The sequence below is a fragment of the Prescottella equi genome (genome assembly GCF_020171745.1).
In the GTDB taxonomy this organism is placed as follows: Bacteria; Actinomycetota; Actinomycetes; order Mycobacteriales; family Mycobacteriaceae; genus Prescottella; species Prescottella equi_A.
In genome coordinates this window covers 115343-172141 of the sequence record NZ_JAIVAH010000011.1, presented here as the reverse complement: position 1 = coordinate 172141, position 56799 = coordinate 115343, and the positions used below count along the sequence as shown (strand labels likewise).

Here is a 56799-nt window from a genome sequence, read left to right as displayed (position 1 = left end):
ATCCCCGAGATTCCCCAGCTGAAGCTCGAGATCGACGAGCACCACCAGCACAAGGACGTGTACTGGCATTCGCTGACCGTGCTCAAGCAGGCGATCGACCTCGAGGACGGCGACCCGGACCTGGTGCTGCGGTGGGCGGCGCTGCTGCACGACGTGGGGAAGCCGCCGACCCGTCGTCACGAGCCGGGCGGTGGCGTGAGCTTCCATCACCACGAGGTGGTCGGGGCGAAGATGGTGCGCAAGCGGATGCGCGCGCTCAAGTACTCCAAGCAGATGGTCGACGAGGTGGGCCAGCTGGTGTTCCTGCACCTGCGCTTCCACGGCTACGGCGAGGGGCAGTGGACCGATTCGGCGGTCCGTCGCTACGTCACCGACGCCGGTGACATGTTGCCGCGGTTGCACAAGCTGGTCCGCGCCGACTGCACCACCCGCAACAAGCGGCGGGCGGCGAAGCTGCAGGCCACCTACGACGACCTCGAGAAGCGGATCGCCCGGATCGCCGAGCAGGAGGATCTGGCGCGGGTGCGCCCGGACCTGGACGGCAACGCGATCATGCAACTGCTCGGCATCCCGGCCGGCCCGCAGGTCGGCAAGGCGTGGAAGTTCCTCAAGGAACTTCGCCTGGACCGCGGACCGCTCGATCGTGACGAGGCCGAGGCCGAGTTGCTGAAGTGGTGGGCGGACCAGCCGAAGGATTGACCGGTCGCATCTGCGGGGCGAATTCGTTGAGACGTCCGAAGATGCGGATCTAGACTCCTGTCATGCCTGACATTCGGATACGGGACGCGGCCCAGCTGCTCGGCGTCAGTGACGACACCGTGCGGCGCTGGATCGACGCCGGCACGCTCGCCTCACACAAGGACGAGGCCGGCCGCATGGTCGTCGACGGCCGTCAGCTCGCCGAGTTCGCGCGAGCCCATGCGGCCCCGGCCCCGGAGAATCCGCTCGGCGTGGGCAGTTCGGCCCGCAACCGTTTCACCGGTCTGGTGACGCGGGTGGTGGCCGACGGCGTGATGGCGCAGGTGGAGATGCAGTGCGGGCCGTTCTCCGTCGTCTCGCTGATGAGCGCCGAGTCGGCGACCGAACTGAGGCTCGAGCCCGGCAGCATCGCGGTGGCCGTCGTGAAGGCCACCACGGTGATCGTCGAGACGCCGGCGGTGTCGGCGTGAGGCGCGCGCGGACGGCCGCCGCGGCCGGGGTGCTGGCGCTGACGATGCTGTTGGCGGGCTGCGGCAACTCCGCAGACTCGGACACCGGCACCGAATCCGGTGAGACGATCACGGTGTTCGCGGCCGCGTCGCTGCGCGCGACGTTCACCGAACTGGGCCGGCAGTTCGAGGCCGAGCACCCGGACACCCGGGTGGTGTTCAACTTCGCGGGCTCGTCGGACCTGTTCACCCAGATCGACCAGGGCGCGCCCGCCGACGTCTTCGCGTCCGCGGACACCGCGAACATGACGAAGGCGGTCCGGGCGGGGCTGACGGCGTCGGATCCGGTGAACTTCGCGACCAACACCCTGACGATCGTCGTACCGCCCGGGAATCCGGCGGGCATCACGTCGTTCGCCGACCTCGCCCGCCCGGGCACCAAGGTGGTGGTGTGTGCGCCGCAGGTGCCGTGCGGCAACGCGACCCAGCGGATCGAGGACCTGACCGGGGTGCGGCTGTCTCCCGTCAGCGAGGAGTCGTCGGTGACCGACGTGCTCGGCAAGGTGGTGACGGGGCAGGCCGACGCCGGTCTCGTCTACGTCACCGACGCGGCGGGCGCGGGGGACAAGGTCGAGGCCGTCCCGTTCCCGGAATCGGCGCGGATCGTCAACACGTATCCGATCGCGGTGCTGCAGAAGTCCGACGATCCCTATGTCGCAGGCGAATTCGCCGCGTTCGTGATCGGCCCCGAGGGGCGACAGGTGTTGTCGGCGGCCGGTTTCGGCGCGCCGTGACCACCGCGGCGCGGGTGCGGGTCCCGGCCGGGTTGCCGGTCTGGATCTACGTGCCCGCGGCCGCGGGTGGGCTGCTGGTGGTGCTGCCGCTCGTCGCGATGCTGGCGGGGGTGGACTGGGCGAACTTCCTGAGCCTGGTCACCTCCGAATCCTCTTTGGATGCCTTGGTTCTGAGCCTGAAGACGGCGTCGATCAGCACCGTGCTGTGCCTGCTGCTCGGGGTGCCGATGGCGCTCGTATCGGCCCGGTGCGATTTCCCCGGGCTGGCGGCTCTGCGCGCACTCGTGTTGCTGCCCTTGGTGCTTCCGCCCGTCGTGGGCGGTCTCGCACTGCTCTACACGTTCGGTCGGCGCGGGCTGATCGGGCAGCACCTGGAGGTGGCGGGCATCCAGATCGCGTTCTCCACGACGGCGGTGGTGCTGGCCCAGACGTTCGTGGCGCTGCCGTTCCTGGTGATCAGTCTCGAGGGCGCGCTGCGCACCGCGGGCCGACGCTACGAGGCCGTCGCCGCGACGCTCGGCGCCCGCCCGACGACGGTGCTGTTCCGCGTCACGATCCCGTTGGTGCTGCCGGGTCTGATCTCGGGGGCGGTGCTGTCGTTCGCCCGCGCGCTCGGCGAGTTCGGCGCCACTCTCACGTTCGCGGGCAGCCTGCAGGGCGTGACCCGGACGCTGCCACTGGAGATCTACCTGCAGCGGGAGACCGACCCCGAGGCGGCGGTGGCGTTGTCACTGGTGCTGGTGGTCATCGCGGTGCTGATCGTGGTCGGAGCCCGGACCCGGCGGGTGGTGGGCGCGCTGTGAGCGGTCTGGCGTTGCGGGCCCGGGTCGCCGCCCGCGGACTCGACGTCGAACTCTCGGTGGCGCCCGGCGAGGTGGTCGCGATCCTCGGGCCCAACGGCGCCGGCAAGTCGACGCTGCTCGACGTCGCCGCCGGACTGCTGCGCCCCGACGAGGGCCGCGTCGTGCTCGACGACCGGGTGCTCACCGACACCGCGAAAGATGTTGCGGTGCCGTCGCATCAGCGGGCCGTCGCGCTGCTCGCGCAGGAGGCGCTGTTGTTCCCGCACCTCACGGTGCGCGAGAACGTGGCGTTCGCGCCGCGCAGCGCCGGTGCGGGCCGCCGGGAGGCCTACGCCGTGGCGGACCGGTGGCTCGACGAGGTGGACGCGGCCGCGCTGGCGAATCGTCGGCCCCGGCAACTGTCCGGTGGGCAGGCGCAGCGGGTCGCGATCGCGCGGGCGCTCGCCGCCGGTCCGCAACTGCTGCTGCTCGACGAGCCGATGGCCGCCCTCGACGTCGGTGTCGCGCCCGCGGTGCGGGCGCTGCTGCGGCGCGTCCTGCGAACCGGTGACCACACCGCGGTCATAGTGACTCACGATGTCCTGGATGCGATTTCGCTTGCGGACCGAGTCGTGGTGCTCGACGCCGGGCGCGTCGTCGAGGAGGGGACGGTGGAGCGGGTGCTGGCCCGCCCGCGCAGCGCGTTCGCGGCCCGGATCGCGGGGATCAACCTGGTGGCGGGCAAGGTGCGCGGCGACGTCCTCGACACCGTCGCCGGCGCCGTGCACGGGATCGCGGAGGACGGCTGCGACGACGGCGAGCCCGCGGTCGCGGTGTTCGGTCCCACCGCGGTCGCGGTGCATCGCGTGCAGCCGGAAGGCAGCCCGCGCAACGTGTTCCGAGTCCGCATCGCGGAGATCGAGGGGCTCGGTCGGCACGGCCACGCGATCCGCGTGCGCGCCGCCGACCACCCCGACGGCTCCGCCGGGCTGGTCGCCGACGTCACCGCCGCCGCCGTCGCGCAGCTCGACCTGGCCCCCGGCGACGACGTGTGGTTCGCCGTCAAGGCCACCGAGGTCGCGGTCTACCCGAGCTCCGCCCGCATGAGATAGACGTTGTAGCTGTCCCACTCGGACATCGTGAAGTACAGCGCGTCCGGCGTGGACCACGGGTGCATGAAGCCGCCGTACAACTTGGGGTACTCGTCGTCGTCGACGAGGGTGGCGCCGTCCGACCACACGCCCTGCGGGCTCGCGGAGCGGCGCAGGATGATCCGTCCGGCCATCGGGTCGAGATAGCTCATGAGCCACTGCTGCTCGGCGGCGTCGTAGCGGACGGACAGCTCGCTCGCGGCGCCGGCGACGAGGGGTGTCGCGAGGTGCTCGACCACCGGCACCCAGGATCCGGACACCCAGTACTGGTAGGCGCTGGGGTTGAGCAGCTTGTCGACCGGGACCCGGGCCAGGCCGACGGCGCCCATCCGTCCGTTGGGGGTGCCGAACATGTACACGTGGTCGCCCTGCGGCACCATCGCCGTCACCTGGAAGCGATTCATGCCGAAGATGTTGTCCCACTTGGCGTGCTGGTCCTCGGTCCACGTCTGTCCGCCGTCGTCGGAGTAGGCGATGCCGCCGTAGTTCGTGTACCACATGCCGGGGATCACGCTCCAGCGTCGCACCGACATGTAGGACAGGTACTGGCGGTCGCCGATCGCGAACCCGGACGTCGGGATGGTGGTGGTCTCCCAGTTGGGGATGTGCCGGGACGCGATGATCTCGGCGGCGTGGCAGCGGCTGTCCTGCACCATCGACTCGATCGTCAGGCCGTCGGCGAGATCGGTGTCGGTGCTGTGCCCGAGGGTGTTGCTGCGCCAGTCCTGCCCGTTCGCGCCGGGCGGAGTCCAGTCCAGCCCGAAGGTGTCGCCGAACGCGATGGACACCTCGCCGGGTCGGCTCTCCCACGTGATGCCGAGGTCGGTGCCGCTCACCTGCCAGCGTTTGTCGGTGCGGTTCTCGGAACCCGGACCGGTCACCTGCGACACCAGATCCACCGCGAGCACCGGCGGGGTGCCGATCGGTGGGGTGAGCGGGCCGGGTTCGATCGTGCCGACGTCGAGGGGCGGTGCCGGCTGTGGTTCGGGGCCCGGGTCGTCGCCGGGGATCGGGATCGGAATCGTCTCGGGTCGGGGCTGGATCTCGATGCGCGGCAACGACAACGAACCGGATCCTGATCCCGAACCGGAACCCGACCCGGAGCCCGATTCGGGTGATGGCCCGGCATCGGGTGCAAGCGGTTCGCCGCCGGGATCGGTGAGGTCCGGGCACGGATCGGTGCACGGGTCGTCGGGCAGCGGATCCTGCGGCACCCGGGTCTGGTCCGGGGCGGGGTCCGGCAGCGGCACCGGGACGAACTCGGGATACGGCACCGGCACACCGACGACGGGCGGATCGGCCGGCGTCGGCTGCGGATCGCGCACGGACGGGTCGAAACCCTGCTCGCCGCACGCGTTGGTGGAGGCCGCCGGGCCGGGGGCCTGCGCCGCGGCGGGGGCTGAGGCAAGGGCCAGTCCCGTGGCGGTGGCGGCGAGTAGCGACGTCAGAATCCGTGGCACGACCATCAGTTCCGTCCGGCAGCGATGTCCGCCGAACCTAACCCGGCGTGGTCTCCTCCCCCGGCGCAACGGTGTCGACCGTGACGGAACCGTGTCGCGGTGTGGTGCGTCGAAGAAGGATATGGACGGACTCGAGTACTGGTTCGGAACCGGCGACGGCGCGACGAGCATGTGGACGTCGCCGGCGGACCTCGACATCGATGGGGACGGCGGTTTCGACGCGGTGCGCCTGGACTTCGACGGCGACGGCCTGCTCGACGACGCCATGTGGGACAGCGACGACGACGGCGTCGCAGACCGGGTGGTGCTCGACGTCGGGGCCCCGGAGGCCCGCTATTTCACGGACCCGGCGCGCAACGGGGTGTGGGGACAGCAGGTTTCGGCCCCGACAGTGGTCGACGATCCGCGCGAATGGGGCCGGGTGGACTTCGACGACGACGGCGCGCGGGACGACGAGATCGTCGACCGCGACCGCGACGGGACGCCCGACTACGTTCTGGTCGCTGCGCGGGATTCGTCCCGGTACGACACGTTGTTGGTGCCAGAGGAGGAGCCGGGGCGGATGTCGGTGCGGCTGAGCGACACCGACGGCGACGGTCGGCTCGACACGGTGCGGCGGGAGGGCGTCTAGCCCGATTCCGGAACCGTGCGCCGCGAGTTCAGCGCGATCCCCACCAGGCTGAGGGCGTAGACGCCGCCGGCCGCGAGGACCAGGCCGAGCGAGCGGCCGTCCGCGGGGACGACGGTGGCGGCAGCGGCGATGGCCAGGCAGAACGCGACGTTGAAGACCGTGTCCTGCAGTGCGAACACCTGGCCGCGGCGGTCGTCGTCGATCTCGATCTGCATCGCGGCGTCGCCGGTGAGTTTGACGGTCTGTCCGGCGAATCCGAGGAGGAAGGCGCCGGCCAGCAGCCACACCTGGGACAGCGTCGCGATCATCGTGACCTGCACGACGAGCGCGAAGGCGATCGCGACGGTGACGGTGCGGGGGCGGCCGAGTCGGGGGATCAGCCACGGGGTGACGAGCGCGGCGAGCAGCAGACCGGCCGCCGTCGCGGCCACCGCCACTCCGAATCCGGCGAGCCCTCCCGGCAGTGCTCCCCCGGTTGCCGGGTCACGCAGGATCAACACGAACAACAGGGTGTTGACGCCGAAAGCGATGCGGTGCGCCCCGATTCCGAGCATTGCGGTGGTGACGCCGGGGGCCTGCCACACCGCGGTCGCGCCGACGCGTAGGCCCTCGAGGATCGCGAGCGCGGTGCCGCGGGTGTCGGCGACGGTGTCGGTGGGACCGAGGGCGTGAGGAGCGAATCCGCGCGCGGCCCACACGGCGATCACCGAGCCCACGGCGCCGACCGCGACGGCCGTGCCGGACCCGACGTCCCCCTCGCCCATGAAGCCGATCACCGCGACCGCCGTCCCCGCGCCCAACGCGGAGAACACCGAACCGGCGGTCGCGAGCACCGAATTGGTTGGTACCAGCCAACTCTGCCGCACCACGTGCGGCAGTGACGCGGAGATGCCGGCGAGGACGAACCGGCTGACGCCGATCGCGGCGAGGGCCAACAGCAGCAGCGGGGTCTCCCCCACCCCGGCGATCAGCGCCGCCGCGATCACCAGGATCAGGATGCCGCGCAGGGCATTCGCCCACAGCAGCACCGCGCGGCGGTCCCACCGGTCGAGCAGCGCGCCCGCGAACGGACCGATCACCGAGTACGGCAGCAGCAGCACCGCGAAACCGGCCGCGATCGCGAGTGGTTCGGTCTCCCGTTCCGGGTTGAACAGGATCGCCCCGCCGAGCGCGGCCTGGAACAGTCCGTCGCCGTACTGGCTGGCGAACCGGACGGCGGTGAGCCGGGCCAGGCCGGGCGAGTGGCGCAGTGTGGTGGCGGCGGCCGCCCACGATCCCCGAACCGAACTCCATCTGCGCACACGGGAACCCTATCGGGCGGCCCGGGCCGTCAACTCGTTCCGCCACCACCGCACCGTCGCGGCCGCGGCGTCGCCGAGCGCGGTCGGTGCCAGGCCCAGCAACTGCTCGCTGCGCGTCGAGTCCATCACGAACGGCGACTCGAACTGGTACAGCGTCTCGGCCAGTTCCCGGGTGGGCCGATGCACCACGCCGATGGTCCGCAACAGCCACCCGGGCAGCGTCCCCACCTTCGGAGCGGGGACCCCCGCCGCGTCGGCGAACGCCGAAACCATCTCGCGCTGCGTCACCGCGGGTGCCGTGGGGGCGTGCAGCACGGTGTTCCACAACGTCCGGTCGTGCGCCGCGGCGATCATCGCCGCTGCCAGATCGGGCACGTAGGTGAACGAGTGCGGGACGTCGGCGCGTCCCAGGACCCGGATGGTCTTCCCGTTCAGGACCGACGGGACCATCCGCTCCCCGGCGTGCGCGTTCAGCACGTGCGGTCCGAAGAAGTCGGACGCGACGACGCTGACCGTCGGCACGGGATGCGCGGCGCGGGCCGCGAGCAGGCGAGTGCGGACGCCGAGCTTGCCGGTGGTCGCGTCGCGGGGGCCGTCCTCGGTCATCGGGCCGTCGGGGCGTCCGTACGAGTACAGGCTCTCCGGGAACACCACCACGGCGCCGACGCGCTGCGCGGCGTCCATCACCACCCGCTCGGCGGCGGGCAGCTCCCGCTCCCACGCGCGGGCGTCGTACGCGGAGCCGTGGATGCAGTGGAAGACCGCGGTGGCGCCGTCGAGCGCCGGGGCGAGGGCGGCGGCATCGGAGACGTCGACCCGGCGGCGCTCGATCCGCGGATGGTCCGGTCCGCTGCCCGAGCGGGTCAGCACCCGTACGTCGTGGTCGGCGTCGGCGAGTTGTTCGGCGACGGTCCAGCCGACGGGTCCGGCCCCGGTCACTACCTGCAGATTCGACATGACGAGCTCGCTTCCTCGAGTGGGATTTTCCGAAGCGAGAGCAGTGCTCTCTGTTCTCACCATGCGCTCCCGGGACCGGCATGTCAAGAGCAGTGCTCTCTTTTGTTGACAGTGCTCTCGTATCTCCGGCAGGGTGGGCGCATGACCGTCACCCCGCGCGAACGCGCCCGCGAGCAGACGCTCGCCGAGATCACCCGCATCGGCCGCGAGCACCTCGCGGCGCACGGTGCGGCGGCGCTGTCGCTGCGGGCCGTCGCCCGCGACCTGGGTGTGGTGTCGTCGGCGGTGTACCGGTACGTCGCGAGCCGCGACGACCTGCTGACGCTGCTGGTGATCGACGCCTACACCGAGCTCGGCGCGGAGGTGGACGCAGCCGTCGACGCGCTGCCCGCCGCCGACCATCGCGGCCGGCTGCACGCCCTCGCCCGCGCCGTCCGCGCCTGGGGTCTGCGCGAGCCCGCGCGGTACGCGCTGCTGTTCGGCAGCCCGGTTCCCGGCTATCACGCGCCTGCCGAGCGCACGACCGGTCCGGGCACGCGGGTGATCGTGGCGCTGGTCGGCATCATCGAGGACGCGCAGCGGGCCGGGGCGCTGACGGTGCCGGACGGGGCGGTCGACCCGGTGCTGTCGGTGGACCTCGACCGGATCCGGGCCGAGATGGGACTGACCGTGCCCGACGAACTGCTCGCCCGCGGCGTCCTGGTCTGGGCGGCGCTGTTCGGTGCGGTGAACTTCGAGGTGTTCGGGCAGTACGGCGCCGGCACGTTCACGGACCCGGCCGCGCTCTTCGGGCACCACCTCGCGGTGCTGGACCGGATTCTCGGTCTGGATTGATCCGGCGGAACGTGGCCGACGACACGTCGACGGCATACCCCTAGGGGTATAAAGTCGCGGGTGGAGAAAGGATCCCCCCAGGGGGTCTGGAGAGAGCGGGCCGGGTGGCCCTAGGGTCGGACGTCGTGGGCATCTTTCGAAAGTCGTACGGAACGGTCGACGTGCACAGGGCGCAGAGCCTCCTCGAGGAGGGCGCGGTCCTGCTGGACGTGCGATCGCGTCCGGAGTGGGACACCGGCCACGTGCCGGGTGCCACCCACCTGCCGCTGCACGAGGTGATCGAGCACGGCATCGAAGTTGTCGCGGGTCGACCCGTCGTCGTGATCTGCCGCTCCGGCGGACGATCGGCGAACGCGGCGCGTCAGCTGTCCCGGCAGGGCGCCGAGACCTACCTGGTGCGCGGCGGGTTCGACGCCTGGCGCCGCGCCGGCCTCGCGATCACCACTCCGGACTGACCGCCACGTCACACGAGGAGTACACGAACATGGCACTGCCGAAGCATTCCGGTTGGACCGTCGAGCGCATCGTCCCGCTGCTGGGCGGGTCCGTGGTGGGCACGAGCCTGCTGCTCGGCCGCACGCACTCGCCCAAGTGGCGCGGTCTGACGGCGTTCGCGTCCGCGAACCTGGTTCTCTACGGGATCGTCGGCTGGTGCCCGATGAGCCTGCTGCTGCAGAAGCTGGGTGTGCCGCGCGGCGCGTCCTGTCCCGTCCCGGCGCCGCGCACCGACACCGACGCGGCCTAGGTTCGTTCGTCGTCGCATCTCCCGTCCCGGTCGCGTCGGTGAGATGATGGCCCAGTGGCGCACTCGGACGAACCTGAGGACCGCACGGCATCGGCGCAGCCGGTGGTGCGGCCGGGCACCCTGCTGCTGTCCTCCACCGAACTCTTCGAGCCCACGTTCCGGCGGACCGTCGTGTACATGCTCGAGCACAACGACGCCGGCAGTCTCGGCGTCGTCCTGAATCGGCCGAGCGAGACGGCCGTGCAGGAGGTGCTGCCGCAGTGGGCCCCGCTCGCGGCCAAGCCCGAGGCGCTCTACATCGGCGGCCCGGTCACCCGGGACGCCGCGCTGTGCCTGGCGACGGTTCGCGCCGGTGTCGACGTCAGCGGGGTGCCGGGCCTGCGGCGGATCGACGGGCGCGTCGTGATGGTCGACCTCGACGCCGACCCCGAACCGATCGCCGAGGTGATCGACGGACTGCGTGTCTTCGCCGGCTATGCCGGGTGGACCATCGGCCAGCTCGACGCCGAGATCGAGCACGACGACTGGATCGTGCTGTCTGCCTTGCCGTCCGACGTGATCAGCCCGCCCCGCGTCGACGTGTGGGGTCAGGTGCTGCGCCGCCAGCCGATGCCGCTGGCGCTGCTCGCGACGCACCCCATCGACGTCGACCTCAACTAGCTTCGGCGATCAGTCGTGCAGCGCCCGTCTCACCGCGTCGACCGCGAGCGTGCGCGCGACGAGCGTCCCGCGGCAGTCCCGCAGGCTGTCGAGCATCAGGAAGTCGTGCACCATGCCCTCGATGCGGACCGCGGTGACGTCGACGCCCGCGGCCCGCAGTTTCGCGGCGTACGCCTCGCCCTCGTCGCGCAGGACGTCGGCCTCGTCGGTGATCACCAGCGTCGTCGGCAGCGCCGCGAGCCGCTCCTCCGAGGCGCGCAGGGGTGACGCATACACGTCGCCGCGCTGGTCCGGGTCGGGAATGTACTGATCCCAGAACCACTGCATGCCGTCGCGGGTGAGGTAGTGGCCGTCGGCGAACTGCAGGTACGACGCCGTCTCGAAGTTCGCGTCCGTCACCGGGTACAGCAGCACCTGCGCGCGCAGGTCGACGTCGCCGCGTTCGACGGCCATGAGCGCCAGCACCGTCGCCATGTTGCCGCCCACCGAATCTCCGCACGCCGCGAGGCGGGAGGTGTCGAGTCCGTACTCGCGGCCCTGGCTCGCGACCCACTGCGCCACCGCATAGTTCTGCTCGATCTGGACGGGGTACTTCGCCTCCGGCGCCCGGTCGTACACCGGGAACACGACGGCGACGCCCGCGCCGACGGCGAGTTCGCGCACCAGGCGGTCGTGGGTGTTCTCGTCGCCGAACACCCAACCGGCGCCGTGGATGTAGATCAGGACGGGCGGGTCGCCGGACGCGTCGACCGGGCGCACGATGCGCGTCCGCACCGTCCCGTGCGGTCCGGCGTCGACGTTCACCCACTGTTCCTCGACGAGCGGTTTCTCCACGTCGTCGCCGGCCTGCAGATCGGCGAGGATCTTGCGGCCCTGTTCGGGCGGAACCTCATAGATCCGTGGGTGCGGTGCGGTCGCTTCGGCGAGTTCCTGTGCGGCGGTTTCGAGTACGGGATCGGGCGGATCGGGCAGCGCGGACATCGCGGGCTCCTTCGGGTCGGCGTCCCGAGTTCGATACCCGTTCGGCCGCTCGCGCAAACACCGCGCGGTACTCAGTGCGCGAAGTGCTGCGCCTTCGAGTGGATCGCGACGCCGTCCTGGCTCAGGTAGTCGAGCACCGTGCGGATGTCGTCGAACAGCAGTCGGGCGAGGTCGGCGCTGAAGCCCTCACGGACCACGACGCGGAGCACCGCGACATCGGTCGCGTCGGCGGGCATCGTGTACGCGGGCACCTGCCAGCCGCGGGCGCGCAGTTCGTGCGAGATGTCGAACACCGTGAAGCGGTGCTCGCCGGTGAGTTCGAATGCGAGCACCGGAATGGCCGATCCGTCGCTGATGACGCGGAAGCTGCCCTGCTCGGCGAGTTGGCCGCTCAACCACATCGCGGTGCTGCGCAGCGATTTCATGATGTTGCGATAGCCGGAGCGTCCCAGCCGCAGGAAGTTGTAGTACTGGCCCACGACCTGGTTGCCGGGCCGGGAGAAGTTGAGCGTGAACGTGGGCATGTCGCCGCCGAGGTAGTTCACCCGGAACACCAGTTCCTCGGGCAGGTGCTCGCCGTCGCGCCACACCACGAATCCGATACCCGGGTAGGTCAGGCCGAACTTGTGGCCGCTCACATTGATCGAGACCACCCGCGGAATCCGGAAGTCCCACTCCAGTTCCGGATTGAGGAACGGGATGACGAAACCGCCGCTGGCCGCGTCCACGTGCAGCGGGACGTCGGGCCCGCCACCCGCCGCGACGGCGTCGAGGGCCTCCGCGATCTCCTTCACCGGTTCCAGTTCACCGGTGTAGGTGGTGCCGAAGATTGCGACGACACCGATGGTGTTCTCGTCCACCGCGGCGGTCACCTGCTCGGGGGTGATCACGTACCGCCCGGGTTCCATCGGCAGGTACACCGGTTCCACGTCGAAGTAGCGGCAGAACTTCTCCCACACCACCTGGACGTTGCTGCCCATCACCAGTTTCGGCTTGGACGCGTCGAGGCCGGCCTTCTCCCGCGCCTGTCGCCACCGCCACTTCATCGCCAGCCCACCGAGCATGACGGCCTCGCTCGACCCGATCGTCGAGACGCCGGTGGCCGACGTCGGGTCGTCGTCGACCAGGTCCGGGGCGTTGAACAGGGCGGCAACCATGTTGACGCAGCGCTGCTCGATCGCGGACGTCGCGGGGTATTCGTCCTTGTCGATGAGGTTCTTGTCGAACGTCTCCGCCATGAGAGTGCCGGCTTCGGGGTCCATCCACGTCGTGACGAACGTCGCGAGGTTGAGGCGAGAGCTGCCGTCGAGCATCAGTTCGTCGTGGATGAACCGGTATGCGGCCCGCGGGTCCATGTCGTCCTCGGGTAGCCGCAGCGCCGGAACGGGATTGGTCGCGATGCGGCCCGTGTAGGCGGGCATGATGACGTCACGGGAGTGGTGATGATGGTGGTGGTTGTTGCTCACGCTCGCCTCCGATGGGGACTGCGGCTACCTCGGACACACCTGAACTGACCCCCATTGAACCCCAGGAGCGGCGCGGGTGTGCGCGAACGCGAGTGCGGTCAGGTGGTGACCGGGTCCGGATCCGTCCGCTTCGCGTAGCGCTGGGCGAGTGCCGCGCACACGATCAGCTGGATCTGGTGGAAGATCATCAGCGGCAGCACGATCAGGCCCACGGGCTGGCCGACGAACAGCACCGACGCCATCGGCAGGCCCGTCGCGAGGCTCTTCTTGGAGCCGCAGAAGATGATGACGATCCGGTCGGGCAGCGAGAATCCGAGCTTCCTGCCGGCAAATGCGGTCGCCCCCAGCACGACCGCGAGGATGCCGCAGCACACCGCGACCACCGCGGCGACCTCGAGCACCGTCACGGTGCTCCAGATGTGTTCGTTCATCGACTCGCTGAACGCCGAGAACACGACGAGCAGGATCGATCCGCGGTCGACGAGCTTGGTCGGCTCCGCGTACTTCTTCAGCCAGTCGATGACGAGCGGGCGGATCAGCTGGCCGATCATGAACGGCAGCAGCAACTGCAGGACGATGTTGATCACCGACGAGAAGTCGACCGTCGCCTCGCCGGTGGTGTTCATCAGCAGGATCACCAGCAGCGGCGTGACGAACACGCCCAGCAGGTTCGAGAACGACGCACTCACGATCGCACCCGCGACGTTGCCGCGCGCGATCGACGTGAACGCGATCGACGACTGCACCGTGGACGGCACCAGGCACAGGTACAGGATGCCGGTGTACATCTCGTCGGTGATGACCGTCGGCACCAGGATGCGCAGCGCCAGGCCGATCAGCGGGAACAGCACGAACGTCGACGCGAACACCACCGAGTGCAGCCGCCAGTGCTTGAGTCCCTGCAACGCCTCGGCCGGCGACAGTCGCGCGCCGTAGAGCAGGAACAGGAATCCGATGGCGATCTTGGTGGCCCAGTCGAGGACCGTCTGTCCGCTGCCGGATACGGGGAACAGGCTTCCCAGAATTGCGACGGTCGCGATCGACAATATGAACCCGTCGATGTAGAACCTGCTCAGAAACTTCACCGGTCAACGTTATCCGGCCGGGATTTGATCATGAAAGCCGTTCACCCCGTTAACTGTGATCACGTTTCGTGATAGGCAGGACGCATGTTCGATCCGGTACTCCTCAGGACGTTCCTCGCCGTCGAGCAGACGGGTGGTTTCACCGCTGCTGCCCGGCAGCTCGGTCTGCGGCAGTCGACGGTGAGCGGGCACATCGCGCGGCTCGAGAAGGCCGCCGGACGCCACCTACTCAGCCGCGACACCCACACCGTCGAGCTCACCGCGGACGGGACGGCGATGGTCGGTTTCGCGCGCTCGATCCTCGACGCCCAGGATCGGGCCAGCCGGTACTTCGCGGGCTCGACGCTCACCGGACGGCTGCGGTTCGGGGCGGCGGAGGACCTGGTCGCCAAGGGGCTGCCGCAGATCCTGCGCGACTTCCGGCGCACCCATCCGCTCGTCGACCTGCAGCTCACCGTCGGCCTCAGCCGCACCGTGCACGCGCAGCTGCGGGCCGGCGACCTCGATCTCGCGTTCGTGATGCGACGCCCCGGCGAGCCGCACGGCGACCTGGTGTGGCGGGACCGGCTGGTGTGGGGCGGCACCGCCGAGGCGGAGTGGGATCCGGCCACACCGGTGCCGCTCGTCGCCTATCCCCCGCCGAGCATCACCCGCGCGTGCGCGCTGGGCGCCCTCGAGGCGGCGCGGCTGCCCAGCCGGATCACGTGCCTGGCGAACAGCCGGACCGGGCTGAGGGCGGCCGTCCTGGCCGGGCTCGGGTTCATCGTGCACGCGCAGTCGCTGCTGCCGACCGAACTGCGGCCCGTCGGCGAGAGCCTGGGCCTGCCGGACCCGGGCGACGTCGAGTTCGTGCTCTTGGGGCGCGCGAGCACCCCCAGCGAGCCGGAGGCGGCACTCATGGAGGCGATCCGGGCGTCGGCGTTGTGACGGTCGGAGCGCTGTCGTTCAGGAGCGCGCGAGCCGCCGATCGGCGAGGGTGTTCAGCGCGCCCGCGATCCGCTCCGCCTCGGGAGTGGTGACGGTGAGCCGGTCGCCGCACGCGAACGTGATCACGACGGCCGGCCCGGTCCGGGTCACGACGCCGTAGTTGCCGCGGCCCTTCGCCTTGAGCCCCCAGCCGCCGAAGTCCTGGAACGGGCGGATCTCGTCGACACGCGCACCGAGCACCTCGTCGGTGCCGTACTCGATCGCGGACATGCCCAGGTTCCGGACGCGGATGCTGTCGGCGTCGACGACGAGCCGGAACTGCAGCAGGGTGACGGCGAGCAGCACCACCGGCAGGTAGATGCCCAGCGGCCACCACGCGCCCGCCAGCCAGCACACCAGGGCTGCGGGGGCGGCGAGGACGAGAGCCGTCGCGAGGAGGCCACCGGCGGTCATGCCGACCTCGTCGGCGACGGGCAGTTCGACGGCGCCGCGCGGCAGGCCCGCGGCGGGCGCCTCGGTGGCGGGGGTGCGGACCCGGTAGTCGCGCAGTGTCGACGCCCCCAGCAGTCCCACGACGGTGCCGACGACCAGGCCCGCGACGAGCGGGCCGGCGGGCATCTCGGCGTCGGACGCGTCGGTGACGTCGAGCTGTCCGAGGATCATCGCCACCTCACCGGCGAGGATCGTCCCGGTGATCGCCAGGCCGATCAGCAGCATCATGCGGCGCACCATCAGCTGGGCCTGCGCCAGCGCCGCAATGGCGCTGCAGCCGCCGCCGACGAGCAGCAGGACCCCGGCCATCGACCAGGCGCTGGTCAGCGGTGTCATGAAGCTGCTCGGCGACCCACCCGACCATTGCGTGGCGAGCTGCTCGGGCAGCCGGGGCAGGAGAACGTACGTCAGCACGACGCCGGCCGCTGCGGCCAGTACCGGTACGACGATTCCGAAGACGACACCCGCGGGGTCGACGACGCGCGGGCCGGTTGTGGGTGTGGTCACACCCGGGATTCAACCAGTCAGGCCGGTTCGCACGCGCCCTTGAGGCTGCACGCGCCGCACGACGTGCCGCAGCCGCTGGTGTCGGGCAGCGCTGCGGCCGCCTTGGAACCGAGCGTGCCGCCGGCCGCGGCGGTGAAGAGTGCCGCGACGAGGGCGACGACCACGGCGACGATCGGGAGCACTCCGTCGAGCAGGAGGGCGGCGAGACCACCGATCACCAGGACGCCGGCCGCGGCCAGCAGGGTGGGGCCGGCGACCTTGTTGGCCAGCGCGAACGTCTCGTCGTCGCGCAGCGACTGGGGGGTGCGGACGCCGAACCAACGGTTACGTTCGAGGCGACCGGTCAGTCCGGCGATTCCGATGGCGCCGAGCGCGAGGGCGGCGATGAACAGCACGACAGCGACGATGACCACGCATCCACGATAGAGCCTGGTGGCGCGGGCGTGGGTTCCTGGGTGTTCCTGGCTGTCCGCGGGGTCCGCCGACGCTTTACCCTGGTTGACGGTATTCCCGTCATCCAAGTAGATAGCGACCACAGTGACCGAGCCAGTTCAGCAAGCCTCATCCCCCGACGACTCGACGCCGCAGCACCGCTACACCGCGGAGCTCGCCGGCCGGATCGAGCAGCGCTGGCAGGACCTGTGGAGCGAGCGCGGGACCTTCAACGCCCCCAACCCGGTGGGCCCGCTCGCCGGTGACGTGCCCGCGGACAAGCTGTTCGTGCAGGACATGTTCCCGTACCCGTCGGGCGCAGGCCTGCACGTCGGCCATCCGCTCGGCTACATCGCCACCGACGTCTTCGCGCGGTACCACCGCATGCAGGGCCACAACGTCCTGCACACGCTCGGCTACGACGCCTTCGGCCTGCCGGCCGAGCAGTACGCGGTGCAGACGGGCACGCATCCGCGCACCACGACCGAGGCGAACATCGCGAACATGCAGCGTCAGCTGCGCCGTCTGGGCCTGGGCCACGACGAGCGCCGTTCGATCGCGACCACGGACGTCGACTTCTACCACTGGACGCAGTGGATCTTCCTGCAGATCTACAACGCCTGGTACGACACCGCGCAGGGCAAGGCGCGCCGCATCTCCGAGCTCGAGGCCGAGTTCGCTTCGGGTGAGCGCACTCTCGACGACGGCCGGGACTGGGCGTCGCTGGACGCGGTCGAGCGCAGCAAGGTCCTGGACTCGTACCGCCTTGTCTACCATTCGGATTCGATGGTCAACTGGTGCCCGGGTCTGGGTACCGTGCTGGCCAACGAGGAGGTCACCGCGGACGGCCGCAGCGAGCGCGGCAACTTCCCGGTGTTCCGTAAGCACCTGCAGCAGTGGATGATGCGCATCACCGCGTACTCCGACCGCCTGGTGGACGACCTCGAGTACCTGGACTGGCCCGAGAAGGTCAAGTCCATGCAGCGCAACTGGATCGGCCGCTCGCACGGCGCCCAGGTGAAGTTCGCCGCCCAGTCCGAGCGAAGCGACGGGGGTTCGGCGCAGCATCACGACATCGAGGTGTTCACGACGCGCCCGGACACGCTGTTCGGTGCCACGTACGTGACGCTGGCCCCCGAGCACGAGCTGGTGGACCAGCTGGTGGCCGCGGAGTGGCCCGAGGGCGTCGACCAGCGGTGGACCGGCGGGGCGGCCACGCCGGCCGAGGCCGTCGAGGCGTACCGCGCGTCGATCGCCGCGAAGACCGATCTCGAGCGCCAGGAGAACAAGGAGAAGACCGGCGTCTTCCTCGGCGTCTACGCCGTGAACCCGGTGAACGGGCACAAGCTGCCGGTCTTCATCGCCGACTACGTGCTCACCGGCTACGGCACCGGCGCGATCATGGCCGTGCCCGGCCACGACCAGCGCGACTGGGAGTTCGCGACCACGTTCGGCCTCGACATCGTCGAGGTCATCAAGGGCGGCGACCTGTCCGAGGCGGCGTTCACCGGCGACGGACCGCTGGTCAACAGCGACTACCTGGACGGCCTCGACGTGGCCGAGGCCAAGAAGACCGTCATCGCGCGGCTCGAGGCCGAGGGTGTCGGCACCGGCACCATCCAGTACAAGCTGCGCGACTGGCTGTTCGCGCGTCAGCGCTACTGGGGCGAGCCGTTCCCGATCGTGTACGACGCCGACGGTGTCGCGCACCCGCTTCCGGAATCGGCTCTGCCGGTGGAACTTCCGGAGGTCGAGGACTACGCGCCGGTGTCGTTCGATCCGAACGACGCCAGCTCCGAGCCCTCTCCCCCGCTGGCCAAGGCGTCCGACTGGGTCAACGTCGAGCTGGACCTCGGCGACGGCCTCAAGGACTATCGCCGCGACACCAACGTGATGCCGCAGTGGGCGGGCAGCTCGTGGTACCAGCTGCGCTACATCGACCCCACCAACGAAGAGCAGTTCGTCGCACCCGAGAACGAGGCCTACTGGACCGGTCCGCGCCCGGACATCCACGGCCCCAACGATCCCGGCGGCGTCGACCTGTACGTCGGTGGTGTCGAGCACGCGGTGCTGCACCTGCTGTACTCGCGGTTCTGGCACAAGGTGCTGTTCGACCTGGGCTACGTCAGCTCCAGCGAGCCGTACCGCCGCCTGTACAACCAGGGCTACATCCAGGCGTACGCGTACACCGATGAGCGTGGCGTCTACGTGCCGGCCGCCGAGGTGACCGAGGAGAACGGCAAGTTCTTCTACCAGGGCGCCGAGGTCAAGCGCGAGTACGGAAAGATGGGCAAGAGCCTCAAGAATTCCGTTGCGCCGGACCAGATCTGCGACGAGTTCGGTGCCGACACCCTGCGCGTCTACGAGATGGCGATGGGTCCGCTGGACACCTCCCGCCCCTGGGCGACCAAGGACGTCATCGGTGCGCACCGCTTCCTGCAGCGGGCGTGGCGTGTCGTCGTCGACGAGGAGACCGGTGACCTGCGCGTCACCGACGCGGAGCCGTCCGAGGGCACGCTGCGCGCCCTCAACAAGACGATCGCCGGTGTCGCCGAGGACTATGCGGCGCTGCGCGACAACACCGCGGTGGCGAAGCTGATCGAGTACACCAACCACCTCACCAAGGAGTACCCGGCCGGTGCCCCGCGGTCGGCGGTGGAGCCCCTGGCGCTGATGCTCGGCCCGATCGCCCCGCACCTCGCCGAGGAACTGTGGTCGCGCCTGGGTCACACCGAGTCGCTCGCGCACGGCCCGTTCCCGACCGCCGACGAGAAGTGGCTGGTCGAAGACACCGTCGAGTACCCGATCCAGGTCAACGGCAAGGTCCGCAGCCGCATCAACGTCGCGGCCGACGCGGCCCGCGAGGACATCGAGAAGATCGCCCTCGCGGACGAGAAGATCGTCGCGATGCTGGACGGCAAGGATCCCCGCAAGGTGATCGTCGTCCTCGGCAAGATGGTCAACATCGTCCTCTAGTCCACCCGCGTTTTGCGCACTTATCGCTCCTGAACCCTTCGGGATTCAGCGATAAGTGCGCAAAACGCGAGGGACCGGGGTCAGCACTCGGACGGGGCGGGATCCCCTCGGAGCAGGGCGTCGATCCAGTCGAAGGCGCCGGAGTTGCCGAGGGCCTCGCCGAGCAGGTGCTCGCCGGGCACCTGCCGGTACACGGCGGCGACGCCGTAGCCGCACTGTTCGTCGAACAGGTTGCGGGCGCCCAGGGCGGGGATCCAGAAGTCCTGCCCGCCGTTGTAGATGTACAGCGGGGTGCCGGAGACGAGGTCTGCCATCTTCATCTTGGCGTAGATGTCATGGGCGACAGGTGAATTCAATGCGTCCTTGACGTTCGCGAGCGCCTCGGCGGGGACCCCGAAGAGGCCCGAGACGGCCAGGTTGGTGGAGCACTGGTCCTTGATGGACGAGATGCCGATGCGCTGTCCGAGGCCGTTGATCAGCGGCAGGATCTCGAGGTTCTGCCGGGAGATCCCGAACACCGCGGCGAGGAACAGTCCGCTGGCGAGATTGCCGTTCATGGTGCGTCCGAGCATCTCGAAGTCGGCGGGCACGCCGCCCATCGCGGCGCCGACGATGTCGGGGGCCAGCTCCGGCGCGTAGTCGTCGAGCAGCTTGGCCGCGCCGTGCGTGGCGATCGCCCCGCCGGAGTAGCCCATCATGGCGATCTTGCTGGCGCCGAACTCGGCGGGGAACGCGCTCCGCATACCGCGGATGGTGTCGAGGATCGCGTGCCCGGCGACGTACGGTTCGCCGTACGCCATCGTGGGGCCCTCGTGGTCGGGGATGAGGACGGCGTAGCCGCGTTCCTCGGCCTTCGTCGTGACGGGACGGAGGAACTCGATGAAGTTGGTCGACGGCGTGATCCCGTTGGCCATGGTGTGGGAGGGCGTGCAGGCCCGTCCGAGGCCGTTGATCGGCACGTTGTTGACCAGTACCGGACGCGGCCCGGGGCCGGGCCACACCCCGGCGGGGATGACGAGCGTCGCGGTCGCGAAGGACGGCGCACCCGACGCGTCGGTGGTCTTGACCTTGATCTGCTTCACCTCGCGCACCGGTCCGAGCAGCAGGTTCTTCGCGACCGGCGTGACGTCGCGGACCTCGATGACCTCACCGTTCGCCATGCCGGGCAGTCCGGGCGGATAGAAGTCGAAGAACGCCTCGCCGATCGGCGAGGGCAGCGACTCCTGGTGCAGCGTGTCGAGCGGCGGCGGCGCCAGATCCGGTGGCGACACCGACGATTCCACCGAACCCGGTATCCAGGAACCGAACGCCGACCGGGCCAGCGACGCCGTCCCCCACGACCCCGTGATCGGCGTGGTGCCGTTGGATCCTGTTCCGTCCGAGCCGGTTCCGTCGGTCAGCGATCCGGGGCCGATGAACCCCTGCCCGGCCGCACTGCCGGTCGATCCCACTCCGCCGATGCTGGTGTTCGGAAGGGCACTGCCGCTCGATTGGGCGGCTGCGGTGCCGGCGGACCCACCGCCGACCACGACACTCGCCGCGAGTGCGGTGACCAGTACACGTCCCCAGATTCCCCCACGCTGGTTTGGCATGCGCGGGACGCTAACACCCAGGTCATCCTGCTCGTGTTGCTTCGCCGGATTGTCGGTAGTGTCCGGTGGGCGTCGTACGTGCCCGTGGCGTCGGTCAGTAGTAGACGGCGATCGGTCCGTTCGGTCCGCTCATGCAGGAGACCGGGGTGTCGAAGACCTGGCTGAGCGTTGCGTCGACCAAAATCTCTGCAGGAGTGCCGAACTCGACTACCTGGCCGTCCTTCATCGCGCAGATCCGGTCCGCGTAGTGCGCAGCGAAGTTGATGTCGTGCAGCACGATCACCACGGTGCGGCCGAGCTCGTCCGCGACCTTGCGGAGGTGCTTCATCATCTGCACCGAGTGCTTCATGTCGAGGTTGTTGAGCGGCTCGTCGAGCAGGATGTAGTCGGTTTCCTGGCACAGCACCATCGCCACGTAGGCGCGCTGGCGCTGCCCGCCCGAGAGTTGGTCGAGGTACCGGCCCTCGAGTTCGGTGAGGCCGAAGAAGTCGATCGCCCGAGTGACGGCGTCCTCGTCGACGCGGGTGAGCCGGCCCTTCGTGTGCGGGAAGCGGCCGAAGCCCACGAGTTGACGGACCGTGAGCCGGGTGACGAAGTGGTTCTCCTGGCGCAGGATCGAGACGATCTTGGCCAGTTCCTTCGAGCGGGTGCGGGCCACGTCGTGGCCGCCGATCTCGATGGTGCCCGCATCCGGACCCAGCAGGCGCCCGATCATGGTCAGCAGGGTGGACTTGCCCGCCCCGTTGGGGCCGACGAGCGCGGTGATGCCGCCCGCTGGGATCCGCAGGTCGACCGGACCGATGGTCACCGCGCTGCTGTAGTCCTTGCGGACACCCTTGATCTCGATCACAGTTTGCCCTTCCGCAGGATCACGATGAGGAATGTGGCGCCACCGACGGCCTCGATGATGATCGACACCGCACCCTGGGCGTAGAAGATGTTCTTGAGGACGAAGTACGCGCCGGCGAGGATCACGAATCCGGTCAGCACGGCGACCGGGAAGATGTAACGGTGGTCGTGGGTTCCCGCGAACTGGTAGGCCAGCGTGGCGACGAGGAAGCCGAGGAAGGTCATCGGCCCGATCAGTGCGGTGGACACGGCCATGAGCACGGAGACCAGGAACAGCACGATCATGATCTCGCGACGGTGGTCGAGGCCGAGGTTCGTGGTGACGTCCCGGCCCAGCGCCACCAGGTTGAGCCGTCGGGCCCGCCACCACAGCGCACCGGCGGCCGCGATGCACAGCGGTAGCGCCAATGGCAGGTAGGCCACCTCGGCGTTCGAGATCGACCCGAACAGCTTGGCGGTGAGGACATCGAACTCGCTCGGCGTCAGAAGCCGTTGCATGAACGTCGACACCGATCCGAGTCCACCGCCGAGAACGATGCCCACCAGCAGCATCACCTGCATGTTCCCGTACTTGCCGGACAGCAGCCAGCCGTACAGCAGCATCGCGAAGACGACCATGATGGTCAGCTGCAGCGCGAACTGTGGGACGCCCTGCAGCGCAACCACTCCGGCGGCGCCGAGGAAGAAGACCGAGGCGGTCTGTACCGCGACGTAGAGCGCCTCGAATCCCATGATCGACGGCGTGATGATCCGGTTGTTCGTCGCCGATTGGAAGGCGACGGTCGCGACGGCCTGGCAGACCACCACGATCGCGATGACGACCAGGCTGGTGGCGCGCAGTTCGGCGACCCGCCAGAACCCGGGACTGCCCACCGGCAGCGGGTTGTCCCACGCCAGCACGCCGAAGGCGAACGCCACGGCGAGCAGGGCGAGGACGCCCACGACGATCCAGTAGCGACGACGGTCGCGGGCCGTGGCGAACGCGCCGGTTCCGGTGCCCCGACCTGCGGCCGGTGCGTCGGCGACGGCGGGGCTCGGCTGGATCTCAAGCATTGCGGCGGCTCCGGAGCAGCATGGCGATGAACACGATCGACCCGACGACACCGAGGATCAGCGAGACGGGAATCTCGAACGGCGCGATGATCGTTCGACCCACCAGGTCGCAGACGGTGACGATCGCGATGCCCAGCAGGCACACCCAGGGCAGGTTGCTGCGAAGGTCGTCGCCCCGGATCATCGACACGATGTTCGGCACGATCAGCCCGAGAAAGGGCAGGTTGCCGACGACGACGGTGACGATGCCGGTGGCCACCGCGATCAGGCCCGTGCCGAGCAGGATGATGCGGTTGTAGTCGAGGCCGACGTTGGTGGCGACGTCTTCGCCGAGTCCGGCGACCGTGAACCGGTCGGCGGCGACGAACACCACTACCGCCACGATCGCCACGATCCACAGCACCTCGTACTGGCCGCGGATGACCGAGGTGAAGCTGCCGGCGAACCAGATGCCCATGCTCTGCAGCATGTCGGTGGCCAGCGCGAGGTAGGTGGTGATCGCGCCGACTACGGCACCGAGCATGATGCCGACGATCGGCACGATCAACGAGGACGTCAGCTGGACGCGGCGCAGGAACAGGAAGAAGATCATGGTGCCGACGAAGGCCGCGACGACGGCGCCGATCATCCGCGGCATGAGACCGGCGTTCGGTGCGATGATCATCATGATCATGAGGCCGAGACCTGCCCACTCGGTGGTGCCGGTGGTGGTGGGTTCGACGAAGCGGTTCTGCGTCAGCAACTGCATGACCAGGCCGGACATCGCCATCGCGGCGCCCGCGAGCACCAGCGCGACCGTGCGCGGAATGCGGGTGATGTTGAACATCTCCCAGCCGGCGTCGCCGTCGAAGATGTCGAACACGCCGGTGAAGAGGGACAGCGTCAGCAGCGCGGCGACGCCGAGGAAGCCGAGCAGCAGCTTCCAGTCGAACAGGCGACCCTTGTCGCGGACCTGGATGGTCGGTGCACTCATCGGAGGAACTTCCGTACGGCGATCGAGCCGGCTACCCCGTGGTCGGCTCGGGGCCGTCACCGCGGGGTAGCCGGGGGCTCAGCTGTTGCTGTTCTTCTCGAGCAGGTCGGCCAGCGCGTTGAAGAACGCGGTGTACGTCTGGATGCTCTCGTTGGTGTAGGTGTCGGCGGGCATGTAGATGACGTTGCCCTTCTTGACCGCCTCCACGTTCTGCAGGGCGGCGGAGCCCTCGATCACCTTGGAGGCAGGCATGAAGCCGTCCTTCTTGGCGTCGGAGGTGGCGGCGTCACGATCCATCACGATGACCAGGCCCGGGTTGGACTGCGCGATCGCCTCGACCGAGATGTCGTCGCCCTGATGGTTGTCGGAACCCTGCGGGACCGCGAGCGCCGGCTTGAAGCCGAAGATGTCGAACATCGGGCCGATCGTGCGCCCGGTGTGCGGGGCGACGTAGCCGATGTTGCCGCCGGAGACGATCACGCCCATCACGGAGGTGTCGGTTCCGTAGGCCGCCTTCACTCGGGCGATGGACGCGTCGAACTCGTCGTTGAGTTGCTTTGCCTCCGGCTGCTTTTCGAAGATCTCGCCGAGGACGGTCGTGCCGCGCTTGAGTTCGGAATCCAGCGGCTGGTCCTTACGGGGCGTGACGTCGACGATCGCCGCGTTCGGGGCGAGCTTTTGGAAGTCCTCACGGAACTGCGCGAAGCGGTTGCCGTTGACGATCAGATCCGGATCGGCGGCGACGACGGCCTCCAGGTTCGGTTCGCGGTGTGTGCCGAGGTCGACGATGCTCGGGTCCTGCTTGTAGGAGATCGTGTCGGGCATCAAGGCAACCGCGCCGGCCTTCAACGGAACTCCCCAATCGGAGAGTGTCTGGAATGTGGTGTTGTCGGTGGCGACGACCGACGACGGAGGCACGGTGACGGTCTGCTCGCCGAAGTTGTCCTCGACCGCGACCGTGCTGGTCTCGCCCGCGGCGGCCTCGTCGGAGGTGGTGCTCGAGCAGGCGGTCAGGGCGAGGGCGGCCAGTGCGATGGCAGCTGCGCTGCGGTACAGCCGGGGCGCTTTCATCTACGTGATTCCTTGGTTCGTGCTGATGGGACGTGCCACGCCGTACCTCCCGGGCCGCGACAGTGGTGAGCCTAACCTAATGTTCGTAAAAGGGATGATTCGGGCTGTTCGGTCACGACGGCGAAGTGGGCGCTACGTCGGCAGCGGTGCGGGTGTCCGGTGGGCGGGATCGAACGATGTATCCGCAGTGTGAGCCGGGTTACGCTCCGCCCGAATTCGTTCCACGAGCAAAGGTTCAGCGAGCATGGCATCCGCAGAAGACATCAAGAACACCGTCGCCTCCTACATGAAGGCACTCGAGAGCAAGAGCGCCGATCAGGTTGCCGCGCTGTTCGCGGAGGGTGCCACGGTCGAGGATCCGGTCGGCACCGAGCCCAAGCGCGGCGTCGAGGAGATCCGCGCCTTCTTCAAGGCCATCGAGGCGATGGACCAGACGGCCGAGCTGCTGACGGTCCGCGTCGCCGGTAACAGCGCCGCCTTCCACTTCCGCACGGTCTCCAAGGTCGGCGACACCACCTACATCATGGAGCCGATCGACGTCATGACGTTCGACGACGACGCCAAGATCACCAGCACCCGCGCGTACTGGGCGCAGGAGGACATGACGATCGCCTGACGAGTCGTCGCCACTTCGCTGTCGGTGGGGTGTGGTCCGGTGTCGCGACGACACCGGAACCGCACCCCACTGTCGTTTTTGACGACCCACGGTTGTCTATACAAGACTGGACAGGCAATGGTGGGGGATGTCAGCGGAGGAACTGTGAACGACGGACCGTACTCGCTCGGCGCGCCCGCGCTCCGGACCACCCGCGCCGACCGGGAATCGGTGCGGTGGCGCAATGGTCAGGGCACTACGCAGGTTGTCGCCGAGACCGATCTTTGGCGGGTGAGTATCGCGGACGAGCCGACGTCGTCGACGTTCTCGGTGATCGAGGGCTACGACCGACTCTTCATGCCGATCGGTGCGGTCCCGATCGAGCTGACCGGGGCGACCGACGCCGTGCGCCACGTCGTCGCGCCACTGCAGACGATCGAGTTCCCCGGTGAGTGGGCGCCGGAGTGCCGGGTGGAAGCGCCCACCCGGGCGTTGAACGTCATGGTCCGGCGCGGCATGGCCACCGCGACGATGCTGATCGGGCGACCGCCTCGGGCCGCCGATCCCACCGCGCTGGTCGTCCTCGTCGATCCGGCGTCGGAAGAGGCGTTGCTGCTCCCGCCCGGGTGCCCCGATGCCTTCGAGATGACGGACCCGTGCGCGATCGTCACCATCACGACACTCGAAAACCCCTGACGGGCAGCCTTATCTCGGCATCGGACGCAGCACGATCTCGGTGGGGTGCGCGTCCCGCGGCGTCTCGACGGCGTTCCGGACCGCACCCGCCACGGTTTCCGGGGTGAGGAACTGGCCGGCGTCGTACTCGCCCCCCTCGGACGCGACGATGGCGCGCTGCATATCGGTATCGATGCGCCCCGGATGGATCGACGTGACCCGCAGCGCCGGTTCCTCGAGTCGCAGCGCGTCGCCGAACGCGCGCAGCGCGAATTTGCTTGCGGCGTAGGCGCCCCAGTTCGCGTTGGCGCGCAGCCCGGCACCCGAGTTGATCAGCACCACATGCCCGTTGGCGGCCCGCAGGGCGGGCAGCAGCAGCCGTGTCAGTTCCGCGACGGCGACGACGTTGGCCTCGAACGTCCGCCGCCACATGTCGGCCGACGTCTCCTCGATAGTCCCCAACTCGGCGACGCCGGCGTTGTGCACGAGCACATCGAGCCGGTCGATGTCGGCGACGGCGTCCGCGACGGCCGCGTGATCGGTGAGGTCCACCGGCCACGGCGCCGCCCCCAGCTCACCCACGATCTGTTCGAGCGAATCGGCGCTGCGACCGCCGAGGATCAGCTGGTGGGTGGGGGCGAGTGCGCGGGCGATCGCGGCGCCGAGACCGCGACTGCCGCCGGTGATCAGGGCCGTCGGATGCTGGGAGACCATGCCCTCGAGATTAGACCGATGATCACCCGGCCGGTGTCGTGAGCGTCGGCGCCACGGGCGCCCGGGCGGGCAGGCCGGGGCCTCCGGGCAGCGGCGGGCCGGGGTTGTCGAACGGGTTGTCGTTGAACGGCCCCGGGGCGCCCGGTCCGTTCCCGTTGGTCGGCAGCGTTGTCTCGTGTTCCGGGATGTAGCCGAACGAATTCGTCTGCTGCAGACCGGTTTGGTCGGTGGTCGACGTCTGTTCCTGCGGGTAGCTGTGATTGGCCGCCTCGGACGGTCGGTCGCAACCCGCCAGCCCGAGGGTGAGGACCGCGAGCGCGGCGACGGCGCCGACCGCGATCCGCCGCGGAAGTGGTGAGTGCTTCGTCTGGATCATGGATCGCCTCCGGTCATCCGGTGGGTGTGGTGAGCGTGACCTGCGGTGCGGGACCGGTCGGGGCCACCGCAGGATCTCTGCCGAGTTCGAACGGGTCGCCGTCGATTCCGCCGCCCTCGGGTTCGATCGGCTCGGTCTCGAGTGTCGTCTCGTGCTCGGGGATGTAGCCGAACGAGTTGGTCTGTTCGAGACCGCTCGGATTCTCCGGCGTGTCGGTGCCTTCTTCTTCCGTGGTGAGCGTCGCGGGATTCGACTCGACCTGGTCGTCGCCCCCGGCGACGGCGACCCCGAGCAGTCCCGACGCGACGGCCGTGGCGGCCGCCGCCGCGACCATCCAGCCGCGGTGCTCGATCGTCTGCTGACTCATGGCTCTGCCTTTCGTGCATGTCATCGGCAGCCCTTTCTCCAGCATTCCACTGGATGGCGACACCTGCAGATGTAGGTTGTGCACAATATTGTCGTGGTCTACATTTATGAATGTGACCGACGATCTCGCACTCGACCGGCAGGTGTGCTTCGCGTTGTACTCGGCGTCCCGCGCCACCACCGCCGCCTACCGAACGCTGCTCGCCGACCTGGGCATCACCTACCCGCAGTACCTCGTGATGCTGGTGCTGTGGGAGCGAGACGGCCGGGGTGTCCAGGAGATTTGTCACGCGCTCCAACTCGACACCGGAACCTTGTCGCCGCTGCTCAAGCGCCTCGAGTCCGCCGGACTCATCGAGCGACAGCGGTTGGGTGGCGACGAGCGGCGCGTCACCGTCGTGCTCACCGATGCCGGAGCGGAGATGCGTGATCGCGCGTCCGACATCCCGGCCCGCCTCGCGCGGGCGACCGGCCTCGGTGGACCGGATCTCGAACGACTGCGCGACGTCCTCCTGGCCGTGGGCCGCAATCTGCACGCCACCGAGTTCGACCTTCCCCCGATCCCCCTGCCCGACAACCGAGAAGAGGCACCGTGAACATCGTCTACACCGCAGAGGCACTGGCCACCGGCGAGGGCCGAAACGGCCGCGCCCGGACGTCCGACGGACGTCTCGATCTGGAACTCGCCATCCCCACGGAGATGGGCGGCAGCGGCCAGGGCACCAACCCGGAGCAGTTGTTCGCCGCCGGATACGCCGCGTGCTTCCACTCCGCGCTCCAGTTGGTCGCGCGGCAGGCCGGGGCGGACACCACCGATTCCGCTGTCGGTGCGCGGGTCGGCATCGGCCCCAACGGTTCCGGCGGATTCGGACTGGCCGTGACGCTGGAGGTCTCGCTGCCGCACCTCGAGCGTGGCGAAGCCCTCACTCTCACCGAGAAGGCGCACGAGGTGTGCCCCTACTCCAACGCGACACGCGGCAACATCGAGGTCACCCTGACGGTGGCAGACGACGAATAGTCGTGCCGTGCGCCGGCCCCGGAGGCACCATGGAGGCATGGAGAATCCGGGGCCGGTCGAGGCGTTGCGGGAGGTCGCGTTCCGGCTCGAGCGCGACCGTGCCGACACGTATCGGGTGCGCGCGTACCGGCGGGCCGCGGATGTCGTCGCCGGGCTCACCGACGAGCAGCGCCGGGACCGCCAGCGCACCGGCGGCTGGACGGCACTGCCGGGCGTCGGCGCGAAGACCGCCACGATCGTGGAGCAGGCAATGGCCGGCAACGTGCCCGCCTACCTGCAGGAACTCCGGGACGCGGAGCAGCCGATCGGGTACGGCGGCGATCTGCAGCCGGCACTGCGTGGCGACCTGCACGTCCACTCGGACTGGTCTGACGGCGGCAGCCCGATCGACGAGATGATGCGCACCGCGGCACGGCTGGGGCACGAGTACTGCGCGCTCACCGACCACTCGCCGCGCCTGACCGTCGCGAACGGTCTGTCCGCGGAGCGGTTGCGCCGCCAGCTGACGGTGGTGCGGGACCTCAATCGGGAACTCGCGCCGTTCCGGATCCTCACCGGCATCGAGGTCGACATCCTCGACGACGGCGCGCTCGACCAGGAACCGGAACTGCTGGACGAACTGGACGTCGTGGTGGCGAGTGTCCACTCGCACCTGCGGGCCGACCGGAACGAGATGACCCGACGCATGCTCGGTGCCGTCCGGAATCCGCGCGTGAACGTGCTGGGCCACTGCACCGGCCGGCTCGTCGAGGGCAGGCGCGGTACACGGCCGGAGTCGAAGTTCGACGCCGAGAAGGTGTTCGAGGCGTGCCGCGACCACGACGTCGCGGTGGAGATCAACAGCCGGCCCGAACGACGGGATCCGCCGAGCCGGCTCCTCGACCTGGCCGTCGACATCGGCTGCCTGTTCGCGATCGACACCGACGCGCACGCTCCCGGGCAGCTGGCGTGGCAGGGGCTGGGCTGCGAGCGCGCGATCCGCTGCGGCGTCGAGGCCGAGCGGGTCGTCAATACGTGGCCGGCCGACGAATTGCTCACCTGGACGCGCGCGTTCGCCGGGTGAGTCGCAGAATGGGACGATGATCGACCCGGGATTCACGCCGACCCAGCTCGCGGCGCGAGCCGCGTACCTGCTGCGCGGCAACGACCTGGGAACGATGACGACGGCGGCGCCGCGCCTGTACCCGCACATGTGGAGTTGGGATGCGGCGTTCGTGTCCGTGGGACTGGCGCCGCTGAGCGTCGAGCGCGCCGTCACCGAACTCGACACGCTGCTGTCGGCGCAGTGGAGCAACGGCATGATCCCGCACATCGTGTTCGCGAACGGGGTCGACGGCTACTTCCCCGGTCCCGCGCGCTGGCAGTGCCGGGAACTGGCCGGGTACGCGCCCATCGGCGTCGACACGTCCGGCATCACGCAGCCGCCCGTGCACGCGATTGCGGTGCAGCGAATCCTCGACCACGCCCGTAGGCACGGCCGCAGCACCCGGGCGGTCGCGGAGGAGTTCCTGGACCGCCGGTGGCCCGACCTGATGCGCTGGCACCGGTGGCTCGCCCGGGCGCGGGACCGCGACGGGAACGGGCGCATCACGCTCTTCCACGGGTGGGAGTCCGGAATGGACAATTCGCCCCGCTGGGATACGCCGTACGCCAACGTGATTCCGGGTCCCGTCCCGTCGTATCGGCGGGAGGACGTCACCGTCGTCACCGACGCCTCGCAGCGTCCCAGCAACGGCGAGTACGACCGGTACCTGTGGCTGCTCGAGGAGATGAAGAGCGTCCGCTACGACGACGAGGCACTCCCCGAGAAGATGAGCTTCGCGGTCGAGGACGTGTTCGTCAGCGCCATCTTCGCCCTCGCGTGCGACGTGCTCGCCACCATCGGCGAGGAGCATTCCCGCCCCAACTCCGATGTCCGCGAACTGCACTACTGGGCCGACCACTTCCGCAAGGGCGTCGTGGCGACCACCGATGCCAGGTCCGGCGCGGCCCGCGATCTCGATCTCCGGACCGGACGGTGGATCGCCACCGACACCATCGCGATGTTCGCTCCCCTGCTGTGCGGCGGCCTGGACCGGCACGCCGAGCGGGCCCTGCTGCACACATTCGAGGGACCACGCTTCTGCACGCACCCGGATCTGCGGTACGCGGTGCCGCCGTCCACGTCACCGGTGGCCCGCGACTTCAAGCCCCGCGAATACTGGCGCGGCCCGGTGTGGCCCGTCATGACGTGGCTGTTCTCGTGGGCGTTCGCGCGCCGCGGCTGGGCCGAGCGGTCGCTGATGCTGCGCGCGGAGGGACTGCGACAGGCCGCCGACGGCAGCTTCGCCGAGTACTACGAGCCGTTCACCGGCGAGCCCCTCGGCAGCATGCAGCAGTCGTGGACCGCGGCCGCGGTGCTGGACTGGCTCGGGTAGTGAACCGTGTGAAACGGCGCTGTGAACTGTCTGTGAGAACCCGCCACCCTGCGCGAAACAGGCGCGCGCGGTGAGGAAGTCGTCTAGTCTCGGGCAATGCCGAGGAACCGCCGTCGCTCCCTTTCGCGTGTCGCCGTACTTGCCATGGCCGGGGCGGTGACCTTGGCGGCCCCCGCCGTCGCGGTGGCGGCCCCGCAGGGCGTCGACGTGGCGTCCTGGCAGCACCCGAACGGTGCGCCCATCAACTGGGGGGCGGTGCGCGGGGCCGGCTACGAATTCGGCTTGGTCAAGGCCACCGAGGGCCTCTTCTACACCAACCCGTACTTCGCGCAGGACTCGATCGCGATGCGGATCGCCGGCGTCGCCCGCGGTGCCTACCACTACGCGGACCCGTCGGCCTCCCCCGAAGCGCAGGCCGCCTTCTTCGCGGCGAACGCGCTGGCCGTCAACCAGATCGGCGGTCTGCCGCCCGTCCTGGACCTCGAGAGCACCGGCGGGCTCGCCGCACCGCAGCTCATCGACTGGACGCACCGCTACCTCAACTCGGTGCAGGCGCTCACCGGCCGCCAGCCGATCATCTACACGTACCCCAACTTCTGGCGTACCGCGATGGCCAACACCACCGAGTTCTCCAACTACCCGCTGTGGATCGCGGACTACAACGGCGGCAACTACCCCGGCGCGCTGCCGGGCGGTTGGAAGAACTGGGCCTTCTGGCAGTACACCGACAGCGGCCGGATCCCGGGCGTGAACGCCAACATCGACCTCAACGTCTACAGCGGGGCGATGGGTGACCTCAACATGTACGCGCGCAACTTCTTCGGAAGCTGACCTACGTACGGATCCCGGATCTCTAGCGAGACTTCATGCGCTCGATGATGTCCCGGGTGGTTTCGAGGACGTGCACCTCGGCAGCCTCGGCCGCACCGTCCGAGTCGCCGGCCTCGATTGCCGCCGCGATTTCCTGATGCCGGGCCAGCCGTTCCTCCAACGACACGGCGATGGAGGAGACGCCGCCGACCGTGTTGACCATGAAGTCCGCCAGATCCCAGTGTCGCGAGCATGTTTCGTTGATGATCGGTGAAGCGGCCATGTCGTGTACGACGCCGTGGAAACGTCCGTTCATGCTCTTGTAGGCCTCTGCGGCCGAGATCTGCTCGTCGTCGGCGAGGATCACAAGGCCGTTCAAGCGTTCGATCTGAGCGGCGGTCCGGCGCTGGGCCGCCATGCCGGCCACCAGTCCTTCGATTCCGCCGAACAGTCGGAAGAAGTCTTCGACGTCCTCAGGCGTGTACACCTTGACGCGGCAACCCACCTGCGGAAGGACCTCGACCAAGCCGTCGTTGTCGAGCATGCGCATCGCATCGAGTACCGGGTGTCGACTGGTTCCGAACTCTTCCCGGATCTCGTTGATGTTGAGCTTGCTGCCGCACTCGTAGACGCCGTCGAGCAGGCGTTCCTTGAGGTAGCCGTAGATCTGCGGACCGAACCGCGAGGGTCGATCAGCGCCCGGGGCAGCCGTGGCGCCGCCACGAGTCACGTTCATGAAGTTCCAGTCTCCAGTGCCCAATGAGCCGGTCCGAAAGCTGACGCCGGTGAGGCTATCAGGCGCTCGCGGGACCGAAGCCGACGTATGCCGGTGCTTGTCTGGTGACCCGGGACACGCTAACGTGCGGTGGCCGGTAACCGGTTACCGGTCAATCGGCCCTTGCGATGGAGAGAAACATGACATTGGCGTTGGCTGCCCTATCCCACGCGCCGACCTACGGGCTCGTGGATCCGGGTGGAACAGTCCAGACCGAACTGGATGCGGCTCTGGACGCGGTGCGGGCTCGGGTCCGCGAGTTCGATCCAGAGCTGACGATCGTCATCGCCCCCGACCACTTCAACGGCGTCTTCTACGACATGCTGCCCGCTTTCTGTGTTGGCGCACAGGCCAGCAGTGTCGGGGACTGGGGCACCGCTCCGGGCCCGCTCCCCGTCGACACCGAGGCCGCGCGTGCACTGTCGTCGGCCCTCCTCGACGCGGGCCTCGACATCGCCCGCTCGGAAGAGCTCGCCGTCGATCACGGCACCACGCAGCCACTCGAATTCATCTTCGGCCGAGGCTTCACCGACAAGATCGTCCCGATCGTCGTCAACAGCGTGGGCCTGCCGCTCGGCCCGATCCAGCGCTCCCGCCTGCTCGGCGAGGCGATCGGCCGGTGGGCGCTCTCCACTGGTAGAAGGGTGCTACTCGTGGCGTCCGGCGGACTCTCACACGATCCGCCCGTCCCGGTGTTCGCGGACGCGACGCCCGAACTTGCCCACCACCTCATCAGCGGCGGCCGTCACATCACTCTCGAGCAGCGTGCCGCCCGCGAACAGCGGATCCTCACCACCGCCGCCCGCAACAACGCGGGTGAAAAGCTCATGCGCGACATCAATCCGGAGTTCGACGCGGTCATGATGGACACCTTTTCCGCCGGAGACCTCGATGTCGTCGACGCGTGGACCACCGAGTGGTTCCACGAGGAGGGTGGTTGCGGGGCGCAGGAGATCCGTTGCTGGATAGCCGCATTCGCTGCCCTGTCCGTCGCCGGCGGATACCGCGTCGAGCGGTCCCATTACTGGCCCATCCACTCGTGGGCGACCGGCTTCGCGGTCATGACCGCCTCGACCACGGCCTCGGAAAGCCCCTCATCCGTCGTCACCGATTCGATTCAGGAGATTCAGCAGTGAGCACCGCACAGCAGCGTCCCACCACTTTCTGGGAGGAGATCGCGGACGTCCCGCACACCCTCGAGTATGTCCAGGTCGGCAAGTGGAGGACTCGCGTCTTCACCGCCGGGCAGGGGCCGGACACGATCGTCATGCTGGCCGGGACCAGCGGGCACATCGAGGCCTTCGCCCGCAACATCCGGGCGTTGGCCGCGGAGTACAAGGTGGTCGCGTACGACTTTCCGGGACACGGCTACACGACGCACGCCACCGCGGACCTGGAGATGCCGCAGTACATCGAGCACCTGCGGGATCTGCTGGACGTGCTCGGACTGGAGGCGCCGGTTATCTGCGGTGAGTCCCTGGGTGGCTGGGTGGCGGTCAAGTTCGCCGGCGTCCACCCCGAGCGCGTCGGACGTCTGATCCTGAGCGCGCCCGGCGGGCACATGTTCCCCGAGGACCGCCTGAAGTTCCTGCGCGAACTGAACGAACGGGTCGCCGCCGATCCGCGGTGGGACGACGTCAAGGCCCGCCTGGAGGTCGTCATGCACGATCCGGGCCAGGTCACCGACGAGCTGATCGCCGTTCGGCAAAACATCTACGCGCAGAAGACGTTTCCCGAGTCGATGCATCGGATCATGTGCTTGCACGATCCGGAGATCCGCTACCGTAACCGTCTCGAGGACGCCGACCTCGAGAAGATCATCTGCCCCACGCTCTTCGTGTGGACCGGGCACGAGCCCGCGGGCCGGGAGCGTGGGGCCGAGTTGGCCGCGCTGATCCCGCAGGGCGAGTTCTTCCTGATCGAGGATGCCGAGCACTGGCCGCAGTGGGAGGACGCTGCCGCGTTCAATGCGCGGGTGCTGAAGTTCGTCGCAGACACGTCTGCAACGGAGGTTGCAGAGTGACGACCGCGGTCACCCACGAGGATGCCGCGCGGCTGCTCGCGCAGGCCGAGGCCACTCGCGTCCCGATCAGCCCGATCCGAGAGTTGTTAGCACCCAAGGATCTCGACGCCGCCTACCGGATCCAGGAGATCAACATCCTCCGCCGCGAGGCTGCCGGCGCGGTCCGGGTCGGCCGCAAGATCGGCCTGACGGCCCCCGCTGTTCAGAAACAGTTCCAGGTCGACGAGCCCGACTACGGTGTGCTCCTGGACGGTATGACCCTGTCCCATGGTGGCACCCTGGACCTCGAATGCATGATCCACCCCAAGATCGAGGCCGAGGTGGCGTTCGTCCTGGCCGCGGACATCACCGAGACCGACCTGGCCTCGATCCGGAGCGCCGTCGACTACGTCGCGCCGAGCCTCGAGGTGGTCGACTGCCGGATCCGCGACTACGACATCGACATCGTCGACACCATCTCCGACAACGCCGCCGTTGCCTACTACGTCCTGGGCGACGAGCGGGTTCGTCTGGACGACATCGACCTGCCGTCCGTCTCGATGAGGCTGACCTGCGGTGACGAGATCATCTCGGAAGGAACGGGTTCCGACTGCATGGGCGATCCGCTCAATGCGGTTCAGTGGCTCGCCCGCACCGCCATCGCCCAGGGGCGCCCGCTGCGGCGCGGGGAGGTCATTCTCTCCGGCTCGCTCGGCCCGATCGGCATCATGCAGCCAGGCAAGGCACACACAGCCGTCTTCGACGGGTTGGGTTCCGCCACCGTTCACACCACGACGACCGGAGGCGACGAATGATCAGCCGGATGAAGACGGTGGATACCGACACCCGTTGCGCTATCGAAGCTCTGGTGGCCGAGCATGCGTACCGCGTCGATCACAACCTGAGCGACAGGGTCTACGAGCTGTACACCGAGGACGGCTCGCTGACCGGCCTGGCCACGATGAACCTGCCCGATCTCGACGCGATCCGGGCCTGGGGGGCCGAGCGGGTCCATGACACGGACACCGTCGTGCGGCACATCCAGAGCAACCTTCGCCTGCGCTGGGAGGACGGTGTGCTGCGCGGTCAGCTGTACTACCAGATGCTGCGCGGCAATGCGCAGGACACCAGCAATGCGGCCCCGATCAGCATGGGCGAGTTCGACGACGAGTACGCACAGGTCGACGGCGAGTGGCGCATCCGCACGCGGATGATCAGCCGCTTCTTCTTCACCCCACCGCGGGAATCGGAGTCCGCATGACGGGCACTGACGCTTCGGTGCTGACTCACCTGTGTCTGTCATCCGGCCTGGTCGTCGAACACCTGCTGGCGGCGGGCTACGACGGGTACATCCTGGACCTGCAGCACGGCGAACTCGACACCGAGGGTGCACTCAGGATTCTGCAGACCACCTCGCGTGGAACGAATTCCGCCTACGCGCGCCTGGCCGGGCTCGATGCGGCGGTGATCGCGCGCCTGCTCGACAACGGCTGCCGGGGCATCATTGCACCCATGGTCGAGTCGGTGGACCAGTGCGCGGACCTGGTGGCCGCGTGCCTGTACCCGCCGTTGGGTGCACGGAGCTACGGGCCGGTGCGCCCCGACCTGTACGAGGGCGACGACTTCGGTGACGCCGCCAACGAGGCGGTGCTGCCGATGATCCAGATCGAGTCGGCCGCGGGCGTGGCGAACGCCGAGGCGCTCTTGTCCATGCCCGGTGTCAAGGGTGTCTATCTCGGCCCGGCCGACCTCGCCCGGTCCTACGGATTGGGCTTCGGTACGGACTGGACCACGGGCCCGGTGTGGGATGCGATCGTCACGGTGTCCGCGGCGGCCCGCGTCCGCGGCGTGCGCGTCGGGATCTTCTGCAAGGACCCCGGGTACGCGGCGTCGCTGCGGAACGCCGGATTGGTCGATTTCATCGGGCTGGCCGGTGATCTGATGCTGGTCGGCAAGGCGGCACGGAACGACCTGGCCATCTACGACCAGTCCGTCGATCGATCCTGATCAGCTCTGCCCCGATACTTTCGAAATGAAGGCATAGTCATGAAGAACAGCACTGACGTCCTCGTCATCGGTGCCGGCCCGTCCGGGCTCCTTTTATCCAACTTGCTTGCCAAGTACGGCTGCCGCGTCATCCTGGTCGAGAAGCTCCCCGAACTGATCGACTACCCGCGGGCGGTCGGAATCGATGACGAGTCGTTGCGATCCATGCAGGCCGCCGGACTGGCCACCGAGGTCGCCGCACACATCTCCCCCCAGCACGCCATTCGGGTGCTCAACGGCAGTGGTCGTGTCATCTCCGAGATGTCACCCACCACTGAGGAATTCGGTTGGTCCCGCCGCAACGGGTTCATCCAGCCCCTCGTGGACAAGGTGCTGTACGAGGGACTCGACCGGTTCGACGACGTGAAGGTCCTGTTCGGTCACGAGGTGCTCGACCTCACCGAGTCCGCCACCGGTGTCGCCGCCGAGGTGAAGGTCGTCGACTCGGACGAGACCTTCACGATCACTGCGGATTTCGTGGTGGGTTGCGAGGGCGGCCGGTCGATGACCCGCAAGTGGATGGGTGCCGACTTCGAGGGTGTGAGCACCGGTACCCGCTGGCTCGTGGTGGACATCGACAACGATCCGCTCGGGACACCGAACGCCATCTTCGGGGCCGATCCGCGGCGTCCGCACGGGTCGTTCGGGCTCCCGCACGGTGTCCGGCGCTGGGAGTTCATGCTGCACGACGATGAGCCGGACTCGCTGGTGAACGACGACCGCTTCATCTTCGGGCTTCTCGGTGAGCACGCCCCGGACCCGCGCTCGTTGGACATCGCCCGCCGTCGGGTGTTCACCCACAACGCGCGCGTCGCGTCAGCGTTCCGCAAGGGGCGGGTGCTGATCGCCGGTGACGCCGCCCACCTGATGCCGACCTGGGCGGGCCAGGGCTGGAACTCGTGTATCCGTGACGCGACCAACCTGGCATGGAAGCTGGCAGCGGTGGTCAAGGGGGACGCCACCGAGTCGCTGCTCGACACCTACGACCGGGAACGGCGCGCTCATGCGTCCGCCATGGTCGCGCTGTCGCTGAACATGGGCAAGGTGTTCGGGACCACGAACAAGGTCGTCGGCGGTGTCCGGGACGGACTCGCGCTGGCGCTGAACGTGGTGCCGAAGACGAAGTCCTACGTCACCGGCATGGGCTGGAAGCCCATGCCCCGCTACGATTCCGGTGTCGTCGTCGATGCCGTATCCAAGGAGCCCGGGCGCTCGACCGGAAAGATGCCAACCAAGCGCAGCCGGTCACTGGTCTCGAAGGTCGATAGTTCCGGTGTCGGCGCCCAGTTCCCTCAGCCGTGGGTGTCGACGGCGACACAGCCGAGTGTCCGGATGGACGATGTGATCGGGTCCGGGTGGAACATCCTCGTGTGGGGTAACGATCCGGAGCCGCTGTTCTCGGCGGAGTCGCGCGCGAAGCTCGAGCGCCTGGGCGCCAAGCTGGTCAGGATCGTGCCCGAGGTCAGACGGACCTGGACCGAATCGAATACGAGTGGCGAGGCCATCGTGATCGGCGACGTCGACGGTCGCCTCAAGCGGTGGTTCGACGATCGGCCGTTCGCGGTGGTGTTCCTGCGCCCGGACAAGTTCGTCGGGGCGGTCTCGCTCACCGGCGAGGCCGATCGGACGCTCACCGCGGTTTTGCAGTCCATGTCCTTCAAGGAGCGCGTCTCCGCCGGCTAGGGGTGGCGGAACCGTCACGGCCGGGTCACCGCCCAGAATCTGGACGGTGTCCCGGCCGCACCCGACTGCTTCCGCTCAGTCGGTGCTGGCGGGGCGAGGGTCCTCGACGCTCGCGCCGGCTCGCTCCATGCCCTGGGTGGCGAGAAAGACCAACGTGTCGACCAGCGTTCGTCCCAGTTCGTCCATGTCCCACGTCTCGCCAGCGGTCTCCGACACTACGAGGCCGTCGATCGTGGCCATGGTGAAGGCCGACAACCGGTGCGGCAGACCCGGATCCATCTCGACCGTGGGTCGACCCAGCATCTGGCGCCACCAATCGCTCATGGTCGCGGTCAAGCCGCTGCGAATGGCGAGGAACTGCGCACGTGCCTCGGGAGACTCGAGGGACCGTTCGAGGGAGAGGATCAAGCCGATCCGCCAGAATCCGTTCGTCGGATTCAACGTTCCCGTCCGGACCAGGATGAACCGCGTCAAGTGCTCTCGAATGGTCTCGCCGGTCGTGACGTCCCACCAACCGGTGCCCGCGTCACGCTCCCGAACTCCGCGCTCGAGGAGGGCGCTGAACAGATTGTCCTTGTTCTCGAAATGCCAGTACAACGATCCTGCGGGCATGCCCGAGGTCTTCGAGATGAGTGACATCGTCGTTCCGTGGAACCCTCTGTCCTGGGCAAGCTTCAGCGCGGAGTCGAGGATCTTACGGCGTGACTCCTCCGTGGTTCGATGCTCGCCACGTTTCCTCTCGGCTGTCGTCTTCGTCATTCCGAGTTCACTCCCCACCGCTCGAATCCGATCTTTTCTAGAACATTCATTCTAGAACGTTTGCGCATGACCCGACGCATCTGGATCGAGGCCTGCGCGAGCCTTCGGCAACGCGTTGTCCAGTCCTTTTGGCCCCCAGTCGTGTTCGGCCGCCCGAGGGGCCGTCACCGCTGATCGCTCGGCCCGGCGGGCCCTGCGGTCGGGGTCCAAGGTCACGTGCTTGTGCTCCACAGTGCTCTAGGTTACAGTGACGCGCAGCACTAGAACGCGCATTCTAGAACTGCTATTCCACACCGCTGGTTCGAAAGGCGTCTCCGTGATCAAGTCGTTGGCCTACGTAGGCATCTCCTGCCCGGACGCGCAGGAGTGGGCAACATTCGGCACCGAGGTCCTCGGTATGCAGCTCGTACCTCGTTCCGACGAAGGTGTCGTGCGTCTCCGGATGGACGACGCCGCATACCGGCTCGCGGTTCACCCTGCCGAGACGCGCGACGTGCGCTACATCGGGTGGACGATCACCGACGAGATCGCCGCCGAATCGGCACGGACGCAACTCGAGTCGGCCGGCGTCACCGTGCGCACGGCGACCGCCGAGGAGGCTGCCGAGCGTCGGGTCGGTGGCTACCTCTGGTTCAACGACCCCTTCGGCTTCCGGCACGAGCTCGCATGGGGGCAGGTGGTCGAGATCGGCACCTTCCAGCCCGCGCGTCCGATGTCCGGATTCATGACCGGCGAGCAGGGTATGGGCCACGTCGTGCTGTTCGTCCCCGACATTGCCGAGGCCGATCGCTTCTTCGGTCGCGTGATGGGATTCAAGCTGTCCGACCGTGTGGTCGAGTACGGCAGCGACCTGCGGTTCTACCACGTCAACGGACGCCACCATTCGCTCGCGGTCGTCGGGACCCCGGGGGTGGTCGGACTGCACCACCTCATGCTCGAGACCACCTCGCTCGATGATGTGGGCAACGCGCTCGACATCTGCCACGCGCGGGAGATCCCCGTCGTGCAGACGATCGGGCGGCACACCAACGACCTGATGACATCTTTCTATGTGTTCACGCCGTCGCACTTCCGCATCGAGTACGGCTACGGCGGCCTCGAGGTCGACGATCTCTGGGTACCGAAAACCTTTGCCTCGTCGAGCATCTGGGGCCACAAGCGTCCGTCCGAATACAAGCACCTGCCGCGTGGCCTGGTCGTCGACCGTCCGGTCACGGCCGACGCCTGAGGCGCGCAAGGAAGGACAAGACATGATCTCCGCACTTCACCCGCGGTTCGCCCGGACTCGACCGCGAATCCGTCCCGAGACCCCGGAATCGGGTCGCCGCGCGATCGACCCGGTTCACTTCCGCTCCACCATGGGCGGGTACCCGACCGGAGTCGCGGTCGTCACCACCATGCACGACGGTCAGCCCGCGGGCATGACGGTGGGGACGTTCACGTCGATCTCGATCGATCCTCCGCTGGTGGGATTCTTCGCGGACCAGGGCTCCCGGACGCTGCCGAAGATCGTCGAGTCCGGCACGTTCGCGGTGAATGTCCTCGACGCGCCGAACAAGGCGGTCTGTGATGGCTTCAGTCGTCCGAGCACGGACAAGTTCGCCGGCGTCGAGTGGACGCCCACCGCCACCGGATCCCCCGGACTCGCCGCGGCGTCCCTGTGGGTGGATTGCCACCTCGACGAGGTCATCTCCGTGGGCGACCACATCCTCGTGGTCGGGCGGGTCGAATCGCTCGACCGTAACCCGGCGGGTGCCGACCCCCTGATCTTCCACGGTGGCCGCTTCCACACTCTCACGGCGCTGGCATAGCCCGGCGCACCGGCAGAAGCTCGCGAACGAAGAACGAAGAACGAAGGAACCATCGATGTCGATTCAGACGCCCGGACCCGTGCTGACGCTCGAGTCCGCCCGCAAGCAGGTGCGCACCGAGAACTGGAACGTCCAGTACTACGAAGCCGGGGAAGGCGAGCCGCTGATCCTGCTGCACGGTAGCGGTCCCGGAGCCACCGGCTGGAGCAACTTCAACCCGAACATCGGGCCGCTGTCGACCGCGTATCGCGTTCTCGCAGTGGATATGCCGGGCTGGGGTGGCTCCGATCCCACCTCGATCGAGGCCGCCGACCATGTCGAGACTCTCCGACAGTTCATGGACGAACTCGGGATCGATCGGGCCGCGCTGATCGGCAACTCGATGGGTGGCGTGACGTCCATCCGCTTCGCCGCGATGTATCCGGAGCGGGTCTCCCACCTGATCACCATGGGGTCGGGCAGTGTTCCGCAGCCCACTCTGTTCGGGCCGGGTGGAGCCTCCGAGGGCATGAAGGTTCTCTTCGCCGCCTACCGGGATCCGTCCCTGGAGAACATGCGCCAGTTGGCGTCGATCATGACGTTCGACCCGGCCTTCGCCTCCGAGGAGCTGGCTCGACAGCGCGCCGACGCGGCGGCTCAATGGCCGCAGCATCTGGAGAACTTCGTCAGCTGCATCCCACAGGGCGGCCCGATCCGCCGCTGGCCGACGATGGAGCAGATCGCCTCCGTCACGGCACCTACTCTGATCGTCCATGGCAGAAACGACCGTGTCGTGCATTTCGAACACTCGTTGCGCCTGGTCACCGCCATCCAGAACTCGCGTCTGGTACTGCTCAACCGTTGTGGACACTGGGCCCAGCTCGAGCACGCCAACGAGTTCAACCATCTCGTCGACCACTTCATCGCGACCAACGCGTAGTCGTCGACAGCCTCGAGGAGAAAACCAGTGCTCGTCATCTCGGAACAGGTCGAGAAGCTCAGCCAGACGTTGGTGGAGCAGGCGCTCGTCAACGAAAATCTCGGACACCTGTCGCCCGAAACTGCTTCGGCCATGCGCGCGTCCGGCGTGCTCCGGCTGCTCCAGCCCAAGGAATACGGTGGCGCGGAAGCGCACCCGGTGGACTTCTACGAAGCCGCCATGGAGATCGGATCCCACTACGGGTCCGCCGGCTGGGTGACCGGTGTCGTCGGAGTCCACGCGTGGGAACTGGCACAAGCGAACCCGCTTCTGCAGCAAGAGGTCTGGGGGCACGACGTCGACACCTGGGTCGCGTCGCCGTACGCTCCCTTCGGGCGGGCCAAGCCCGTCGACGGCGGGTACATGTTCTCGGGCCGGTGGCCGTTCTCCTCGGGCACCGATTGCTGTGACTGGGTCGTGCTCGGTGGCATGGTCACCGACGCTGAGGGCGACACCCTCAAGCCTCCGGTCGTCAAGCACTTCTTCCTGCCGCGATCCGATTACGAGATCGATCACGATTCGTGGAACGTGATGGGCCTCAAGGGAACCGGAAGCAAGGATGTGGTCGTCCGCGACGTGTTCATCCCCGAGTACCGAGTTCTCGATCAGGAGAGCGTCTACAACGGTAGCGCGGCCGCCGAGCAGCGCCCCGGAAGTTCGCTGTACGCGATGCCGTTCGGCTCGATGTTCTCCGCCGCCATCACGTCGGCGACGATCGGGGTCGCGGAGGGTGCGCTCGCCGCGTTCATCGCGTACACCGAGCAGCGCAAGGCGCCGCCGAGCACCCAGTCCGACGGCAACGCCAAGCTCGGTCTCAATGCACACCATCTGGTCGCCATCGGTGAGGCCTCGGCGGACATCCAGGCCAGCCGCCTGCACACGCTCGCCGATGTGAACCGTCTGTACGAGGTGCTCGAGTCCGGACAGTCGATCACGACGGAGATGCGGATCGAGGTCCGCCGGAACCAGGTCCGTGCATCGCGACGCGCGGTCGCTGCCATCGACACCCTGTTCGACAACGCCGGCGGCAGTTCCCTCAAGACCGACCAGCCCCTCCAGCGTGCCTGGCGGGACGGCCATGCCGCGCTCGCCCACGTGCTCAACACGCCGAATCCGGTCTACGAGGCCTACGGATTCAACTTCTTCGGTGGTCAGATTCCGCCCGGCCGGATGCACTGACCACACCGCGACCGTGATCACCGAACGCACCGCGTTCAGGTCGCGCCAATTGCTCGAACACTGAGAATCCGGTCTACGAGGCTTACGGATTCATCTCTCGCGGTGGGCCAGACCCTGCCGCCCCGCATCCAACTGCACGTGAGCCGATCCTTACGTCCAGGGTGGTGCGCAGTAACTTACCCCCTGCGTCACGCACCGCGGCCCCGCCAGGGTCCGCGGTGCGTGCGACCTATGCGCTCCGAGGGAATCATCGTGGATATCAAGGACCGGATCAAAGGTTCGAAGATGAGCCGCTTCCAGGTACTGGTCGTGGGCATCTGTCTCCTCCTCGTGATGATCGACGGCTTCGACATCGCCGTCATGTCGCTGACATCACCACACGTTCGAGATGACTGGGGCATCAGCAAGTCCCTCATCGGCTATCTGCTCAGCGCGAGTCTGCTGGGCATGGCCATCGGTTCGTTCACCCTGTCGCCCCTGGCCGACCGGTTCGGGCGGCGCCGATTGCTCCTCACCGGCGTCACGATCGCATTCGTCGGCACCACTCTCTCGGTCTTCGTGCAGAACGCCACGCAACTGTTGGCGTGTCGCCTGATCACCGGTTTCGGTATCGGCTGCATGATCGCCGTGATCGGCGTCATGCTCAACGAGTTCTCCTCGAAGAAGCGCTACGGCTTCATCATGGGGTTCTACGCGGCCGGTATCAACATCGGCGGCATGGTTGGCGGCGCCGCCGCCGCGCCCCTGATCGCAGACCATGGATGGCGCGCCGCATTCGTGCTGGCCGCCGCGGCAACCGGTGTCGTCATGGTGGCCGCGTACCTCTTCCTGCCCGAGTCCGTCGACTACCTCGTGGACAAGGGCGACTTGAACGGACTCAACAAGGTCCTGGGCAAGATGAAGCACGCACCGCTGCAGGAGCTTCCGACTCGTGTTGCGAAAGAGGAGGCGCGGGGATCGATCAAGGAGGTCTTCGGCCCTCAGATGCTCGCACGCACCGCCCTGATGATGGCCGGCTATGCCTTCCTCGTCATCTCGCTCTACTTCCTGGCCAACTGGAACCCCACGCTGCTGTCGGATGCGTCCGGCAACAAGGACATGGGTGCCACCGCGACCGTCCTGTGGAACTTCGGTGGCATGGCGGGCTGCCTGGCGTTCGGTATCGCCGCGAGCTGGGTCCAGTCGCGCTTCCTCAACGTGCTCTGCCTCGCCGGCGCCGCGATCTCGGCGTTCGTCTACGGCATCGGGATCGGACATCCCGGCCTCGCGATCGCGATGATCCTCATCGCCGGATTCATGTGCAACGCGGGCGTCGCAGGCTTCTACTCGATCATTCCCCCACTGTTCCCGTCCCATGTGCGGGCGACCGGCTACGGAATGATCATCGGACTCGGGCGCCTGGCCGCGGTGGTCTCGCCGATTCTCGGCGGCATGCTGCTGGACCGCGGTTGGAGTCCGTCGAGCGCCATCGTCCTCTTCTCGGTTCCGCTCGCACTCGCGGCGGTGGCGTGCTTCATCCTGGACCGGATCGTGAAGCGCGACAGCGATGCGGAGGCGACGCCGGCTTCGCAGAAGGTCGCCGAGATGTCGTCGTAGCGGTTCGCCAACGTCGGGCCGGGCACGGGATTTCCCGCGCCCGGCCCGACGGATCCAGGGTCGGTGTCGGGCATTCGAAGGGTGAATACTGTGGGCAGGGTCGTCGTCGTGACAGGTGGGGGAACCGGAATCGGTAAGGCGATAGCGGCCGCGTTCGCCCGTGCGGGCGACAGCGTCGTGATCACCGGGCGGCGTGAACAGGTGCTCGCGGGAGCCGCGGCGGAGTTGGGAGACAACGTCCGCCCCGCGTGCTTCGACGCCACCGACTCGGACCACGTCAGAGCCTTCGCGAACGGGTTGGACCGCATCGACGTCCTGGTCAACAACGCCGGCGGCAATACCGACTTCGACCGCGACGCCCCGGATTCGCTCGCCGCCGTCGCCGCGAACTGGCGATCGAACTTCGACGCGAACGTGCTCTCGGCGGTCCTCGTCACCACCGCCTGCCTCGACAGGATGCAATCCGGCGGTTCGATCATCACCATCGGATCGATTGCCGCGGACAAGGGCGCCGGCGCGTACGGCGCGGCGAAGGCCGCGATCGCTTCGTGGAACATCGATCTCGCGAGGCAGGTGGGCCCGCGGGGACTGACAGCCAACGTCATCGCCCCCGGATTCATCGCCGACACCGAATTCTTCCGGGACCGGTTGTCGCAGGATCGGCACGGTGCGCTCGTGGCGGGCACGTTCACCGGCAGGGCAGGTTCGCCCGCCGATATCGCCGCCTGTGCCACGTATCTCGCTTCTCCCGGTGCGCGGCAGTTGACGGGCCAGGTGCTGTCCGTCAACGGTGGTGAGTTGACGTCGCGCTGACGTCCGAAGACAGTCGCGGCTCCGTCAGACGAACGGCAGACCGCGTCCGAGGAGAGCTTCGTCGGTTCCTCACCCGCCGGGCGTGATCTGACCGGTCACCCGGTACAGGCGCCAGTTCTCGGGCTCGGCCTTGCTGTCGTTCGGCATCTCGAGCACCAGCGCGCCCACTCCGCCGGAACCGGTCTCGTACATCGTCGGGTAGCGCCGGTTGACGGCGTCGGCGGTGCCGCGCTTCACGTTCGGCACGGTGATGATGTACTCCACGCCGTGCGCCGCGGGGTCGTCGAGGATCCGGACGAAGTCGGTGTCGGAGGTGATCACGAACTGTTTCGGCTTGGCCGACGACGTCACGATCGCGAAGCTCTGGACGGTGTCGAGCAGCACCGACCCCTCCGGCAGGTCGAGGTTGTCCAGGTACTGCGCGATGCGCCGTTCGGCGCTGAAGTTCCGGACGGAGTCGAAATCCGAACGGCCTCCGGCCATGATCGCGCTGGCGACCGGATACTCCAGGCCGGCGAGCCGCTCGTTGCCCATCGCGACGACGGTGACGCCTGTGGATCCGACGAGCAGCGACACCGCCACCGCGAGCAGCGGTGACGGGCCACGATCCGGGGTGGGGTCGGCGGCCGTGACCGCGAACCGGCCGGGACGGGGCGAGACGACGGGAACCCGCTGCGGTGCGAGCAGCACCACGAGGACGAAGGCGAACGGAATCGCGGTGATATAGAAGCGCAGGAACGGGAACGTCGAATCCATCAGGTACAGAAGCGACTGCGTGCCCAGGATCGAGCCGAAGATCATCGTCGGAACCAGGATGGCCCCGTCGCGCCGCCGGAACGCGAACCATGCCGCGACGGCGAGGAGCAGCGGGAGCGCCGGGGCGAGGACCATGATCTCGGTGAGGGAGAAGGTGATCCGTTCGATCTCGGTCGCCGTGCGCGTCCCCGACTGCTCGAGGATCGCGCTGTTGCCGTAGACCGACGAGAACTGTTGGAAGGCTTCGCCGGTGATGAGCCAACTGGTGAACGACCACGCGCCGAACGCGGCGAGACCGGGCGCGATCACGAGTACCGCGTCGACGGTCGCGGCCCACAGCGGATCCGTACGGTGCGCGGCCGGGGTGCGGCGTCGTCGCCACAGGCTCACGGCGCCGACGAGTGTGCCGGCGACCATCATCGGCGCGATCGCGTCGTATCGGGTCAGATATGCCAGCGCCAGCGCGATTCCGGCGGTGATCAGGTCGTGGACGCCGTCGGAGCGCATCCACCGGATCAGCCGGCGCACCGCCCAGCACACGAAGAACAGGAACGGAGCCTCGCTCATCCCGTTCGCGGCGTAGATGATCATCATGGGGTTGAGTGCGAACAGCGCGGTCAGCACCACCACGAGCATCTGTGAGCAGCCGCGGTCCCGGGCGATGCCGCGGACCTGGATCACGTTGCCCGCCATGAACGCCGCCGACACGACGGCCGCGGTCAGGTTCCAGCGCAGCAGACCGGGCCACCATTCACCGAAGAAGGTGATCGGCATCTGGGCGGCCGCCGTGAGCGGGGTGAAGACGAACCCGATCGCGGCCAGGTGCGGATCCCGGCTCAGCAGCACACCCGACACCGCGGCGACCCTCGACATCGAATCGGTGAACATGAAGCCGATGCCGACGTTCACCAACACCCCTGCGGCGCAGTACGCCAGGAAGAGCGCCGTGTACAGCAACCACGGACGACGGTTCGTCCGCCCCGCGACCGCCGGCTCACCCGGCAGCGCGGGCGCCGGTGCCTCGAGGGCGGTGGCCGTCACGAGCGGCGTCGTCGCAGCCACAGGGTCACACCGACCGCCACGACGGCCACGGCCGCGGTTACGCCGGCCACGGCGGCCAGCGCGGCGCCCGAGAGTCCGTTGTCGGCGGCATTGGTGGCGTCCGGCGTCACCTCGGCGACCTTCACACCGATCGTGAACGGCTCCTGACCCCGGGGTCCGATCAGCACGTCCCCGGTGAGGCCCGGCAGTCGACCGGTGTCGGCGGTCAGCCAGTTCAGCAACCCGTCGAGGTCCGCGGGATCGCCCGTCGACGACGCCAGCACGACGGTGCGTCGCGGCTGTTCGACGACCTGCACGGTGCCGAAGGCGCTGCTGGACGTGACGCCGCGAAGCGCCAGCACCGGCGGGTCGGCGGAGTCGAGGGGTTCGTCGATCGTGTCCGGCACGTAGCCGTCCGCCGCGACGAGAACCGCGGGCAGGGGGCCGGACACGGCCGACTCGAAGGGTTGGATCCGCGGTTGCAGGGGCAGGTAGCTCGACCGCTGCATCTGGACCAGCAGCTTGTCGGCGCGGACCAGGTCGGCGAAGTCGCCCTTGCTGAGGCCGACGTCGACCGTCGGCAGCAACGACTGCGGCAGCGACGCGAAGCCGCCGGGCAGCGGCGGCGACGCCAGCTGCGAGGTGATGGTGCTGAGCGGATCGACGGTCAGCGAGGATTCGTCGATTGCGCCGCACTGGAATTCGCCGGTGACCTCGATGGCGACGGTCAGCGTCATGTAACGCGAAAGCAGCTGCCGGGGCACCGTGGCGATCACGTCGAACTTGCCGGACGAATCGAGCGGCGCACTGGTCAGCGGCATTCCGTTCATGCTCACCGTCAGCACCCCGCTACGGGCCGCGGGCAGCGGCACGTAGGTGCCGAGCAGGTGTGCGGACAGACTGGAGATCGGACGCCCGAGTTGCGTCTGATCGATCGCGATCGGAAGTTCGATGTGGTTCGTCCCGGTCGCGGTCAGCGAGCCCATGCCCAGCTGATAGAGCGACAGCGCGTCCTGCGCGATCTCGGGCACCGTCCGCTCGGGCGGCAGCACGGAGGCGCTGGCGGAACTGTAGCCGGACAGGTTGGTGATCAGCAGGTCCATCTGGGCAGCCAAGGCGGGCCCGTCACCGGGAATCCGCAGGACCGCAGCCCCGGAGCGGCTGACTTCCAGCGAGATTCCCTCACCGGGACCGCCGATCACGATGTTGCGTTCGAACGGTGCAGGGACGGCGTCCGGCAGCGCGGACGTGCGCAGTTCGGCCAGCTCGATTCGGGCCGGCTGACTGCCGTAGTGGTTGGTGAGCGCGGTGCTCAGCGTCAGGGCGGCGTTCTGCTGTTCGGTCGAGCTGCTCTCGGTGAGGTGGATCGTCGCCTTGCGCAGCATCGGCGGGAGGAACTCGGCGGGCGTGGTCGGCTGGCGCTCGGTGCCGGAATAGGCGACCGAGGTGTCCCGCAGGGTCATCGCCGCGAAAGGGCTGCGGTCGTAGCAGCGTTCGTCGAGCGGCAGATAGTGGCTGACCAGCTGCAGCGTGACGGACCGATCGACCACCCGCAGGTCCTCGAGCGGGATCGTGAGCGGGACACCGCGTTCGGCGGTGCCGCCGGGGAGGTCGATCCGCTGGACGAGTCGCCCCTCGGACTGGACCTCGAGCCAACCTTCGCGATAGTCGGTCGGGGTGACGACGGTTCCGGTGAGTTGCGTGGCGGTGAGCCCGTCGGGAACCGGGACGGTGACATTCGTCGCCGTCGTGTCGACGGGGATGCGCAGATCCACGGGCCGGCCCAGCTCGCGGAACGAAACCGCCTGACCGGTAGTCGCCGGCGCTTCGGAGGGCTGGGCGGATGCGGCTCCGGCCTGGGTCAGTGCACCGACCGTCACCAGTGCACAGGTCGCGAGTGCTGCCCACGATCGCCGTACGTGGCAAGGCTTCCCCATGTCATCCCCGATTCGTCTCTGACCGTGTCGTGATGGCTCGGCGGACGGGCACGGGAGCCGAATCCCGTTGCCCACCTCCACCGCCCGACACGGTCGGGCGATCGGTGGCGCGGCCGTCGCCGGAACGCATCTAACCACTATGGCCGGTCAAACGCTCAATCGCTTGCTGAACATGCGTCCAAGTACCGGTCGGCGAATACCCCTCGCCGAGCGGCGAACTCGGTCGGAATCTATGGTGAATCCGTCAGTCTGGGGTAGGTCGTCGGGGAGGTTTCGCCATGACGCATGTCGCGAACGGCATCGAGGCGCCTCCCGGCGACGACCACGCCGGCGACTTGGACGCGAATGCCGTTGACGCGAAGAAGAGCTCGGCGAAAGCCCCGGCACGATTCTTCACGCACCTACGGGACCGGTCGATCTCGGTGCGGATCGCCGGCCGATGGCTCCTCATCGCGGTCTGCACGCTCGGTGCGTTCTGGCCGTCGATCCTGCGCACCGTCGACGACCTCCGCGGCGGTGATCCGCTCGGCTACATCCTCGTGATGCCGTTCCTCGCCGGGGTCGCCGCCTTCGGCATCGCCCGGCGCCGGGGCAACGAACTGCCCATCCACGACCGGCAGATCGACAGCATCGTCGGCGGCATGGGGCTGGTGTTCGCGCTCGTCATGCAGTGGCTGTTGGTGCCGCGGTACGAGGAACAGTTCAGTCTCCTGCGCATCGATCTGCTCGTGTGCCTGCTCTTCGTCGTCAGCTCGGCCGTGCTGATGTTCGGGCTGCGTCCGGTGGGCCGCTTCTGGCCGGTGTGGCTGATGCTCGCGGTGATCGCGCCGCTGCCGTACCGGATGATGGTCGTCACGCTGGGCGGGCAGTCCTTCCACGTCGCCATCGTGCTGACGTTCTTCGCGGCCGCCGCCACCGGCATCGCCGTCGGGCGTTCCCGGCGGCGGGCGGTGATCGGTGTGGTGTCCACCGTGGCACTCGGTCTGGCCATGCTGGCGGTGATCTGGTTCCTCTTCCCACACGCCCCACGTCTGGTGGTGCAGTTCGTGCCGCCCGGTGTCGCGGCATTCGGCGTCGGCATCGGGATGTACCTGCAGTACGGCTACTACTTCGACGACCGGCGAACCGCGTACTCCGTGGCCCCGCAGCGCACTCCGGCCGTTCGCACGGGGCTGCTCCGGTCGGGTCTCGTCGTCGTCGCGTGTGCCGCGGTCCTGGGCTCCCTGCCCTTGCCCCCGCCGCCGACGACCGCCGTGGCGGTGGGCCCGCTGCCGACACAGCAGACGGCGCTGCCGCCCGGTTGGTCCGTCGAAAGCAGCCGCGAGTTCGACTGGGCCGACCGCTTCTTCGGTCGCTATGCGACCCTGACCCGGGAGGTCCTGCTGGCGCAGGAGGGCGTGCCCGAATGGGATGCGCAGCTACGCCCCCGGCGCATCGTGGTCGACACGCTCGACACCCTCCGGCCCGCGAGTCTGCACGTCTACCCCGCGGACACGCTGTACCGGTCCGTCCACACCCGCCGCTCCCCCGCGATCCCGATCGACCTGGGTCACGGCGTGCAGGGTGAACTCACCACCGTCGTCGACGAGGACCTGCTGCTCACGTGGAGCATCCTGTCGTTCACGTGGACCCGCGGCCGAACGGTCGAGCGCGTCAACATGATCACCGTCGACGACCACCGTCCCGTCGCGCGTTTCCCCGAGCCCACCCCGTCGATGGCATCGGACGTGACGAACACGCTCAACGTGCTCGTCCGGGGCAACTCGGTGACCGTCGACGACCAACCGCAGTACAAGGACAAGGACATGCTCACCGTCGTCGGATCGCAGTTCGTCGAGGCGCAGTGGAAGGCGACACAGTCGTGACCGTCGAGGCCCCGCACGTCACCGACGCCTTCAAGGCGGCCGCGCTGCACGACGCCGTCGACGGCCTGCGCGAGCGGCACCCGCTGGCGTCGGCGTCGGTCGCGTTCGTGCCGTGGCAGCGCAACGTCGGCATCGTCCTCGCCGCCCTGGGCGCGGTGGCGGTCGTCTTCTTCCCGATTGTCACGATCACGGTGCTGACCGCCGTGTGCACGGTCGGCTACGTCGCGACGATGGTCGACCGTTTGATCATCTTCGCGCGCGGCCTCGACCGGGACGCCATCGTCACCGTCACCGACGACGAGGCGCGCGCGATCTCGGACGACGAGCTGCCGGCGTACACGATCCTGGTCCCCGCCTACGACGAGACCGAGGTGATCTACGACCTTGTCGCGGGCATGACGGCGCTCGAGTACCCGCGCGAGAAGCTGCAGGTGCTGCTGCTGCTCGAGGAGGACGACCACGGCACCGTCGAGGCGGCGAAGGACGCGATCTCGGTGCCGGGCGGTGAGATCGTCACGGTCGTCCTGGTGCCCGCCGCCCAGCCGCGGACCAAGCCGAAGGCGTGCAACTACGGCCTGCACTTCGCGACCGGCGAGATCATCACCATCTACGACGCCGAGGACAAGCCCGACCCGCTGCAGCTGCGCCGCGTCGTCGTGGCGTTCGGGCGCCAGTCCGACGACGTCGCGTGCGTGCAGGCCAAGCTCGCGTACGACAACGGCCGGCAGAACCTCCTCACCGGATGGTTCACCGCCGAGTACGCCGTCTGGTTCAACTTCCTGCTGCCCGGGCTGATGAAGACTCGGTCGCCGATCCCGTTGGGCGGTACGTCGAATCATCTGCAGCGCTGGGTCCTCGACGAGATCGGGGCGTGGGACCCGCACAACGTCACCGAGGACGCCGATCTCGGGGTGCGGATCGCGGCGTCGGGCTACTCGACGGCGGTGCTGGACTCGACGACGATCGAGGAGGCCAACAGCGACCCGATCAACTGGATCCGTCAGCGGTCCCGTTGGTACAAGGGCTATCTGCAGTCGTGGCTCGTCCACGTGCGTCGGCCGGTCGAGGCATGGCGGAAGCTGGGGCCGATCAGTTTCATCCGGTTCACGCTGCTGCTGGCGGGTACCCCGATCATCGCGTGCCTCAATCTGGTGTTCTGGTTCATCACCCTCACGTGGCTGCTGGGCCAGCCCGCGGCGATCGTCGAGGTGTTCCCGCCGGCGGTGTACTACGGCGCCCTGATCTCGCTGATCTTCGGCAACGCCGCCGCGATCTACATGAACATCGTCGGGTGCCGCGAGAGCGGGAACTCGCATCTGCTGCTCGCGTGCCTGACGGTCCCGATCTACTGGGTGATGATGAGCATCGCTGCGGCCAAGGGTTGCTGGCAGTTGCTTCGCAACCCGTCGTACTGGGAGAAGACCTTCCACGGTCTCGGGACGCCGAGTCCCGCAACCCCCGCCGAGTCCGCAACGCCTACCGCGCCCGCAACGCCCTCGGAGACCGAGGCGGCTTCCGCGCCCGCGACTCCCTCCGCGACCGTCACCTCCGCCCCCTGACCTCCCGCGTTTTGCGCACTTATCGCGGACTTCCGGCGCCTGCCGGCGCGATAAGTGCGCAAAACGCGAGGGTGGGGATCATCAGCCGAGGGTGTTGAACCCGGCCATCAAGGGGAACAACGGATCGTCGTACCCGATGTCCATCGTGCAGTCGTTCGGCCGCGGGTCCGGGACGAACGCCCACAGCAGCGCGCCCGCGGTACCGGCGGCACGCTGGCCGGTGATCTTCTGCCCGATGCTCGCCGCGCGGTCCGCGAGCGGCTTGCACGAGCCCGCCCACTCGCCGATCTCGGCCACCAGCAACGGCTTACCGGCCGCCTCGGCCTGGTCGATGCGGCGGGCCAGGCCGTTCCACTGGTCGCCCGGCAGCGGGACACCGTCGGCGCCGTAGTCGTGGTACTGCACGAAGTCGACGTTGTCGGATTCGGCGATGTACTGGTAGAAGTCGCCACCGGTGCCGCACTGGCCGCCGCCGATGAGTCCGGCGGTGATCAGCTGTTGCGGCGCAATGGCCTTGATCCGGTCACCGGCGTTCTCCATGAAGTCCTGCAGCACCTCGGCCGCGTCGTCGGGGCAGGTGCGGACCTCCCAGCGGCAGTCGCCGCCGGGGCAGATGCTGGGCTCGGGTTCGCCGACCAGCTCCCACGCCGCGACGACGGGGGAATCCTTCCACCGGTTGACGGCGGTCTTCACCCAGTTCTCGAAGGTGAGCCGAGTTCCGTTCTCGGTCTCGTGCTTCCAGCCGTCGGTGAACCAGTCGTGGTCCTTGAACTTCTCGCTCTCGCACGCCCCGTCCTGGGCGGCCAGCACCGGGATGATCATCTGATCGTGCGCCGCGGCCTCCGCGAACACCGCGTCCATCGCGGTGAAGTCGAGTTGCCCGGTGAACTTGTTGATCGCCAGTTCCTGGAACGCGTTGAACCGCGTCAGCGAGTGCGGGGGCAGCGAGTCGAAGAACTCCGGCAGGTTCACCATGCCACCGCAGCCGCGGTTGATCCCCCAGTTGGTCGACAACTGGTAGGCGTTGAAGCCGGCCGGCCACCATTTCTGCCCGTCCAGGCGCAGCCCGTCCGCGGCCGCAGTCACGCGGCCCGTGGTCGCCGGGGACGCGGGATCGGGTGCCGCCATGGGGCTCCCGGCCCCACAGTTGGTCAGCATCACCGCCGACAACGCCGCGACGAACAACCATCTGAATCTCAGTAGGCGTTTCAGAACTGCCTCGCTTCCTCCGAGCGCGGCTCCCGGACAGGCAGGAAGCACCTCCGGTGAACCACGATGCACGAACCCATCCGCGCAGTACTCTAGAGAACTTCCGACAGAAACGCCTGCAGACGTGGGGTTTCCGGGTTATCGAACATTTGATCGGGAACGCCGGACTCGACCACGACGCCGCGGTCCATGAACAGCACCGTGTCCGACACCGACCGCGCGAAACCCATCTCGTGGGTCACCACGACCATCGTCATCCCGGTGGTCGACAGGTCGGCCATGAGCGCCAGCACGCCCTTGACCAGTTCCGGATCGAGCGCCGACGTCGCCTCGTCGAAGAACATCACCTGCGGCTGCATCGCCAGCGCGCGGGCGATCGCGACCCGCTGCTGCTGCCCGCCCGACAGGTTGCCCGGACGCGAGTCGGCCTTGTGCGCCAGGCCCACCAGTTCGAGCTGTTCCAGCGCCAGCCGACGGGCCGCATCCTTGGACAGCTTCTTCAGCTTGCGCGGCCCGAGCGCGATGTTGTCGGCGACGGTGCGGTGCGGGAACAGGTTGAAGTGCTGGAACACCATGCCGATTCGCTGCCGCAACCGATCCGGGTTGTCCGCGAGCACCGACCGGCCGTCGAGGAGGACGTCGCCGGCGTCGGGTTCGTGCAGCCGGTTGAGCACGCGCAGCAGCGTCGACTTCCCGGAACCCGACGGACCGATCACCGTGACGGTCTTGCCGGCGTCGACGTGCACGTCCACGCCGCGCAGCACCCGGTTGGTCCCGAACGCCAGGTGCAGCCCGGTGCCGGTGAGGGAGACGGAATCGTCCACGCGTCAGCCCCTTTCCACGACGATCGACTGCTCGAGGTCGTCGAGCGTGCCGGACGTGTCGGCCCGCCCGGTGCGCAGCCGGCGGTCGATGTAGTTCACCAGGTGGGTGAGCGGGATGGTCAGGGCCAGGTAGAACAGCCCGGCCGCGACCAGCGGCGACAGGTTTCCGGTCTGCGCGTTGAGGTCCCGCCCGACCGCGAACAGTTCCCGCTGCGTCACCAGCAGACCGAGGAAGTAGATCAGCGACGAGTCCTTGATGAGCGAGATGAACTGGTTCATCAACGCCGGCAGCACCCGTCGCACGCCCTGCGGGATCACCACCAGCGCCATCGACCGGCGATACGAGAAGCCCAGGGCCCGCGCCGCTTCCATCTGCCCCGGCTCCACACTCTGGATGCCGGACCGGAAGATCTCACCGATGTAGGCGGCGGCGAGCAGCGACAGCGCGGCGGCGCCCAGCCAGTACGGGTTGCTGCCGGTGAGCCCCTTGACCACCGGGCCCACGCCCAGGCCGACCAGGAGGATGATCACCACCGCGGGCAGTCCGCGGAAGATGTCGGTGTAGACGCGGGCGGGCCAGCGCAGCCAGCGGGTGCGGGAGATGCCCGCGACCGCCAACAGCATGCCGATCACGGTGCCGGCGATGCCCGACGACAGCGCCAGGATCAGGGTGTTCGGCAGGCCGGTGCGCAGCAGGTCCGGGAACGCGCGCTTGTACAACTCCCAGTCGAAGAACGTCTCGCCCAGCTGCTGCAGCGTCGACTTCGGCTGCGCGGTGGACGGTTCGGATGGTTCCTGTGCCGCGGCGATGGCCGCGAAATCCGGCAGCTGCGGCTCGGGAGCGGCCTTGCTGCCCGGTTTCCAGCCCGCGGGCAGCTCGCGCGGCACCCAGTCCGAGTACAGCCGCGCCCAGGTGCCGTCGGCGACGACCGCGTCGAGTCCCGAGTTGAGCGCGTCGATCAGCGGCTGGTGATCCTTCGCCACCGCCCAGCCGACATAGTTGTTGAGGCTGAACGTGTTCTGCACGATCGACGCCGGATCTCCCGCGGCGATCGCGCCCTGCGCCTGCTGCGACGGCGCCACCCACGCGTCGATCTGGCCGGTCTTCAGGTTCGCGTACGCGGTGTTGTAGTCCGGGAACTTCACCGGGTCGAGGCCGAGTGTGTTGACGACGTAGTCGTCCTGCACGGTGCCCTGCACGACACCGATCCGCACCGACGAGTTCAGGTCCGAGAAGCTCCGGATCGCACTGCCGTTCGGTACCACCAACGCGAAGTAGCCGAAGTCGTAGCCGTTGGTGAAGCCGACGAGGTCGCGTCGGGCGTCCGTGGTGGTGATCGACGACGAGCCGACGTCGAATCGATGCCCGGCCACCTGGGCGAGCAGGCCCGCGAAGTCGGTACCGACGAACTCGACCTTCAGCCCCAATTGCGCCGCCACGGCGCGCAGCAGCTCGTTGTCGAAGCCGGTGAAGACGTTCTGCGAGTTGACGCAGATGCTGGGCGGCGCGTCGGACAGCGTGCCGACCGTCAGCGTTCCCGGTTTCACCAGGTTCAGCTTCGACGTGTCGATGGCGCTGAGCGGCAGCGTGTCCGGGGTCGTGTACTTGTCCTCCGCGGCGGCCGCGGCTGCGGAGTCCAGGTTGCCGGGCAGTGCGGTGGCACTGTCGACGCCGGGCGGGGCACACAGGTCGGCTGTCGACTCGGTGCTCGACGAGCAGGCGACCAGCGCGAGGAAGGGCAGCAGTACTACGAGCAGCACCGCCACCGCCCGGGATCGGGAGGTGGCGGCGGTGGTCATCGGATTCTCGGTCTACGCGAGCCCGGACAGCTGCGGTGGGGTGTGCTCGTCGCGCCACGCGATCGCCTCGCGCAGCGTCGTCAGGTCGTAGTCGGGGCCGCTCGCGTTGACCGTGAACAGCGTGACGCCCGCGTCGACGTAGGCCGCGGCCTGGTCCGCCCCGTGCCACCACGTCGAACGTTCGATCTCGTGCGGGTCGCGCTGCACGTCGCCGCAGTGCTCGCCGAGGATTCCGGACTTGCGGACGAACTCGTCGCGGTCGCCGAAACCGTGCCAGATGTCGGCGTACTCGGCGACCAGCCGCAGGGTCTTCTTCTCGCCGCTACCGCCGATCATCAGCGGAATGTC

At 68.4% G+C, this 56799-nt stretch carries 57 protein-coding genes (2 of these 57 only partly in view); 33 read left to right on the top strand and 24 right to left on the bottom strand.

What is annotated here, in order from left to right:
* From LCL87_RS08575 to LCL87_RS08555, 5 genes are all read left to right on the top strand, one after another.
* On the top strand, positions 1 to 699 hold the 3' portion of the coding sequence (locus LCL87_RS08575) for a CCA tRNA nucleotidyltransferase (RefSeq protein WP_225018642.1). Its footprint begins 756 nt before the window's first position; only the last 699 of its 1455 coding nucleotides appear in the window; its start codon lies off the left edge, out of view; the stop codon is at positions 697 to 699.
* A gap of 62 nt (positions 700 to 761) precedes the next feature.
* Positions 762 to 1169: a helix-turn-helix transcriptional regulator gene (locus tag LCL87_RS08570; RefSeq protein WP_225018640.1), complete on the top strand. Its 408-nt coding sequence runs from the start codon at positions 762 to 764 to the stop codon at positions 1167 to 1169.
* On the top strand, positions 1166 to 1942 hold the full coding sequence (gene modA / locus LCL87_RS08565) for a molybdate ABC transporter substrate-binding protein (RefSeq protein WP_510850721.1): 777 nt from the start codon (positions 1166 to 1168) through the stop codon (positions 1940 to 1942). Before LCL87_RS08570 ends, modA begins: the two co-directional genes overlap by 4 nt.
* Positions 1939 to 2745, top strand: a complete 807-nt coding sequence (locus LCL87_RS08560; RefSeq protein ID WP_225018638.1) for an ABC transporter permease — start codon at positions 1939 to 1941, stop codon at positions 2743 to 2745. The genes modA and LCL87_RS08560 overlap by 4 nt, the downstream gene beginning before the upstream one ends.
* Complete coding sequence (locus LCL87_RS08555; RefSeq protein WP_225018636.1) at positions 2742 to 3836, top strand: ATP-binding cassette domain-containing protein; 1095 nt, start codon at positions 2742 to 2744, stop codon at positions 3834 to 3836. The genes LCL87_RS08560 and LCL87_RS08555 overlap by 4 nt, the downstream gene beginning before the upstream one ends.
* Here LCL87_RS08555 and LCL87_RS08550 read toward each other — a convergent pair.
* The gene (locus tag LCL87_RS08550) at positions 3809 to 5341 is read right to left on the bottom strand and encodes a glycoside hydrolase family 183 protein (protein WP_225018634.1); all 1533 of its coding nucleotides are present in this window, start codon (positions 5339 to 5341) and stop codon (positions 3809 to 3811) included. The two genes, LCL87_RS08555 and LCL87_RS08550, sit on opposite strands and share 28 nt — an antisense overlap.
* Positions 5342 to 5456: 115 nt before the next feature.
* Here LCL87_RS08550 and LCL87_RS08545 point away from each other — a divergent pair, with 115 nt between their 5' ends.
* Positions 5457 to 5966, top strand: coding sequence for a hypothetical protein (locus LCL87_RS08545; RefSeq protein ID WP_225018632.1), 510 nt, complete (start codon positions 5457 to 5459; stop codon positions 5964 to 5966).
* On the opposite strand, the gene LCL87_RS08540 is transcribed toward LCL87_RS08545, so the two are convergent.
* Positions 5963 to 7267, bottom strand: a complete 1305-nt coding sequence (locus tag LCL87_RS08540) for an MFS transporter (RefSeq protein WP_225018630.1) — start codon at positions 7265 to 7267, stop codon at positions 5963 to 5965. The two genes, LCL87_RS08545 and LCL87_RS08540, sit on opposite strands and share 4 nt — an antisense overlap.
* 9 nt (positions 7268 to 7276) lie before the next feature.
* Entirely contained in the window at positions 7277 to 8224 is a 948-nt protein-coding gene (locus LCL87_RS08535; RefSeq protein WP_225018628.1) for an NAD-dependent epimerase/dehydratase family protein, read from the bottom strand.
* Between the two features lie 141 nt (positions 8225 to 8365).
* Between LCL87_RS08535 and LCL87_RS08530 the strand changes: the two genes are divergently transcribed.
* The 4 genes from LCL87_RS08530 (at position 8366) to LCL87_RS08515 (ending at position 10463) form a co-directional block, all read left to right on the top strand.
* On the top strand, positions 8366 to 9058 hold the full coding sequence (locus LCL87_RS08530) for a TetR-like C-terminal domain-containing protein (protein WP_225018626.1): 693 nt from the start codon (positions 8366 to 8368) through the stop codon (positions 9056 to 9058).
* A gap of 125 nt (positions 9059 to 9183) precedes the next feature.
* On the top strand, positions 9184 to 9513 hold the full coding sequence (locus tag LCL87_RS08525) for a rhodanese-like domain-containing protein (RefSeq protein WP_225018624.1): 330 nt from the start codon (positions 9184 to 9186) through the stop codon (positions 9511 to 9513).
* Between the two features lie 29 nt (positions 9514 to 9542).
* Positions 9543 to 9803: a YgaP family membrane protein gene (locus LCL87_RS08520; protein WP_225018622.1), complete on the top strand. Its 261-nt coding sequence runs from the start codon at positions 9543 to 9545 to the stop codon at positions 9801 to 9803.
* A 54-nt stretch (positions 9804 to 9857) separates the two neighbouring features.
* The gene (locus LCL87_RS08515; RefSeq protein ID WP_225018620.1) at positions 9858 to 10463 is read left to right on the top strand and encodes a YqgE/AlgH family protein; all 606 of its coding nucleotides are present in this window, start codon (positions 9858 to 9860) and stop codon (positions 10461 to 10463) included.
* 9 nt (positions 10464 to 10472) lie between these two features.
* Here the strand turns inward: LCL87_RS08515 and LCL87_RS08510 are convergent, their stop codons facing one another.
* The 3 genes from LCL87_RS08510 to LCL87_RS08500 form a co-directional block, all read right to left on the bottom strand.
* Positions 10473 to 11444, bottom strand: coding sequence for an alpha/beta hydrolase (locus tag LCL87_RS08510; protein ID WP_225018619.1), 972 nt, complete (start codon positions 11442 to 11444; stop codon positions 10473 to 10475).
* 71 nt (positions 11445 to 11515) lie between these two features.
* Positions 11516 to 12865: a glutamate decarboxylase gene (gene gad / locus LCL87_RS08505; protein ID WP_225018704.1), complete on the bottom strand. Its 1350-nt coding sequence runs from the start codon at positions 12863 to 12865 to the stop codon at positions 11516 to 11518.
* Between the two features lie 143 nt (positions 12866 to 13008).
* A complete protein-coding gene (locus LCL87_RS08500; protein ID WP_225018618.1) occupies positions 13009 to 13995 on the bottom strand; it encodes a bile acid:sodium symporter family protein in 987 nt (328 codons plus the stop codon).
* An 84-nt stretch (positions 13996 to 14079) separates the two neighbouring features.
* Between LCL87_RS08500 and LCL87_RS08495 the strand changes: the two genes are divergently transcribed.
* Positions 14080 to 14922 carry a LysR substrate-binding domain-containing protein gene (locus LCL87_RS08495; RefSeq protein WP_225018617.1) on the top strand — a complete coding sequence of 281 codons (843 nt, stop codon included), beginning with the start codon at positions 14080 to 14082 and terminating at the stop codon, positions 14920 to 14922.
* Between the two features lie 18 nt (positions 14923 to 14940).
* On the opposite strand, the gene LCL87_RS08490 is transcribed toward LCL87_RS08495, so the two are convergent.
* Complete coding sequence (locus tag LCL87_RS08490; RefSeq protein ID WP_225018616.1) at positions 14941 to 15921, bottom strand: DUF1648 domain-containing protein; 981 nt, start codon at positions 15919 to 15921, stop codon at positions 14941 to 14943.
* 17 nt (positions 15922 to 15938) lie between these two features.
* Positions 15939 to 16334 carry an SdpI family protein gene (locus tag LCL87_RS08485; RefSeq protein WP_225018615.1) on the bottom strand — a complete coding sequence of 132 codons (396 nt, stop codon included), beginning with the start codon at positions 16332 to 16334 and terminating at the stop codon, positions 15939 to 15941.
* Between the two features lie 124 nt (positions 16335 to 16458).
* Between LCL87_RS08485 and leuS the strand changes: the two genes are divergently transcribed.
* The gene (leuS, locus tag LCL87_RS08480) at positions 16459 to 19329 is read left to right on the top strand and encodes a leucine--tRNA ligase (RefSeq protein WP_225018614.1); all 2871 of its coding nucleotides are present in this window, start codon (positions 16459 to 16461) and stop codon (positions 19327 to 19329) included.
* 80 nt (positions 19330 to 19409) lie between these two features.
* Here leuS and LCL87_RS08475 read toward each other — a convergent pair whose 3' ends face one another.
* From LCL87_RS08475 to LCL87_RS08455, 5 genes are all read right to left on the bottom strand, one after another.
* The gene (locus tag LCL87_RS08475) at positions 19410 to 20921 is read right to left on the bottom strand and encodes a lipase family protein (protein WP_225018613.1); all 1512 of its coding nucleotides are present in this window, start codon (positions 20919 to 20921) and stop codon (positions 19410 to 19412) included.
* A gap of 94 nt (positions 20922 to 21015) precedes the next feature.
* Positions 21016 to 21771, bottom strand: a complete 756-nt coding sequence (locus tag LCL87_RS08470; RefSeq protein ID WP_225018611.1) for an ATP-binding cassette domain-containing protein — start codon at positions 21769 to 21771, stop codon at positions 21016 to 21018.
* On the bottom strand, positions 21768 to 22823 hold the full coding sequence (locus tag LCL87_RS08465) for an iron chelate uptake ABC transporter family permease subunit (protein WP_225018609.1): 1056 nt from the start codon (positions 22821 to 22823) through the stop codon (positions 21768 to 21770). Before LCL87_RS08465 ends, LCL87_RS08470 begins: the two co-directional genes overlap by 4 nt.
* Positions 22816 to 23796, bottom strand: coding sequence for an iron chelate uptake ABC transporter family permease subunit (locus LCL87_RS08460; RefSeq protein ID WP_225018607.1), 981 nt, complete (start codon positions 23794 to 23796; stop codon positions 22816 to 22818). Before LCL87_RS08460 ends, LCL87_RS08465 begins: the two co-directional genes overlap by 8 nt.
* Positions 23797 to 23874: 78 nt before the next feature.
* Entirely contained in the window at positions 23875 to 24867 is a 993-nt protein-coding gene (locus LCL87_RS08455) for an ABC transporter substrate-binding protein (protein ID WP_225018605.1), read from the bottom strand.
* A gap of 244 nt (positions 24868 to 25111) precedes the next feature.
* Here LCL87_RS08455 and LCL87_RS08450 point away from each other — a divergent pair, with 244 nt between their 5' ends.
* Together LCL87_RS08450 and LCL87_RS08445 are read left to right on the top strand one after the other, a co-directional pair.
* The gene (locus LCL87_RS08450) at positions 25112 to 25483 is read left to right on the top strand and encodes a nuclear transport factor 2 family protein (protein WP_225018603.1); all 372 of its coding nucleotides are present in this window, start codon (positions 25112 to 25114) and stop codon (positions 25481 to 25483) included.
* Positions 25484 to 25627: 144 nt separating this feature from the next.
* The gene (locus LCL87_RS08445) at positions 25628 to 26158 is read left to right on the top strand and encodes a HutD family protein (RefSeq protein WP_225018601.1); all 531 of its coding nucleotides are present in this window, start codon (positions 25628 to 25630) and stop codon (positions 26156 to 26158) included.
* 9 nt (positions 26159 to 26167) lie between these two features.
* On the opposite strand, the gene LCL87_RS08440 is transcribed toward LCL87_RS08445, so the two are convergent.
* Genes LCL87_RS08440 through LCL87_RS08430 form a run of 3 tightly spaced genes read right to left on the bottom strand, consistent with a single transcriptional unit; the run spans position 26168 to position 27594 of the window.
* Positions 26168 to 26851, bottom strand: a complete 684-nt coding sequence (locus LCL87_RS08440; protein WP_225018600.1) for an SDR family oxidoreductase — start codon at positions 26849 to 26851, stop codon at positions 26168 to 26170.
* 22 nt (positions 26852 to 26873) lie between these two features.
* Positions 26874 to 27227 carry a hypothetical protein gene (locus tag LCL87_RS08435; RefSeq protein ID WP_225018599.1) on the bottom strand — a complete coding sequence of 118 codons (354 nt, stop codon included), beginning with the start codon at positions 27225 to 27227 and terminating at the stop codon, positions 26874 to 26876.
* 13 nt (positions 27228 to 27240) lie between these two features.
* A complete protein-coding gene (locus LCL87_RS08430; RefSeq protein ID WP_225018597.1) occupies positions 27241 to 27594 on the bottom strand; it encodes a hypothetical protein in 354 nt (117 codons plus the stop codon).
* Between the two features lie 112 nt (positions 27595 to 27706).
* Between LCL87_RS08430 and LCL87_RS08425 the strand changes: the two genes are divergently transcribed.
* The 5 genes from LCL87_RS08425 to LCL87_RS08405 all read left to right on the top strand — a co-directional run bounded on the left by LCL87_RS08425 (position 27707) and on the right by LCL87_RS08405 (position 31859).
* Complete coding sequence (locus tag LCL87_RS08425; protein WP_225018595.1) at positions 27707 to 28189, top strand: MarR family winged helix-turn-helix transcriptional regulator; 483 nt, start codon at positions 27707 to 27709, stop codon at positions 28187 to 28189.
* On the top strand, positions 28186 to 28611 hold the full coding sequence (locus LCL87_RS08420; RefSeq protein ID WP_225018593.1) for an organic hydroperoxide resistance protein: 426 nt from the start codon (positions 28186 to 28188) through the stop codon (positions 28609 to 28611). The genes LCL87_RS08425 and LCL87_RS08420 overlap by 4 nt, the downstream gene beginning before the upstream one ends.
* Before the next feature lie 37 nt (positions 28612 to 28648).
* Positions 28649 to 29674: a PHP domain-containing protein gene (locus tag LCL87_RS08415; protein ID WP_225018591.1), complete on the top strand. Its 1026-nt coding sequence runs from the start codon at positions 28649 to 28651 to the stop codon at positions 29672 to 29674.
* Between the two features lie 16 nt (positions 29675 to 29690).
* The gene (gene ggh / locus LCL87_RS08410; RefSeq protein ID WP_225018590.1) at positions 29691 to 31028 is read left to right on the top strand and encodes a glucosylglycerate hydrolase; all 1338 of its coding nucleotides are present in this window, start codon (positions 29691 to 29693) and stop codon (positions 31026 to 31028) included.
* A 144-nt stretch (positions 31029 to 31172) separates the two neighbouring features.
* Positions 31173 to 31859 (top strand): glycoside hydrolase family 25 protein, encoded by a 687-nt coding sequence (locus LCL87_RS08405; protein ID WP_225018589.1) that lies wholly within the window; start codon positions 31173 to 31175, stop codon positions 31857 to 31859.
* Between the two features lie 22 nt (positions 31860 to 31881).
* On the opposite strand, the gene LCL87_RS08400 is transcribed toward LCL87_RS08405, so the two are convergent.
* On the bottom strand, positions 31882 to 32574 hold the full coding sequence (locus tag LCL87_RS08400; RefSeq protein WP_225018587.1) for a GntR family transcriptional regulator: 693 nt from the start codon (positions 32572 to 32574) through the stop codon (positions 31882 to 31884).
* A gap of 179 nt (positions 32575 to 32753) precedes the next feature.
* On the opposite strand from LCL87_RS08400, the gene LCL87_RS08395 reads away from it, so the two are divergent.
* The 6 genes from LCL87_RS08395 to mhpA are packed head-to-tail and all read left to right on the top strand — an operon-like array spanning position 32754 to position 38344.
* Entirely contained in the window at positions 32754 to 33749 is a 996-nt protein-coding gene (locus tag LCL87_RS08395; RefSeq protein WP_225018585.1) for a 3-carboxyethylcatechol 2,3-dioxygenase, read from the top strand.
* Entirely contained in the window at positions 33746 to 34636 is an 891-nt protein-coding gene (locus LCL87_RS08390; protein WP_225018583.1) for an alpha/beta fold hydrolase, read from the top strand. The genes LCL87_RS08395 and LCL87_RS08390 overlap by 4 nt, the downstream gene beginning before the upstream one ends.
* Positions 34633 to 35430: a fumarylacetoacetate hydrolase family protein gene (locus LCL87_RS25840; protein ID WP_225018581.1), complete on the top strand. Its 798-nt coding sequence runs from the start codon at positions 34633 to 34635 to the stop codon at positions 35428 to 35430. The genes LCL87_RS08390 and LCL87_RS25840 overlap by 4 nt, the downstream gene beginning before the upstream one ends.
* A gap of 8 nt (positions 35431 to 35438) precedes the next feature.
* On the top strand, positions 35439 to 35876 hold the full coding sequence (locus LCL87_RS08380; protein WP_225018578.1) for a nuclear transport factor 2 family protein: 438 nt from the start codon (positions 35439 to 35441) through the stop codon (positions 35874 to 35876).
* Positions 35873 to 36622: an aldolase/citrate lyase family protein gene (locus LCL87_RS08375; RefSeq protein ID WP_225018576.1), complete on the top strand. Its 750-nt coding sequence runs from the start codon at positions 35873 to 35875 to the stop codon at positions 36620 to 36622. Before LCL87_RS08380 ends, LCL87_RS08375 begins: the two co-directional genes overlap by 4 nt.
* Positions 36623 to 36661: 39 nt before the next feature.
* Complete coding sequence (mhpA, locus tag LCL87_RS08370) at positions 36662 to 38344, top strand: bifunctional 3-(3-hydroxy-phenyl)propionate/3-hydroxycinnamic acid hydroxylase MhpA (protein ID WP_225018574.1); 1683 nt, start codon at positions 36662 to 36664, stop codon at positions 38342 to 38344.
* Positions 38345 to 38419: 75 nt separating this feature from the next.
* Here the strand turns inward: mhpA and LCL87_RS08365 are convergent, their stop codons facing one another.
* On the bottom strand, positions 38420 to 39103 hold the full coding sequence (locus LCL87_RS08365) for a TetR/AcrR family transcriptional regulator (protein WP_225018572.1): 684 nt from the start codon (positions 39101 to 39103) through the stop codon (positions 38420 to 38422).
* Positions 39104 to 39419: 316 nt separating this feature from the next.
* Between LCL87_RS08365 and LCL87_RS08360 the strand changes: the two genes are divergently transcribed.
* The 6 genes from LCL87_RS08360 to LCL87_RS08335 all read left to right on the top strand — a co-directional run bounded on the left by LCL87_RS08360 (position 39420) and on the right by LCL87_RS08335 (position 45460).
* Positions 39420 to 40331: a VOC family protein gene (locus tag LCL87_RS08360; RefSeq protein WP_225018570.1), complete on the top strand. Its 912-nt coding sequence runs from the start codon at positions 39420 to 39422 to the stop codon at positions 40329 to 40331.
* A gap of 22 nt (positions 40332 to 40353) precedes the next feature.
* The gene (locus tag LCL87_RS08355) at positions 40354 to 40914 is read left to right on the top strand and encodes a flavin reductase family protein (protein WP_225018568.1); all 561 of its coding nucleotides are present in this window, start codon (positions 40354 to 40356) and stop codon (positions 40912 to 40914) included.
* A gap of 55 nt (positions 40915 to 40969) precedes the next feature.
* A complete protein-coding gene (locus LCL87_RS08350; RefSeq protein WP_225018566.1) occupies positions 40970 to 41833 on the top strand; it encodes an alpha/beta fold hydrolase in 864 nt (287 codons plus the stop codon).
* A gap of 27 nt (positions 41834 to 41860) precedes the next feature.
* Positions 41861 to 43051, top strand: coding sequence for an acyl-CoA dehydrogenase family protein (locus LCL87_RS08345; protein ID WP_225018564.1), 1191 nt, complete (start codon positions 41861 to 41863; stop codon positions 43049 to 43051).
* Positions 43052 to 43336: 285 nt separating this feature from the next.
* On the top strand, positions 43337 to 44647 hold the full coding sequence (locus LCL87_RS08340; protein ID WP_225018562.1) for an MFS transporter: 1311 nt from the start codon (positions 43337 to 43339) through the stop codon (positions 44645 to 44647).
* A gap of 108 nt (positions 44648 to 44755) precedes the next feature.
* Positions 44756 to 45460, top strand: coding sequence for an SDR family NAD(P)-dependent oxidoreductase (locus tag LCL87_RS08335; RefSeq protein ID WP_510850720.1), 705 nt, complete (start codon positions 44756 to 44758; stop codon positions 45458 to 45460).
* 69 nt (positions 45461 to 45529) lie between these two features.
* On the opposite strand, the gene LCL87_RS08330 is transcribed toward LCL87_RS08335, so the two are convergent.
* Both LCL87_RS08330 and LCL87_RS25835 read right to left on the bottom strand, forming a co-directional pair.
* A complete protein-coding gene (locus LCL87_RS08330; RefSeq protein ID WP_225018558.1) occupies positions 45530 to 47278 on the bottom strand; it encodes a glycosyltransferase family protein in 1749 nt (582 codons plus the stop codon).
* Complete coding sequence (locus LCL87_RS25835) at positions 47254 to 49137, bottom strand: cellulose biosynthesis cyclic di-GMP-binding regulatory protein BcsB (protein ID WP_225018556.1); 1884 nt, start codon at positions 49135 to 49137, stop codon at positions 47254 to 47256. The genes LCL87_RS08330 and LCL87_RS25835 overlap by 25 nt, the downstream gene beginning before the upstream one ends.
* Positions 49138 to 49472: 335 nt before the next feature.
* Here LCL87_RS25835 and LCL87_RS08320 point away from each other — a divergent pair, with 335 nt between their 5' ends.
* Both LCL87_RS08320 and LCL87_RS08315 read left to right on the top strand, forming a co-directional pair.
* Entirely contained in the window at positions 49473 to 51059 is a 1587-nt protein-coding gene (locus tag LCL87_RS08320; RefSeq protein WP_225018554.1) for a hypothetical protein, read from the top strand.
* Positions 51056 to 52618 carry a glycosyltransferase gene (locus LCL87_RS08315; RefSeq protein WP_225018552.1) on the top strand — a complete coding sequence of 521 codons (1563 nt, stop codon included), beginning with the start codon at positions 51056 to 51058 and terminating at the stop codon, positions 52616 to 52618. The genes LCL87_RS08320 and LCL87_RS08315 overlap by 4 nt, the downstream gene beginning before the upstream one ends.
* Before the next feature lie 81 nt (positions 52619 to 52699).
* Here LCL87_RS08315 and LCL87_RS08310 read toward each other — a convergent pair whose 3' ends face one another.
* The 4 genes from LCL87_RS08310 to LCL87_RS08295 form a co-directional block, all read right to left on the bottom strand.
* Entirely contained in the window at positions 52700 to 53746 is a 1047-nt protein-coding gene (locus LCL87_RS08310) for a cellulase family glycosylhydrolase (protein ID WP_225018550.1), read from the bottom strand.
* A gap of 173 nt (positions 53747 to 53919) precedes the next feature.
* A complete protein-coding gene (locus tag LCL87_RS08305; protein ID WP_510850719.1) occupies positions 53920 to 54651 on the bottom strand; it encodes an amino acid ABC transporter ATP-binding protein in 732 nt (243 codons plus the stop codon).
* Positions 54652 to 54654: 3 nt separating this feature from the next.
* Positions 54655 to 56451 (bottom strand): ABC transporter substrate-binding protein/permease, encoded by a 1797-nt coding sequence (locus LCL87_RS08300; RefSeq protein ID WP_225018548.1) that lies wholly within the window; start codon positions 56449 to 56451, stop codon positions 54655 to 54657.
* A 12-nt stretch (positions 56452 to 56463) separates the two neighbouring features.
* Positions 56464 to 56799 carry the 3' end of an LLM class F420-dependent oxidoreductase gene (locus LCL87_RS08295; RefSeq protein WP_225018547.1) on the bottom strand. The gene runs 459 nt beyond the window's last position, so only the last 336 of its 795 coding nucleotides appear in the window; its start codon lies beyond the right edge, outside the window; the stop codon is at positions 56464 to 56466.

Coding starts and splice junctions, on each gene's coding strand:
- LCL87_RS08570 (WP_225018640.1), top strand. CDS start 762: ATGCCTGACATTCGGATACGGGACGCGGCCCAGCTGCTCGGCGTCAGT.
- LCL87_RS08550 (WP_225018634.1), bottom strand. CDS start 5,341: ATGGTCGTGCCACGGATTCTGACGTCGCTACTCGCCGCCACCGCCACG.
- LCL87_RS08545 (WP_225018632.1), top strand. CDS start 5,457: ATGGACGGACTCGAGTACTGGTTCGGAACCGGCGACGGCGCGACGAGC.
- LCL87_RS08535 (WP_225018628.1), bottom strand. CDS start 8,224: ATGTCGAATCTGCAGGTAGTGACCGGGGCCGGACCCGTCGGCTGGACC.
- LCL87_RS08530 (WP_225018626.1), top strand. CDS start 8,366: ATGACCGTCACCCCGCGCGAACGCGCCCGCGAGCAGACGCTCGCCGAG.
- LCL87_RS08520 (WP_225018622.1), top strand. CDS start 9,543: ATGGCACTGCCGAAGCATTCCGGTTGGACCGTCGAGCGCATCGTCCCG.
- LCL87_RS08510 (WP_225018619.1), bottom strand. CDS start 11,444: ATGTCCGCGCTGCCCGATCCGCCCGATCCCGTACTCGAAACCGCCGCA.
- gad (WP_225018704.1), bottom strand. CDS start 12,865: ATGCCCGCCTACACGGGCCGCATCGCGACCAATCCCGTTCCGGCGCTG.
- LCL87_RS08495 (WP_225018617.1), top strand. CDS start 14,080: ATGTTCGATCCGGTACTCCTCAGGACGTTCCTCGCCGTCGAGCAGACG.
- LCL87_RS08475 (WP_225018613.1), bottom strand. CDS start 20,921: ATGCCAAACCAGCGTGGGGGAATCTGGGGACGTGTACTGGTCACCGCA.
- LCL87_RS08465 (WP_225018609.1), bottom strand. CDS start 22,823: ATGCTTGAGATCCAGCCGAGCCCCGCCGTCGCCGACGCACCGGCCGCA.
- LCL87_RS08460 (WP_225018607.1), bottom strand. CDS start 23,796: ATGAGTGCACCGACCATCCAGGTCCGCGACAAGGGTCGCCTGTTCGAC.
- LCL87_RS08455 (WP_225018605.1), bottom strand. CDS start 24,867: ATGAAAGCGCCCCGGCTGTACCGCAGCGCAGCTGCCATCGCACTGGCC.
- LCL87_RS08450 (WP_225018603.1), top strand. CDS start 25,112: ATGGCATCCGCAGAAGACATCAAGAACACCGTCGCCTCCTACATGAAG.
- LCL87_RS08440 (WP_225018600.1), bottom strand. CDS start 26,851: ATGGTCTCCCAGCATCCGACGGCCCTGATCACCGGCGGCAGTCGCGGT.
- LCL87_RS08435 (WP_225018599.1), bottom strand. CDS start 27,227: ATGATCCAGACGAAGCACTCACCACTTCCGCGGCGGATCGCGGTCGGC.
- LCL87_RS08430 (WP_225018597.1), bottom strand. CDS start 27,594: ATGAGTCAGCAGACGATCGAGCACCGCGGCTGGATGGTCGCGGCGGCG.
- LCL87_RS08415 (WP_225018591.1), top strand. CDS start 28,649: ATGGAGAATCCGGGGCCGGTCGAGGCGTTGCGGGAGGTCGCGTTCCGG.
- ggh (WP_225018590.1), top strand. CDS start 29,691: ATGATCGACCCGGGATTCACGCCGACCCAGCTCGCGGCGCGAGCCGCG.
- LCL87_RS08405 (WP_225018589.1), top strand. CDS start 31,173: ATGGCCGGGGCGGTGACCTTGGCGGCCCCCGCCGTCGCGGTGGCGGCC.
- LCL87_RS08400 (WP_225018587.1), bottom strand. CDS start 32,574: ATGAACGTGACTCGTGGCGGCGCCACGGCTGCCCCGGGCGCTGATCGA.
- LCL87_RS08395 (WP_225018585.1), top strand. CDS start 32,754: ATGACATTGGCGTTGGCTGCCCTATCCCACGCGCCGACCTACGGGCTC.
- LCL87_RS08380 (WP_225018578.1), top strand. CDS start 35,439: ATGAAGACGGTGGATACCGACACCCGTTGCGCTATCGAAGCTCTGGTG.
- LCL87_RS08375 (WP_225018576.1), top strand. CDS start 35,873: ATGACGGGCACTGACGCTTCGGTGCTGACTCACCTGTGTCTGTCATCC.
- mhpA (WP_225018574.1), top strand. CDS start 36,662: ATGAAGAACAGCACTGACGTCCTCGTCATCGGTGCCGGCCCGTCCGGG.
- LCL87_RS08365 (WP_225018572.1), bottom strand. CDS start 39,103: ATGACGAAGACGACAGCCGAGAGGAAACGTGGCGAGCATCGAACCACG.
- LCL87_RS08355 (WP_225018568.1), top strand. CDS start 40,354: ATGATCTCCGCACTTCACCCGCGGTTCGCCCGGACTCGACCGCGAATC.
- LCL87_RS08350 (WP_225018566.1), top strand. CDS start 40,970: ATGTCGATTCAGACGCCCGGACCCGTGCTGACGCTCGAGTCCGCCCGC.
- LCL87_RS08340 (WP_225018562.1), top strand. CDS start 43,337: ATGAGCCGCTTCCAGGTACTGGTCGTGGGCATCTGTCTCCTCCTCGTG.
- LCL87_RS08320 (WP_225018554.1), top strand. CDS start 49,473: ATGACGCATGTCGCGAACGGCATCGAGGCGCCTCCCGGCGACGACCAC.
- LCL87_RS08310 (WP_225018550.1), bottom strand. CDS start 53,746: ATGGCGGCACCCGATCCCGCGTCCCCGGCGACCACGGGCCGCGTGACT.
- LCL87_RS08300 (WP_225018548.1), bottom strand. CDS start 56,451: ATGACCACCGCCGCCACCTCCCGATCCCGGGCGGTGGCGGTGCTGCTC.